Origin of the sequence: Virgisporangium aliadipatigenens (assembly GCF_016863615.1) — a bacterium.
In the GTDB taxonomy this organism is placed as follows: domain Bacteria; phylum Actinomycetota; class Actinomycetes; order Mycobacteriales; family Micromonosporaceae; genus Virgisporangium; species Virgisporangium aliadipatigenens.
On record NZ_BOPF01000056.1, the window covers coordinates 1 to 49223 of the forward strand.

Annotated in this window: 43 protein-coding genes and 1 pseudogene; 21 read left to right on the forward strand and 23 right to left on the reverse strand. The window is 72.3% G+C overall.

Annotated elements, in window-relative coordinates:
• A partial coding sequence (locus Val02_RS48490; protein ID WP_275415677.1) for a sigma-70 factor domain-containing protein occupies nt 1–969 on the reverse strand: 969 nt, incomplete at its 3' end.
• Between the two features lie 218 nt (nt 970–1187).
• Between Val02_RS48490 and Val02_RS43555 the strand changes: the two genes are divergently transcribed.
• A complete protein-coding gene (locus Val02_RS43555; protein ID WP_239153786.1) occupies nt 1188–1997 on the forward strand; it encodes an inositol monophosphatase family protein in 810 nt (269 codons plus the stop codon).
• Between the two features lie 8 nt (nt 1998–2005).
• Here the strand turns inward: Val02_RS43555 and Val02_RS43560 are convergent, their stop codons facing one another.
• Nucleotides 2006–2536, reverse strand: a complete 531-nt coding sequence (locus tag Val02_RS43560) for a LytR C-terminal domain-containing protein (protein WP_203905242.1) — start codon at nt 2534–2536, stop codon at nt 2006–2008.
• A gap of 338 nt (nt 2537–2874) precedes the next feature.
• Here Val02_RS43560 and Val02_RS43565 point away from each other — a divergent pair, with 338 nt between their 5' ends.
• Both Val02_RS43565 and Val02_RS43570 read left to right on the forward strand, forming a co-directional pair.
• Entirely contained in the window at nt 2875–3171 is a 297-nt protein-coding gene (locus Val02_RS43565; protein WP_203905243.1) for a DUF4193 domain-containing protein, read from the forward strand.
• A 69-nt stretch (nt 3172–3240) separates the two neighbouring features.
• On the forward strand, nt 3241–4011 hold the full coding sequence (locus tag Val02_RS43570) for a hypothetical protein (protein WP_203905244.1): 771 nt from the start codon (nt 3241–3243) through the stop codon (nt 4009–4011).
• On the opposite strand, the gene Val02_RS43575 is transcribed toward Val02_RS43570, so the two are convergent.
• Nucleotides 3911–4405, reverse strand: coding sequence for a DUF3093 domain-containing protein (locus tag Val02_RS43575; RefSeq protein ID WP_203905245.1), 495 nt, complete (start codon nt 4403–4405; stop codon nt 3911–3913). The genes Val02_RS43570 and Val02_RS43575 overlap by 101 nt on opposite strands.
• A gap of 69 nt (nt 4406–4474) precedes the next feature.
• Between Val02_RS43575 and dut the strand changes: the two genes are divergently transcribed.
• The 4 genes from dut (at nt 4475) to Val02_RS43595 (ending at nt 6764) form a co-directional block, all read left to right on the forward strand.
• Nucleotides 4475–4945 (forward strand): dUTP diphosphatase, encoded by a 471-nt coding sequence (gene dut / locus Val02_RS43580; protein ID WP_203905246.1) that lies wholly within the window; start codon nt 4475–4477, stop codon nt 4943–4945.
• Complete coding sequence (locus Val02_RS43585) at nt 4942–5661, forward strand: DUF3710 domain-containing protein (RefSeq protein ID WP_203905247.1); 720 nt, start codon at nt 4942–4944, stop codon at nt 5659–5661. Before dut ends, Val02_RS43585 begins: the two co-directional genes overlap by 4 nt.
• Nucleotides 5662–5736: 75 nt before the next feature.
• Complete coding sequence (locus Val02_RS43590; protein WP_203905280.1) at nt 5737–6111, forward strand: OB-fold nucleic acid binding domain-containing protein; 375 nt, start codon at nt 5737–5739, stop codon at nt 6109–6111.
• Nucleotides 6108–6764 carry a DUF3159 domain-containing protein gene (locus Val02_RS43595; RefSeq protein WP_203905248.1) on the forward strand — a complete coding sequence of 219 codons (657 nt, stop codon included), beginning with the start codon at nt 6108–6110 and terminating at the stop codon, nt 6762–6764. Before Val02_RS43590 ends, Val02_RS43595 begins: the two co-directional genes overlap by 4 nt.
• Here the strand turns inward: Val02_RS43595 and Val02_RS43600 are convergent.
• Complete coding sequence (locus Val02_RS43600; RefSeq protein ID WP_203905249.1) at nt 6721–7455, reverse strand: potassium channel family protein; 735 nt, start codon at nt 7453–7455, stop codon at nt 6721–6723. The genes Val02_RS43595 and Val02_RS43600 overlap by 44 nt on opposite strands.
• Nucleotides 7452–8120 (reverse strand): potassium channel family protein, encoded by a 669-nt coding sequence (locus Val02_RS43605; protein WP_203905281.1) that lies wholly within the window; start codon nt 8118–8120, stop codon nt 7452–7454. The genes Val02_RS43600 and Val02_RS43605 overlap by 4 nt, the downstream gene beginning before the upstream one ends.
• 109 nt (nt 8121–8229) lie before the next feature.
• Here Val02_RS43605 and Val02_RS43610 point away from each other — a divergent pair, with 109 nt between their 5' ends.
• The gene (locus Val02_RS43610) at nt 8230–10236 is read left to right on the forward strand and encodes an APC family permease (protein WP_203905250.1); all 2007 of its coding nucleotides are present in this window, start codon (nt 8230–8232) and stop codon (nt 10234–10236) included.
• On the forward strand, nt 10229–11428 hold the full coding sequence (locus tag Val02_RS43615) for a class I SAM-dependent RNA methyltransferase (RefSeq protein WP_239153787.1): 1200 nt from the start codon (nt 10229–10231) through the stop codon (nt 11426–11428). Before Val02_RS43610 ends, Val02_RS43615 begins: the two co-directional genes overlap by 8 nt.
• Nucleotides 11429–11508: 80 nt before the next feature.
• Here Val02_RS43615 and Val02_RS43620 read toward each other — a convergent pair whose 3' ends face one another.
• Nucleotides 11509–12579, reverse strand: coding sequence for an RNA ligase (ATP) (locus Val02_RS43620; RefSeq protein ID WP_203905251.1), 1071 nt, complete (start codon nt 12577–12579; stop codon nt 11509–11511).
• Between the two features lie 285 nt (nt 12580–12864).
• On the opposite strand from Val02_RS43620, the gene dxs reads away from it, so the two are divergent.
• Genes dxs through Val02_RS43645 form a run of 5 tightly spaced genes read left to right on the forward strand, consistent with a single transcriptional unit; the run spans nt 12865 to nt 19270 of the window.
• On the forward strand, nt 12865–14793 hold the full coding sequence (dxs, locus tag Val02_RS43625) for a 1-deoxy-D-xylulose-5-phosphate synthase (RefSeq protein ID WP_203905252.1): 1929 nt from the start codon (nt 12865–12867) through the stop codon (nt 14791–14793).
• Between the two features lie 37 nt (nt 14794–14830).
• On the forward strand, nt 14831–16198 hold the full coding sequence (locus tag Val02_RS43630) for an outer membrane protein assembly factor BamB family protein (protein WP_203905253.1): 1368 nt from the start codon (nt 14831–14833) through the stop codon (nt 16196–16198).
• A complete protein-coding gene (locus Val02_RS43635; protein ID WP_203905254.1) occupies nt 16195–17487 on the forward strand; it encodes an outer membrane protein assembly factor BamB family protein in 1293 nt (430 codons plus the stop codon). Before Val02_RS43630 ends, Val02_RS43635 begins: the two co-directional genes overlap by 4 nt.
• A 26-nt stretch (nt 17488–17513) precedes the next feature.
• Nucleotides 17514–18182 carry a response regulator transcription factor gene (locus Val02_RS43640; RefSeq protein ID WP_203905255.1) on the forward strand — a complete coding sequence of 223 codons (669 nt, stop codon included), beginning with the start codon at nt 17514–17516 and terminating at the stop codon, nt 18180–18182.
• Nucleotides 18183–18232: 50 nt separating this feature from the next.
• A complete protein-coding gene (locus Val02_RS43645) occupies nt 18233–19270 on the forward strand; it encodes a sensor histidine kinase (RefSeq protein ID WP_203905283.1) in 1038 nt (345 codons plus the stop codon).
• Nucleotides 19271–19345: 75 nt separating this feature from the next.
• On the opposite strand, the gene Val02_RS43650 is transcribed toward Val02_RS43645, so the two are convergent.
• The 8 genes from Val02_RS43650 to Val02_RS43685 all read right to left on the reverse strand — a co-directional run bounded on the left by Val02_RS43650 (nt 19346) and on the right by Val02_RS43685 (nt 29336).
• Nucleotides 19346–19942 (reverse strand): GTP-binding protein, encoded by a 597-nt coding sequence (locus Val02_RS43650; protein WP_203905256.1) that lies wholly within the window; start codon nt 19940–19942, stop codon nt 19346–19348.
• Nucleotides 19923–20294, reverse strand: a complete 372-nt coding sequence (locus tag Val02_RS43655) for a DUF742 domain-containing protein (protein WP_203905257.1) — start codon at nt 20292–20294, stop codon at nt 19923–19925. The genes Val02_RS43650 and Val02_RS43655 overlap by 20 nt, the downstream gene beginning before the upstream one ends.
• A gap of 29 nt (nt 20295–20323) precedes the next feature.
• Nucleotides 20324–20728, reverse strand: coding sequence for a roadblock/LC7 domain-containing protein (locus Val02_RS43660; protein ID WP_203905258.1), 405 nt, complete (start codon nt 20726–20728; stop codon nt 20324–20326).
• Nucleotides 20725–23568, reverse strand: coding sequence for a sensor histidine kinase (locus Val02_RS48495; RefSeq protein ID WP_203905259.1), 2844 nt, complete (start codon nt 23566–23568; stop codon nt 20725–20727). Before Val02_RS48495 ends, Val02_RS43660 begins: the two co-directional genes overlap by 4 nt.
• A 215-nt stretch (nt 23569–23783) precedes the next feature.
• Nucleotides 23784–24593, reverse strand: coding sequence for a M23 family metallopeptidase (locus tag Val02_RS43670; protein ID WP_203905260.1), 810 nt, complete (start codon nt 24591–24593; stop codon nt 23784–23786).
• Nucleotides 24594–24713: 120 nt separating this feature from the next.
• Nucleotides 24714–26720 (reverse strand): 3-hydroxyacyl-CoA dehydrogenase NAD-binding domain-containing protein, encoded by a 2007-nt coding sequence (locus Val02_RS43675; RefSeq protein ID WP_203905261.1) that lies wholly within the window; start codon nt 26718–26720, stop codon nt 24714–24716.
• Nucleotides 26717–27910, reverse strand: a complete 1194-nt coding sequence (locus tag Val02_RS43680) for a thiolase family protein (RefSeq protein ID WP_203905262.1) — start codon at nt 27908–27910, stop codon at nt 26717–26719. The genes Val02_RS43675 and Val02_RS43680 overlap by 4 nt, the downstream gene beginning before the upstream one ends.
• Before the next feature lie 82 nt (nt 27911–27992).
• Nucleotides 27993–29336, reverse strand: coding sequence for an HRDC domain-containing protein (locus Val02_RS43685; protein ID WP_203905263.1), 1344 nt, complete (start codon nt 29334–29336; stop codon nt 27993–27995).
• A 149-nt stretch (nt 29337–29485) separates the two neighbouring features.
• Between Val02_RS43685 and Val02_RS43690 the strand changes: the two genes are divergently transcribed.
• Nucleotides 29486–30712 (forward strand): S1C family serine protease, encoded by a 1227-nt coding sequence (locus Val02_RS43690; protein WP_203905264.1) that lies wholly within the window; start codon nt 29486–29488, stop codon nt 30710–30712.
• A 48-nt stretch (nt 30713–30760) separates the two neighbouring features.
• Entirely contained in the window at nt 30761–31534 is a 774-nt protein-coding gene (locus Val02_RS43695; RefSeq protein WP_203905284.1) for a hypothetical protein, read from the forward strand.
• Between the two features lie 49 nt (nt 31535–31583).
• Here Val02_RS43695 and Val02_RS43700 read toward each other — a convergent pair whose 3' ends face one another.
• Nucleotides 31584–32141, reverse strand: coding sequence for a DUF3000 domain-containing protein (locus tag Val02_RS43700; RefSeq protein ID WP_203905265.1), 558 nt, complete (start codon nt 32139–32141; stop codon nt 31584–31586).
• 102 nt (nt 32142–32243) lie between these two features.
• Between Val02_RS43700 and hemE the strand changes: the two are divergent.
• The 3 genes and pseudogenes from hemE to hemQ form a co-directional block, all read left to right on the forward strand.
• Nucleotides 32244–33242 (forward strand): annotated as a pseudogene (gene hemE / locus Val02_RS43705) (uroporphyrinogen decarboxylase); the annotation flags it as partial.
• A 13-nt stretch (nt 33243–33255) separates the two neighbouring features.
• Complete coding sequence (gene hemG, locus Val02_RS43710) at nt 33256–34623, forward strand: protoporphyrinogen oxidase (protein WP_203905267.1); 1368 nt, start codon at nt 33256–33258, stop codon at nt 34621–34623.
• Nucleotides 34620–35318, forward strand: coding sequence for a hydrogen peroxide-dependent heme synthase (gene hemQ / locus Val02_RS43715; RefSeq protein WP_203905268.1), 699 nt, complete (start codon nt 34620–34622; stop codon nt 35316–35318). Before hemG ends, hemQ begins: the two co-directional genes overlap by 4 nt.
• Before the next feature lie 15 nt (nt 35319–35333).
• Here hemQ and Val02_RS43720 read toward each other — a convergent pair whose 3' ends face one another.
• Entirely contained in the window at nt 35334–36158 is an 825-nt protein-coding gene (locus Val02_RS43720; RefSeq protein ID WP_203905269.1) for a helix-turn-helix transcriptional regulator, read from the reverse strand.
• A gap of 102 nt (nt 36159–36260) precedes the next feature.
• Between Val02_RS43720 and Val02_RS43725 the strand changes: the two genes are divergently transcribed.
• Nucleotides 36261–36968, forward strand: a complete 708-nt coding sequence (locus Val02_RS43725) for an SDR family NAD(P)-dependent oxidoreductase (protein WP_203905270.1) — start codon at nt 36261–36263, stop codon at nt 36966–36968.
• 58 nt (nt 36969–37026) lie between these two features.
• Nucleotides 37027–38052 carry a MerR family transcriptional regulator gene (locus Val02_RS43730; protein ID WP_203905271.1) on the forward strand — a complete coding sequence of 342 codons (1026 nt, stop codon included), beginning with the start codon at nt 37027–37029 and terminating at the stop codon, nt 38050–38052.
• Here the strand turns inward: Val02_RS43730 and Val02_RS43735 are convergent.
• The 7 genes from Val02_RS43735 to Val02_RS43765 form a co-directional block, all read right to left on the reverse strand.
• Nucleotides 38037–40343, reverse strand: a complete 2307-nt coding sequence (locus tag Val02_RS43735; protein ID WP_203905272.1) for a putative bifunctional diguanylate cyclase/phosphodiesterase — start codon at nt 40341–40343, stop codon at nt 38037–38039. The two genes, Val02_RS43730 and Val02_RS43735, sit on opposite strands and share 16 nt — an antisense overlap.
• Before the next feature lie 162 nt (nt 40344–40505).
• On the reverse strand, nt 40506–40934 hold the full coding sequence (locus Val02_RS43740; RefSeq protein WP_203905273.1) for a GNAT family N-acetyltransferase: 429 nt from the start codon (nt 40932–40934) through the stop codon (nt 40506–40508).
• Nucleotides 40931–42607, reverse strand: coding sequence for a cation:proton antiporter domain-containing protein (locus Val02_RS43745; protein WP_203905274.1), 1677 nt, complete (start codon nt 42605–42607; stop codon nt 40931–40933). Before Val02_RS43745 ends, Val02_RS43740 begins: the two co-directional genes overlap by 4 nt.
• Entirely contained in the window at nt 42604–43392 is a 789-nt protein-coding gene (locus Val02_RS43750) for a protein kinase domain-containing protein (protein WP_203905275.1), read from the reverse strand. Before Val02_RS43750 ends, Val02_RS43745 begins: the two co-directional genes overlap by 4 nt.
• 10 nt (nt 43393–43402) lie before the next feature.
• Complete coding sequence (locus tag Val02_RS43755; RefSeq protein ID WP_203905276.1) at nt 43403–46111, reverse strand: FHA domain-containing protein; 2709 nt, start codon at nt 46109–46111, stop codon at nt 43403–43405.
• Nucleotides 46112–46218: 107 nt separating this feature from the next.
• Nucleotides 46219–46620 (reverse strand): hypothetical protein, encoded by a 402-nt coding sequence (locus Val02_RS43760; RefSeq protein WP_203905277.1) that lies wholly within the window; start codon nt 46618–46620, stop codon nt 46219–46221.
• Nucleotides 46621–46622: 2 nt separating this feature from the next.
• Entirely contained in the window at nt 46623–48137 is a 1515-nt protein-coding gene (locus Val02_RS43765) for an FAD/NAD(P)-binding protein (protein WP_203905278.1), read from the reverse strand.
• Nucleotides 48138–49223: the final 1086 nt, after the last annotated feature.

Genomic DNA, 49223 nt, shown 5'->3' on the forward strand with positions numbered 1-49223 from the left:
ACCGAGGTTGCCCTCCTGGATCAGGTCCAGGAACGCCATGCCCCGTCCGGTGTAGCGCTTGGCGAGCGAGACGACCAGTCGGAGGTTGGCCTCGAGCAGGTGGTTCTTCGCGCGTTCGCCGTCGCGGCCGATCCACTCGAGGTCGCGGCGCATCGGGTTCTGGATCTGCTCGCCGGCCTCCTCGGCGGCGCGCAGCCGCTCGGCGGCGTACAGCCCGGCCTCGATCCGCTTGGCGAGCTCCACCTCCTGCTCGGCGTTGAGCAGCGGGACCTTGCCGATCTGCTTGAGGTACGCCCGGACGGAGTCGGCCGAGGCCGTCATCTCCGCGTCGCGGCGGGCCTGCTTGAGCGCCTCGGACTCCTCGTCGTCCCACGCGAAGTCGTCGTCGGCCTGGGCGTCGGCCTCGGCCGCCTGGGCCACCTCCGCCGGCTCCTCGACAATCTCCTCGATCTCGACGGCCATCGCCTCGGCCTCGAGGTCGCCCTCACCCGGCTCCTCGCCGGCGGGCGCACCGGGCTCGCCCGGCTTGGTGGCCTTGGCGGCGCCGGCCTTCGCGGGGGCCTTCGGCACCGGCCCCTTCGCGGCGGCCTTCGCCGGAGCCGCGGGGGCGGCGCCCGCCGCCTTGCGGACCGGGGCCGCCTTCGCCGGCCGGGCGGCCGCCGCGTCACCGCTCTCGGCGGGCTTCGCCGGCGCGGAGGTGCGCGCCGTCGCCGCCTTCGAGGCCGGGGTGGTGGCCCGTGCGGCGGACACGCGGCGGCGGCCGTTGGCCGAGTCGTCGACCACGATGTTGACGCTGGCCTCGGCGAGGGCGCGCAGCAGCTTCTTCGCCTGAGCGGGGTTGACCCCCGAGTCCTCGACCGCGGCTGCAACCTCCGCCGACGTCACCTGCCCGCCGGCGGCATTGGCCCGCGCGATGAGTGCGTCTGCGAGTGAACGGATGTCGGCGCCAGTCTGGCGGGCAACTGTCACGAACGACCTTCCCGTGGCTTTCGTCGAGCGGAGCCGACCCGGTCGATCGCGCGGCAGGGCCGCAAAAGAGGGACCGGGTAGTTGTCACTGGCCCGCACGCTGTCGATCGGGGTGATCCCTGACATGCGGGCAGGGGTGAATTGTAACGCCGTCAGCGGCGATCATCCGCCCGCGGCCACCCGGCGCGCGTCTGCGACGTGGTGTCAAGATTAGGCCCTGTGGCGACAGAACCCGCGGAACTGCTCACCGTTGCTCTCGGCGTGGCGCGCGAAGCGGCCGACCTGGCCCTCCGAATGCGCACCGACGGAGTGACCGGAATCGATACAAAATCGACGATCACCGACGTGGTCACCGCTGCCGACAAGGCCGTGGAGGATCTGGTGAAGTCGTCGTTGCAGCAGCTCAGGCCGGGTGATGCGGTCCTCGGCGAGGAAACCGGAGGCGCCGCCGAGCCCTCGGCGGGCGGTGCCGTGCGGTGGATCGTCGACCCGATCGACGGGACGGTCAACTATCTCTACGGGTTGCCGCAGTACGCCGTGTCGCTCGCGGCGGAGGTCGACGGCGTCGTGGTCGCCGGGGTCGTGCGCAATCCCGTCACGGGTCAGGAGTGGACGGCCGTCCGAGGCGGAGGCGCCTGGCGGGCCGGTCGGCGCCTCACCTGTTCGGCCCAGCGTGAACTCGGTCTCACGTTGATCGCGACCGGGTTCGGGTACGACGCGCGCCGGCGGGCCCATCAGGCCGCCGTGATTTCCAGGGTTCTCCCGAGGGTGCGCGACATCCGACGGTTCGGGGCGGCGTCGCTGGATCTGTGCCTGGCCGCCGAGGGCGCGGTCGACGCCTACTTCGAGAAGGGACTCGCCGCGTGGGACCGGGCGGCAGGGGGCCTCATCGCCGAGGAGGCGGGTCTGCGGGTCACCGGCCTACGCGGGGAGGGGCCGGGGCGCCGGTTCGTTCTGGCGGCGAATGAGGCCGTCTACGAAGAACTGCACGACCTGCTGGTCGAGGCCGACGCCGACGGCGGTCCCTGACGGGCGCGTCACTTCGCGTTGGCGTCGCAGGTGCCCTCGGGCAGCGGCGGGTTGCCGGCGACGGCCAGCGCCTGGTTGCTCTCGGTGAAGCTGCCCAGCTGCTTGAACTTGGTGCCGACGACGACGTCGATCACGTCGTCCTTGCGGTTGATGTCGAACGCGAGCTTGGCCTCATTGAGGAAGTAGGCGTTGACCAACCAGGCGGCGCCCACCTGCGAGGGCCCGTACCGGATGACGGCCACGTCGGTGACCTTCTTGCCCTCGGACTTCTCCTCGACGACCTGCACCTTGCGGCTGCGGAACGCCTCGGCGACCTGCGAGGCCAGGGACGACGTGTCGGTGCCGTTGAGCACCCGGACCTTGATCTGGTCGGCGGTGCTGGGCAGCTTCAGATTCACCGGAACGGCGTTGGCCGCACAGCCCTCCGCCCGCGTGTCGTCGGCCTGCCGGTCCTTGACGATGGCTACGGCGACGAGCACCGTGGCGCATACGACGAGCACACCGATGACGATGAGTGCCCTCAGGCGCGCCAGGCTCACTCCCACCAACTCCCCGTCCGAGCCAGGTTTTCCTGTCTGAACCCGGGCCGTTAACCGCCGAGGGTAGCGGGTACCCGGAAAAGCGCCAGATCAACCCCCGGCGCGCCGATGGCCCGCAACCCCTGTCGTGCTTCTAACGTTGTCCACCCCGGGCTGGTGTCGACTGAGTCACATCGGTAACAAATTGAGGTCCGGGGGCGTACATTTCTCAGACTTCGCCGGTAAGGTGCGCGCGCACGTCGGCTAATAGCAGCGGGACGGGCACCGAATCCGCGACCAGCGGTGTTACACCGGGGGACACCACCCGGCGCAGATCGACATAGGAGAGTGAAGAACCGATGGCCACCGACTACGACGCCCCCAGGCGTGACGAGGTCGACCTCGGCGAGGACAGCCTTGAGGAGTTGAAGTCCCGGCGGGTTGACGCACAGTCGGCCATCGTGGACGTCGACGAGACCGAGGTCGCCGAGACCTTTGAACTACCCGGCGCCGACCTGGCTGACGAGGAGCTGAGTGTGCGGGTCGTGCCGATGCAGGCCGACGAGTTCCGCTGCTCGCGTTGCTTCCTCGTGCACCACCGCAGCCAGCTCGCCGCCGAGCGCAACGGGGAGTACATCTGCCGCGAGTGTGCCTGACCGTTTGGCGTGACCGGCCAACGGGCACACACCGAACCACCCGCACCTGATTGACGGGAGGCAACGGCGATGACCCCACCGGACCGCGATCCTGAGGTGACCGACGCGGTAACGGAGCTTGTCGAGGAGGACGTCGAGCCGGCCAGGCGGCGCAAGCTGCTCGGCCGGCTCGTGCGCGCTCAGGCGAAGACGCGGGGCTTCGTCGGCACGCTCAGCCCGCGGGCGGCTGTCCGATGGATGACACAGGCCATCACCGATGTCGCCCCGCACCTACCGATCCGCGACCTGGAGACGTTGCGCAGGCACCACAACGGCAAGTCCGGGGACGAGCTCGCCGACCGCCTGATCCGCAACGCCGCCCGGGCCACGGCCGGTATCGGCGCCACCGGTGGCGGGGTCGCCGCGATCGAGTGGGTGGTCACCCCGGCCCTGCTGACCGCGCCGGTCCTGCTGGCCGCGGAGACCGTCGCGGTCGTCGCCATCGAGATCAAGCTCATCGGGGAACTGCACGAGGTCTACGGACAACCGGTACCGGGCAAGCCGACGGAACGCGCGGTCGCCCTCGTACAGGCGTGGGCACAGCGCCGCGGCGTCAACCCGCTGGCACCGGGACGCGGCATCGCGGCCGCGCTCGGGACGGCCGCGCGCAAGGAACTGCGCGAAAGGCTGGCCAAACGGTTCGGCCGGAACCTCACGACGTTGGGGCCGCTGATGACCGGTGCCGTGGTGGCCGGCGTGCTCAACCGGCGGGCGACGCTCCATCTCGCTGAAGAGGTGCAGCGGGACCTGCGGAAGAGCCGCCGAGCGCTGCCGCCAGGAGGCCGGGACGGCGGGAGCTGATCACCCAGTAGGGCGTGGGGTCGGCCGGGTCGTCGAGCACGATCTGCACGGCGCCGCCGATCCACGGCCGCTGGATCACGAACGCGAGCGGATCGGCGTGCGGCCCCAGCAGGTCGCGGCGGGCGTCCGCGTCCAGCGCAACGGCCTCCGCGATGAACTCCCGCGGCAGCCGGGCGTCGTCGACCCGCAGCTCGGCGTCGTCGACTTCGATGTCGATGCGGCCCAGCCGCCACAGCGCGTAGAGCACCAGCGGCACCAGGACCGCGTACGGCACGTAGGTCAGGACGCCGGGCCGGCCGAGGAAGATCTCCGCCGCCATCATGCCGGCCAGGGCCAGCGCGGCGAGCCACCACCACCACGGCACGGTGAGCCGTTCGCGGTAGGGGGAATCCATACCGAGAGGGTACGCGTGCCCAGGCGCGGGCGACCGGGCAGGATAGGGGCGACCAGAAGGAGAACTCCGTTGACCGAGACCCCCGTCGCGGTGGCCGTGCGGCGCCTGGACCCGCATCTGCCGCTGCCCGCTTACGCCCACCCGGGCGACGCGGGAGCCGACCTTTACGCCGCGCGCGATGTGGAGCTGGCGCCCGGTGAACGCGTTCTCGTCCCGACCGGGATCGCGATCGCACTGCCGGAGGGCTACGTGGGACTGGTGCACCCGCGCTCGGGACTGGCGGCGCGGCTGGGCGTCACGGTCCTCAACGCGCCGGGCACCGTCGACGCCGGCTACCGCGGGGAGATCCTGGTCAACCTGGTCAATCACGACCGCGCTAACGTGGCGAAGATCTCCCGTGGTGACCGGATCGCGCAACTGGTCGTTCAGCGGGTGGAGCGGGCGGTTTTCACCGTCGCCGACGAGTTGACCACGAGCAGTCGCGGCGCGGGCGGACACGGGTCCACGGGTGGGCAGGCCGATTTGGAGGCAGTTCAGTGATCTTCTCGCGGAAGAAGGCGGACAAGGGCAGGCACACCGCCCGCCGCCGCGAGCGGGACGACGTCGACACCGGGCCGGACGAGGAGGCGCCGAGCTCCGGGCGTTCCACCGGACCGTATGACGTGTCCGAGGCGCCGAAGGACGGCGACCGCATCGACCTCGGCGGACTCAAGGTCCCCGTCCCCTCGGGCGTGGAGCTGCGGGTGCAGGCCGACCCCGACGGACAGATCCAGAACGTCCTGCTCGCTGCCGACGACAGCCTGCTGCAGCTCGGCGCCTTCGCGGCACCGCGCACCGAGGGCATCTGGGACGAGGTCCGCGAGGACATCAAGGAGCAGCTGGTCCAGGACGGCGCGTCGGCGGACGAGATCGACGGCCCGTACGGCGTCGAGCTGCGCGGCCGCGTGCGGACGCCGGAGGGGACCACGGAGATCCGCTTCGTCGGCATCGACGGGCCGCGCTGGATGGTCCGCGCGGTGTATCAGGGCCGCGCGGCGAGCGACCCGGCGGCGGCCGCACCGCTCGACGCCGTCCTCGAAGGACTGGTGGTCGACCGGGGCCACGAGGCGATGCCGGTGCGCGATCCGCTGCCGCTGCGCCTGCCCCGCGAGATGCACGAGCAGGCCGGCGTGACCGCCCCGGAGGAGGCGCCCGCGGCGCCCGCCGCCGAGACGCCCGCGCCGCGCAAGCGTCCCTCGCCGCGGCCGCGTCGGTAGGGCTGTTCACGACGGGCGGCACCGCGCGCCATGATGGTGACGGTGCCGCCCGCGCGAGGAGATGACCACGCCGCCATGCCGAACCCACAGAATCCGATGAGCCGGTTCTTCCGGCGCATCTTCGCCAGTGAGGCGGAGCTGGACGCCGAGGAGCTCCAGCGCGACGCCGCCGAATCGGGCAGCACCCCCGCATGTGACGCACGGCGGGGCGAATTGTGCAGTGTCACCGGCCGGCTGCGAACGGTGGTCTACACTCCTCGCACCACGCTGCCGACACTCGAGGCCGAGCTGTACGACGGAAGCGACCTGGTGACGCTCGTCTGGCTGGGTCGCCGGCACATCCCCGGTATCCAGCCCGGTGCGTCGTTGACCGCGCGTGGTCGCATCGCGCTACGAGATCACCGTAAGGTCATCTACAACCCGTACTACGAGCTGGAAGCGACCTCATGACGCGGCCCGAACCGACGACGGAGACCTCCGTCCCCCTCGAGGAACAGCCCGAGCCGTCCTTCTCCGAACAGCTCTCCGAACAGCTCGGCGGCTGGCGCGGGCTGGTCGAGTCGAGCATCCCGGTGACCGTGTTCGTCATCGCGAACATGGTGTGGGAGCTGCGCCCCGCCGTCATCGTGGCGGTCGCGTCGGGCCTGCTCATCGGGGCGTTCCGGCTGGCCCGCAAGCAGCCGGTGCGGCACGCCGTCAACGGCCTGTTCGGGATCTTCCTGGGCGCTTTTCTCGCCTGGCGCAGCGGCGAGGCGCGGGACTTCTACCTCCCCGGCATCCTGATCAGCACCGGCTACACCATCGCGATGCTGATCTCGGTGGCCCTTCGCTGGCCGATCGTGGGCTACGTGTGGTCCGTGGTGGTAGACGGGGGCCGCACGCGCTGGCGGGACGAGCCGGTGCTGCTGAAGACGTTCAGCAAGCTGACCGTGATCTGGGCGGTCGTGTACTTCCTGAAGGTCGGCGCCCAGGCCCTGCTGTACCTCGCGCACAAGGACGACCTGCTGGGCATCGCCCGGCTCGTGCTGGGCTGGCCGCCCTACGCGCTGCTGCTGGCGTTCACGGCTTGGTACGCGCGGCGGGTGACCCGCCAACTGGCCTAGGCGGCGACGAGTTCCGGGTGCGCTCGACGCTGTCGGCCCCCAGGATCACCGCCCGCACCCCGTCCTCGACCTCGGACGTGCAGACGAAGACCAGTTCGTCGCCGGCCTCCAGCGGGTCGTCGGGGCTCGGCACCAGCACCCGCTTGCCGCGCAGGATCGCCACCAGCGCCGAGTCGCGCGGCAGCGGCACGTCCCGCACGGGATGACCGACGAACGGCGCCGTCTCCGGCAGCGTGATCTCGACCAGGTTGGCCTCGCTCTGCCGGAACGTCATCAGCCGCACCAGGTCGCCCACGGTCACCGCCTCCTCGACGAGGGCGGCCATCAGGCGCGGCTTGGAGACGGAGACGTCGACGCCCCACTGCTCGTTGAAGAGCCACTCGTTCTCGGCGCGGTTGACCCGGGCCACCACGCGGGCCACGGCGAACTCCGTCTTCGCCAGCAGCGACACCACCAGGTTGACCTTGTCGTCGCCGGTGGCCGCCACGACCACGTCGCAGCCGGACAGGTCGGCCTCCTGGAGGCTGGACAGCTCGCACGCGTCGGCGAGGATCCACTCGGCCTGCGGGACCCGTTCGGGGCGGACCATGCTGGCCTGGCGCTCGATGAGCATCACCTGGTGCCCGTTGTCGATCAGTTCCTGGGCGATGGAGCGGCCCACGTTGCCGGCTCCCGCGATCGCGATCCTCATGCGGGCTTCTCCTCGGGCGTGGCCGCGCCGGTCTGCAGCACGGTCGGCACCATGTCATCGGTGACGAGCATGAATACCTGATCCCCGTCCTGCAACGCCATCGAGGGGGTGGGCAGCACGCCGAGCCCGAACCGCATGACGTACGCCACGCGGGCGCCGGTGGCCTCCTCGAGGGCGCGCAGCGGCTTGCCGACCCAGCCGTTGTGCACCGCCATCTCGATGATGGAGACCTTGCCGGTGGGCTCGCGCCAGACCTCGGTGGTGTCGTCGCGCACGATGTGACGCAGCATCCGGTCGGCCGTCCACCGCACCGTGGCGACCGTGGGGATGCCGAGCCGCTCGTACACCTCGGCGCGCTTGGCGTCGTAGATGCGGGCGACGACGCGCTGGACGCCGAACGTCTCGCGGGCCACCCGGGCACCGATGATGTTGGAGTTGTCGCCGTTGGAGACGGCCGCGAAGGCGTCGGCGCGTTCGATGCCGGCGGAGATCAGCACCTCCCGGTCGAAGCCGACCCCGGTCACTGTCAGTCCCCGGTACTCGGAGCCGAGACGCCGGAACGCGTCCGGGTTGACGTCGATCATCGCGACGGTGTGGCCGCGCGCCTCAAGGCTTTGGGCGAGGGTCGAACCAACCCGACCACAGCCCATGATCACCACGTGCACTCGGGTCCCTTTCACGGTGCGTCAGTGCCACGGGTGAGCATGACATGCCGTGGCGATACCGGGGTGGTCGGGCGGAGGAGTCGCCGGGACAGCCGTACCCTTGAAGCCCGTGGCCTCACCCACTTCCCTGTTCAAGCGGCTGCTGGTCGGCCGGGCGCTCCGCTCGGACAACCTTCAGCACACGCTGCTGCCCAAACGCGTCGCGTTACCCGTGTTCGCGTCCGACGCCCTCTCCTCGGTGGCGTACGCGCCGGACGAGATCCTCCTGACGCTCTCGATCGCGGGAGCGGCGGCGTACGTGTACTCGCCGTGGATCGCGCTCGCCGTGGCGGTGATCATGGTGACGGTGGTGGCGAGCTACCGGCAGAACGTGCACGCCTACCCCTCCGGCGGCGGCGACTACGAGGTGGCCACGGTCAACCTCGGGCCGCGCTTCGGGCTCGGGGTCGGCAGCGCGCTCCTGGTCGACTACATCCTCACGGTGGCCGTGTCGGTCTCCTCCGGCGTGTCGAACCTCGGCTCGGCCGTGCCGTACGTCGCCGAGCACAAGGTGCTGATCGCCGTTCTGGCCGTGGCGGTGCTGACCGCCATGAACCTGCGTGGGCTCAAGGAGTCGGGGACGGCGTTCGCGATCCCGACGTACGGGTTCATGATCGTGATCCTGGGCATGATCGCCACCGGCTTCGTCAAGATCTACCTGCTCGGCGACGACCTGCGCGCGCCCAGCGCCGGCCTGCACGTCATCGCCGAAGAGGGCCACGACCACATGGAGAGCTTCGCGTTCGCGTTCCTCCTGCTGCGGACGTTCTCCTCGGGGTGTGCGGCGCTGACCGGTGTCGAGGCGATCTCCAACGGGGTGCCGGCGTTCAAGCAGCCGAAGAGCCGCAACGCCGCCACCACGCTGCTGTGGCTCGGGACCATCGCGATCATCATGCTCACCGGCATCGTGATGCTGGCCCAGAAGACCGGGCTGCAGTTCGTCGAGGACCCGGCCGAACAGATCACCGACGGCGCCGGCTACGTGCAGAAGACCGTCACCGTGCAGCTCGCCGAGACGGTCTTCGGCAGCGGCTCCGCGCTCATCTACGTCGTCGCCGGGATGACCGCGCTGATCCTGTTCCTCGCCGCCAACACGGCGTTCAGCGGGTTCCCGGTGCTCGGGTCGATCCTGGCCCAGGACCGGTACCTGCCGCGTCAGCTGCACACCCGCGGCGACCGGCTGGCGTTCTCCAACGGCATCGTCACGCTCGCGCTGCTGGCGATCGTGCTCATCGTGGCGTTCCAGGCCGAGGTGACCCGGCTGATCCAGCTCTACATCGTCGGGGTGTTCGTGTCGTTCACCCTGTCGCAGACCGGCATGGTCCGGCACTGGAACAGGCTGCTGCGCACCGAACGCGACGCGAAGGCGCGGGCCCGGATGATCCGCTCGCGGGCGATCAACATGTTCGGCCTGACGATGACGGGCGGCGTGCTCATCGTGGTGCTCGTCACGAAGTTCCTCCTGGGGGCCTGGATCGCGATCGTGGCGATGGCGGTGATCTTCGTGCTGATGACGGGCATCAGGAAGCACTACGACACCGTCGCGGCGGAGCTGACCCCGAGCGAGGAACGCCCGATGCTGCCCTCGCGCAACCACGCCGTGGTGCTGATCAGCAAGCTGCACAAGCCCACGATGCGGGCGTTGGCCTACGCCAAGGCGACCCGCCCCGACACGCTCACCGGCGTCACCGTGAACGTCGACGACAACGACACCCGCGCGCTGCAGGAGGAGTGGGAACGGCGGGAGATCCCGGTGCCGCTGACCGTCGTCGACTCGCCGTACCGGGAGATCACGCGGCCGATCATCGACTTCGTGAAGGGGCTGCGGCGCGACTCCCCGCGGGACGTCGTGACCGTGTTCATCCCCGAGTACGTCGTGGGCCGCTGGTGGGAGAACCTGCTGCACAACCAGAGCGCGCTGCGGCTCAAGGGGCGGCTGCTCTTCGAGCCGGGCGTCATGGTCACGAGCGTTCCATGGCAGCTGAAGTCGCTGGAGAACCGCAACATCGAACGGCTCGACGCGACTCTTGTGCGCGGACCTGCCCGTGGACCGCGAGGGGAGTCGCTCGGTGAGTGAGATCACGGTCGGGCCGGTGGCCCACGGCGGGCACTGCGTCGCGCGGCCCGACGACGGACCGGTGCTCTTCGTGCGGCACGCGCTGCCCGGCGAGAAGGTGCGCGTCGAGATCACCGAGAAGAAGTCCGGCTTCTGGCGGGCCGACGCGGTCGAGATCCTCGAACCGTCGCCGGAGCGCACCGCCCCGCCGTGCCCGTACGCGCGCCCCGGGGCGTGCGGGGGCTGCGACTTCCAGCACGCGCTCCCGCCGGCGCAGCGTGCGCTGAAGGCGGCCGTGGTGCGGGAGCAGCTGCAGCGACTCGCCGGCGTCGAGCTGCCGGTCGAGGTCGCGGAACTCCCCGGCGGGCCGCTCGGTTGGCGCTCCCGGGTGCAGTTCGCGGTGTCGGACGACGGCGGGCTGGGCTTCCACCGGCACCGCTCGTCGGAGGTGATCCCGGTCGACGAGTGCCCGATCGCGCACCCGGCGATCAACGCCCTGGACCTGCCCGGGCGGAAGTGGGAGGGCCTGTCGGCGGTCGAGGCGGTCGTCACCTCCGGCGGCGACGTGGCGGTGCTGACCCGGCCGACCGCGGCACCGACCCCACGCCGGGGACCCGCGCACCGGCACCACGCGCCGCTGCGCCTGTACGACGGGCCCGAGATCGTGCGCGAGACGGTCGGCGGCCGGGAGTGGCGGATCGATCCCGCCGGCTTCTGGCAGGTGCACCCCGCCGCCCCGGACACGCTCGCGGCGACCGTGCGGGAACTGCTCGACCCGCAGCCGCGGGAGACCGCCTGGGACCTGTACGCCGGTGCCGGGATCTTCGCCGCCGCGCTCGCGCCGCACCTGTACCGGGTGGCGGCGGTGGAGTCGGACCGGCGTTCGGTCGCGGCGGCCCGCCGGAGCCTGCGGGACCTGACGAACGTGCGGGTCGTCGACGCCGACGTGCGGCGTGCGCTGGCCGACCCCCGGTGGCGGAGCGTGGACCTGGTGGTCCTGGATCCGCCACGGTCGGGGGCCGGCCGTGCGGTGGTCGAGGCGATCGCGCAGCGGGGACCGCGGGCGGTGGCGTACGTGGCCTGCGATCCGGCGGCGTTCGCGCGGGATGTGGCGACCTTCGCCGCGCACGGCTATCGCCTGGAGACGGTGCGCGGCTTCGACGCGTTCCCGATGACGCACCACGTCGAGTGCGTTGGGCTGCTGACTCGCTGATCTTGCAGTTGTGGCGCCCGGCGTGCCCCGATTCGGGGCGATGAATCCGCGCCACAACTGCAAGATCGACGCAAGCCCGGTCACTCGAACTCGGTGCCGCCCTTGCGGGTGAGGTACTTCGGGCTGACGAACTTGCCGATCGCGCGGCCGGCCGTCACCTCGGACCAGCGGTCGGTCGCCGGGCGGATCACGACGCCCTCCCGGATGTGCGCGCCGCCGCCGAGCACCGTGCTGCCGTCGGCCAGCGCGATCAGCGCCTCCTCGTCGTACGGGCCCTCGTACAGCGTCGGGACCAGCGGCAGCGCGTCGCCGGCCGCCTCGACCAGCGCCGCGGGGTCGAGCCAGACGATCCCGCGGTCGGGCAGGTCCAGCGCGATGTCGAACGCCGCGAACCCCGGCTCGACGCCCGCGTTGACCTTGTAGCCCAGGTCCTGCACGCCCTGCCCGTAGACCTCGCCGAAGACGCCGACGCGCGCCGCCCCGTGACGCCGCAGCAGGTCGAGGGCGAACTCTGCCACCCGGTGCGCCCGCACCGCGCGCCAGTACAGGTTGCGCGGCGACTCCACGATCCCGAGGCGCTGGTGCCCGAACCCCTTGGAGGTGACGAACGTGCTGCCGTCGGCGAGCACGGTCGTCAGGCAGGCCGTGCCGTGGATCTTCTCCGTCGCGACGACCGGCTCACCGGGGGTGAACAGCGTCGGGTAGCGGCGGATGTTCTCCACCTCGAGCCAGGGGAGCAGCCCCGGGGCGCTGACCATCTCGCCCGACATGTGCGCCGGGATCTCCGGTACCCACTTGGTGATCCCGAGCAGGTCGGCGAAGTTGGTGCGCTCGTCGTGATGACGTTCCAGATCGAGATCCCGAACGGCCGACGGGCGGCAGACGATGCCCTGGGAGATCTCGCCGCGCAGGCGGACGGCCTTGACCCGGTCGTGGTCCTTCCCGGCGAGCATGCCGGTCAGGCCGAGCTCCTCGATCAGCGCGGCCGGCAGGACGGAACCCTCCGGGACGTAGATCGCGTATTCGCCCGTCCGGTAGGCCCCCTTCGCGACGACGGCCCGGTAGAGGCCGACCTGGGCCAGTTCGAGGGCATCGGCGTTGGTGTGCTCGTGGATGACGAGCCGCTCGGCGGTGACGGTCAGGGTCGACATGTCACTACGATCGGGATGGATATCCGCTTGCGGCAATCGGATTAAGGCCTGATCCACCGGCCAGGGCGAGTCTGCGGCGAGGTCCAGGCGTCGCGTCGCCAGTCGGCGGGGCGCCCGGATACCGGTGTTGTATCCGGGTGGCTCGCCGGCGCCGCGAGGCGGCGTCTGGGCCCGGCGCAGGCCGCCACTGGCCGGCGGACCAGGCCTTAAGCACCTGTGAAGGTTTGTCGCAGGTCAGGCACGTTCGGGATGCGTTGCCAGTTCACGTGGATAGACTCGCCCCTCATGAGCGAGCAGAGTGATCCCGTCACCGGCGAGCGGCTGATCGACCGGATCCGGAGTCCGCACGACCTCAGGTCTCTCGACGCCGGCCAGGCCTCCGTGCTGGCCGCCGAGATCCGCGACTTCCTGGTCCAGAAGGTCGCCCGCACCGGTGGGCACCTCGGCCCCAACCTCGGGGTCGTCGAGATCACGCTGGCGCTGCACCGGGTGTTCGACTCGCCGAAGGACCGGATCCTCTTCGACACCGGCCACCAGTCGTACGTGCACAAGATCGTGACCGGTCGGCACGAGGGCTTCGACCTGCTCCGCCAGCGCGGTGGCCTCACCGGCTACCCGAGCCAGGCCGAGAGCGAGCACGACATCATCGAGAACTCGCACGCCTCCACCGCGCTCTCCTACGCCGACGGGCTGTCGAAGGCGTACGCGCTGCGCGGCGAGAAGCGGTTCGTGGTGCCGGTCGTGGGCGACGGGGCGCTCACCGGCGGCATGTGCTGGGAGGCGCTCAACAACATCGCCGGTGCGCAGAATCCGGTCGTGATCATCGTGAACGACAACGGCCGCTCGTACTCGCCGACCATCGGCGGGCTCGCCGACCACCTGTCGACGCTGCGCCTCAACCCGGGCTACGAGAAGGTGCTCGACCTGGTGCGCGAGTCGCTCGGGCGCACTCCGCTCGTCGGCGCGCCGCTGTACGAGGCGCTGCACGCCGTCAAGAAGGGCATCAAGGACGCCGTCGCGCCGCAGGCGATGTTCGAGGATCTCGGCATCAAGTACGTGGGGCCGGTCGACGGGCACGACCTCGAGGCGATGGAAGCCGCGCTGCGCAAGGCGAAGGGCTTCGGCGGGCCGGTGATCGTCCATGCGGTGACGCGCAAGGGGTACGGGTACCGGCCGGCCGAGGACGACGAGGCGGACTGCCTGCACGGGCCGGGGCCGTTCGACGTGGAGACGGGCAAGCCGACCGCGCCGTCGTCGCTCAAGTGGACCAGCGTCTTCGCGGACGAACTGGTGACCGTCGCCGACGAGCGGGCCGACGTCGTGGGCATCACCGCCGCGATGGCCGGGCCGACCGGGATCGCGAAGCTCATGCGCAAGTACCCGGAACGCGCCTACGACGTGGGCATCGCCGAGCAGCACGCCGCCACGATGGCCGCGGGGCTGGCCATCGGCGGGCTGCACCCGGTGGTGGCCGTCTACGCCACGTTCCTCAATCGGGCGTTCGACCAGGTGCTGCTGGACGTCGCGATGCACAAGCTGCCGGTGACGTTCGTGCTCGACCGGGCGGGGATCACCGGACCGGACGGGCCGTCGCACTACGGCGTCTGGGACATGTCGGTGTTCGGGGTCGTTCCGGGGCTGCGCATCGCGGCGCCCCGCGACGCGGCGTCGCTGCGGCGGGAGTTCCGCGAGGCGGTGGCGGTCGAGGACGGGCCGACGATCGTCCGGTTCCCCACCGGCTCGGTGCCCGCCGATCTCCCGGCCGTCGACACCGTGGGGCCGGTCGACGTTCTGGTCGAGGGCGGCTCCGATGTCCTGCTGGTCGCCGTCGGGGCCATGGCGCACGTCGCGGTCGACGTCGCCGCGCGTCTGACCGGGCAGGGTTACACCGTGACGGTTGTCGATCCGCGGTGGGTCCGGCCCGTTCCGGTCGAACTGGTCGGACTGGCCGCCGCGCACCGGATGGTCGTGACGGTGGAGGACGGCATGCGGGCCGGCGGCGTCGGTGACGCGGTAGCCAAGCTGCTGCGCGACAACGGCGTCTACGTGCCGCTGCGCGACCTGGGTGTGGAGGCGGGGTTCCACCCGCACGGCACCCGCGCGGAGATCATGGCCGAGCTGGGGCTGACCGCTCAGGACGTGGCCCGTCAGGTCACCGGCTGGCTCGCTGAGCTGCCCGTCCACGTGCCGGCTCAGAATAAGGTAACGATTTGATATACCGGATCGACGTGAGCCGCCGCACAATGGATGTGTGACGGACGCCCCGTTGGTCATCGACCTCGGCGTAATGGATCGTGACGCGGAGTACGAGCCCGAGGAGGGCCCGCCTCGCCGACCCGAGCCGGTCATGATGCTGCTCCTGCTGGTGGGCATCTGCGTGATCATGCTCGGCTCGGCGACCCCGCCGCCGGTGCCGCCGCGGCTCATGCTCTCCGTGCCGCGGGTCGGCGACGCGCCGCGGCTGGCCGGGGAGCAGATCATCGCCCAGGTCGACCGCGACGACGGCATCGCGATCACCTCGTACGGTTCCGGCGACGGGGCCGTGCACTGGGAGTACAAGCCGGCCGTCCGGTCGGCCATCTTCCCGGTGGGGCCGATGGTGCTGCTGTCGCCGCAGGCCTGCCGGGGCATGCAGACGTTCCGGACCGAGGGCGTCGACGCCGCGACCGGGCTCGGCCGCTGGACCCTCCCGGGCGCGCCCGTCTGGCAGGTCGCCGAGAGCGACCTGGTGGTGTTCAAGCGGCCGGTGAACGGCTGCACCGAGGCCACCGTCGGCTTCGACCCGATCCCCAACGCCGAGTTCGTCTGGTCCGGCGTCGACCCCGTGAACGGCACCACCGCCTGGGCGATGACGGTGCCCGACGGCGCCACGCTCTCCGCCGGGATCGACCCCGCCGGCCGCGCCTCCTGGCTCGCCGTGAACGTCAACGGCACCATCCGCGCCTACGACCTGCGCACCGGGGCCGAGACCGGCAGCCTCACCCTCGGCGACGATCCGCGCAGCAGCCCGCTGATGCGGGTGTTCGCCGCCGGCACCAAGCTCCTCGTCGCCGAGCGCAACGGCTCCCGGCTCGCCTTCCGCGGCTACTCGGCGCCGGCGCTCACGCTCGACTGGGAATCGGTCGTGTCGCCGCCGCCCAAGTTCCTCCGCCCCGACCTGGACAGCTTCCTCAGCCGCCGCTGCGGGCCGGTGATCTGCGTCGGGCCGCCGAGCATGACGATCGGCCTGGACCCCGCGTCCGGCGCGGAACGGTGGCGGGTCAGCGGGCGTTCCTGGCGGATCGGCCCGAACTACGGCCTGTTCGTGGTCTCCGCCGCCGACGACGGCCCGCCCATGCTGCGCGTGCACAACCTGACCACCGGCGCGCTCAAGCTCGAGCTGCCGGCGTCCGAACTCGTCGGGCGGATGGGCACCGAGATCCTGCTGCGTTCCGCGGCGGCCCCCGGTGGGCGGCTGTGGCGCCTGGACCTGTCGACCGGCGTGCTGCGGCCGCTGGTCGCGCTGCCCGGCTGGTACTCCGAATGCGACGTCGGCGGGCGTATCCTCATCTGCCGCACCGCCTCCAGCGACCTGGAGGTGTGGCGCCTTCCCGCGGACGCGAAGGAACGTACGGGGTGACCGCCACACTGATCGACCTCGACCGGCCGGAGCCGCCCGAAGAGCCCCGGCCGCTGCCGCGCTGGGCCAGCCGCCGGGTGCTCCGCCGGGCCCTGCTGCTCCTGCCGCTCCTGCTCGTGCTGCCGCTGGCCGCCTCGGGCCCACCGGTGCCGCCGCGCTACGGGCCGCCGATCGTCGTCCCGTTGGAGGTGAGCGCCGACTTCGTGGTGACGCCCGGCGGCATCTTCTTCACGGATCCCGGTGGGGCGGCGGTGCGCGCCGTGGCGTTCGACGGAAGGACACGCTGGCGCACGACGGTCCCGGCGTCCTACCGGATCCTCGGCGTGACCCCGGAGCTGGTCCTGCTGACGACCCAGACGCCGCCCTCGCGGTATCTCGTCCTCGACGCGGCGACCGGTGCGGTCCGCTGGCGGCACGAAGGCCGCGTGGCCTCGATCGGCGAACGGGTGGCCGTCTTCAGCTCCGACGAGTCCGACTTCGACTCGACCAACTACAGCGGCCACCTGGTCGCCCGGCGCTGGAGCGACGGCGCCGAACTGTGGCGTTTCGAGGGCGACCCCCGGCAGGTCTTCAGCGTCCTCGGGTGGGACCGGCCGAGCGGACTGATCCTCGCCGACGGGGACAGCGCCGAGTTCGTCGAACCGGAGACCGGCACCCGCGTGCCGCTCGCCAACTGGCCCGGCTCCGGCGTGAGCCGAACGGTGGAAATGGCCTTCCTGCTGCACGGCATCCTCGTCGCCGTCGAGACCCGGGGCCGCGCCGCCTCGGCGTACGGCTACGACCCGCGGACCGGTAGTCCACTGTGGACAGTTGCGATCGACTGGAACAACAACGCGTACGTCGGCCTCTGCGGCCCGCACGTCTGCCTGCCCGACGAGGGCGGCAGCACGCTGGCCGTCGATCCGCGCACCGGCGAGGTGGTCGTCCGCTACCCGTTCGGCCTGGTCGGCAGCGGCCCGCCCGGGCGCCTCCTCGCCGAGGTCGCCAGCCGGACCGGGCGCACCGGCACCATCCTCCTCGACGCCGCCACCGCGCAGGTCATCCGCAGCCTCGACGGGTGGGCGTGGTTGGGCCCGCGCAACGCCGACGTCGTGCCCATCTTCCGGACGGTCCTGATGGAGACGCAGGTCGCGCTCATGAGCACCGCCGACGGGCGGCTCTTCTCCCTCGGCCCGCACCGGGCGGAGTCGCCCTGCGACGCCACCGGCATGCACCTCGTCTGCCGGGCACGCGGCGGCGGACTGCTGATCTGGCGGTACGCGACCGCACTACCGCCGCCCACGAGGTAGAGCGTCGACAGGACACAATGTCGTCCATGCGGGTACTCGTGGTCGAGGACGAACGCAACCTGGCCGACGCCATCGGACGCGGCCTCCGCCGGCACGGCATGGCGGTCGACGTCTCCTACGACGGTGCCGAGGGGCACGAGATGGCCATGGTGACGCGCTATGACGTGGTGATCCTGGACCGGGACCTGCCCGGGGTGCACGGCGACGACATCTGCGCCGACCTCGTCGGCTCGGGCGCGCTCACCAGGGTTCTCATGCTCACCGCCAGCAGCAGCGTCGCCGAACGCGTCGAGGGCCTCCAGCTCGGCGCCGACGACTACCTGTCCAAGCCGTTCGCGTTCGACGAGCTCGTGGCGCGCGTGCAGGCCCTCGGCCGCCGCGCCACCCCGGCCGCCCCGCCGGTGCTCACCGTCGGTGACCTCGTGCTCGACCAGGCCCGGCGCACCGTGGCCCGCAGCGGACGGCCGCTCGACCTGACGCGCAAGGAGTTCGGGCTGCTGGAGGAGCTGCTCAAGGCGCGCGGCGCCGTCGTCTCCAGCGAGGAACTGCTCGAACGGGTCTGGGACGCCAACGCCGACCCGTTCACCACCACGGTGCGGGTCACGATGATGACGCTGCGCCGCAAGCTCGGCGAACCGGCGCTGATCGAAACCGTCGTCGGAGCCGGCTACCGGCTGCGCGGCGCGGTCACGTGACCGTCTACACGCCGCACGAGGGGCGGTTCAAGCTCACGCTCCGGCTGCGCATGGCGGCGCTCGCCGGCGCGCTGCTGCTGGTCGTCGGTGCGGTGCTCGTGCTGTTCGCGTGGCTGCTCGTCACCGACGAACGGATCCTCGTCTACGGGGCCGTCGCGCTCGTGGCCGTGGCCGCGACCGGCGTCGCCGGCGGATACCTGATCGCCAGCCACTCGCTGCGGCCGCTGCGCCGGGTCACCGCGACCGCGCAGCGCCTCTCCGGCGACTCGCTGGACGCGCGGATGAACTACTCGGGGCCGGACGACGAGGTTGCCGAGCTGGCGGCGACGTTCGACGCGATGCTGGACCGGATCGCGGTGGCGTTCGACTCGCAGAAGCGGTTCGTCGCGAACGCCTCGCACGAGCTGCGCACCCCGCTGGCCGTCATGCGCACCGAGATCGACGTGACGCTCAGCGACCCGGACGCCGACCTGACCGAGTACAAGCGCATGGCGGGCGTGGTCCGCGACGCGTCGACCCGCGCCAACGCGCTCATCGAGGGGCTGTTGCTGCTGGCGCGCACCGAGGCGCAGGCCGGACGCCGGCTGACCCGCAAGGCACACGCCGATCTTGCGGCCGGGGTCGCGGCGGCGCTGTCGGCGGTTCAGCCGGAGATCCGCCGCATCGGCATCGAGGTCGAGTCCGATCTCCGTCCGGCTCCGGTCGTCGGGGACGCCGCCCTGCTCGACCGTCTCGCCGGCAATCTCATCGAGAACGCCGTGCGCTACAACAGCCTCGGCGGCCGCCTGTGGGTGCGCACCGGCTGCGACGCGGCACACGCGTGGCTGGTCGTCGGCAACACCGGCTTCGAGGTGCCGCCGGGCGACGTGCCGGCGATGTTCGAGCCGTTCCGGCGCGGCGGCCGCGAACGCACCGGTGCCCGCGGCTCCGGCCTGGGCCTGTCGATCGTGCGCGCGGTCTGCGACGCGCACGGCGGGACGGTCGGCGCGGAGGCGCGCGAGGAGGGCGGCCTGGAGGTCACCGTGCGCCTCCCACTGGCGGCGTTAACGCCCGTCCTTACCGGGACCGCCACGGTCCCGCGACGCTGAGCCTCCGTCGATCTTGCAGTTGTGGCTGGGACGCGGCGGGGCAAAGGCGGGCAGGCCGCAACTGCAAGATCGACGTTAGTTGAGGCCGTTCTGCCGGGGCTTGGTCATCACGTGCTGGACGAGCTGGATGAGCACGTCCCGCACCGAGATGCGTTCGCGCGCGTCGCAGAGCAGCACCGGCACGCCGGCATCCAGGTCGAGGGCGTCGCGCACCGCGTCCGCGGTGTAGCGGCGTGCGCCGTCGAAGCAGTTCACCGCGACCAGGAACGGCGTGCCCCGGCGCTCGAAGTAGTCCACCGACGGGAAGCACTCGATCAGCCGTCCGGTGTCGGCCAGCACGACGGCGCCGAGCGCACCCAGCGCCAGTTCGTCCCAGAGGAACCAGAACCTGTCCTGCCCGGGCGTCCCGAACAGATACACGATGATCTCTTCGTTGATCGTGATGCGGCCGAAGTCCATGGCGACCGTGGTCGTGGACTTGTCGTCCAGCCCGTCGAGGTTGTCGATGCCGATGCCGGCGTCGGTCAGCACCTCCTCGGTCTGCAACGGCCGGATCTCGCTGATCGAGCTGACCAGGGTCGTCTTGCCGACACCGAAGCCACCGGCGATCAGGATTTTGATGCCGTGCGGAACCACCGTGGAGCCGGAACGCTCAGAGCGAGCGGAGCCCATTGATCACCGCCTCCAGGACGTTCTCGGCCGGACGGGTCGCGCCGTCCGGTTCGTGTACCACGATCAGTTCGTCCGCCAGCAGGTCGCTGAGCAGGACGCGGACCACACCGAGCGGAAGGTCCACATGAGCGGCGACCTCGGCGACCGAGACCGGCTCGACGGCACGTTCGAGCAACCGCCGGTGCTCGGGCTGCAGGTGCCCGCCGCCGTGCCGCCCGGTCGCCACGACGAACGCGACGACGTCGAACTGCCGGGCGTGTTTCGTACGGCCGCCGATCACGGCGTACGGCCGGACCACCGGACCCGCCTCGTCGTCCAGCCACTCGTGGCCGGGATCGCTTTCGTCACGCACGTCGAATCACTCTCTACGGAGGTCCCGCCTCAGGAATCGGTCCTGGGCGGCGCCGTCAGGTACTGCCCGACGCGCGTGACCAGCATCGCCATCTCGTAGGCCACCACTCCGATGTCGCAGCCGGTCTCGGTCAACACGGCCAGGCAGGCGCCCTGCCCGGCGGCCGTCACGAACAGGAACTTCGACTCCATCTCCACGATCGTCTGGCGCACCGGCCCGCCCTTGAAGTGCCGGCCGGTGCCGCGGGCGAGGCTCTGGAACCCGGACGAGACGGCCGCCAGGTGCTCCGCGTCCTCGCGGCTCAGCCCTCGGGAGGTCGCCATCAGCAGCCCGTCCGCCGAGAGCACGATCGACTGCTGGATCGGCGGCACCCGGTCCACGAGATCGTCCAGTAACCAGGCGAGATTCGCCGTGCGGCTGGTCGTGTTCGTCATTGGTGGTCCCCTTCGGCGTCGCCGGTGGATGCGGGTGGGTCGGAGGGCACGATTCCGCCGGCCTCGCGCCGTCCCCGGGCCAGGCCGGCCTGCAGGGCGGACATCATGGCGAGCACCTCGGCGGGCGAACGGGTCGTCGGCTCGTCGTCCGCCTCGGACTCCCCGGAGAGGGAGGTCAACGGCGGGGGCGGGCCGTCCCGCAGCTGCGGGGGAAGGTTTTCCTGCCGGCGGCGGCGGGGGAGCAGCCCGTCGTCGTCGGACTCGGCCTCGACGGCGGTCCCCGCCTCGGCGGGCGCGGGGTCGACGACGGTCGCTCCGTCCCCGGCGGCGGCCTCGACCGGCGCGCTTGTCGGCGCGCTCGCCGGCGCCGAAACCGGCGCGCCTGCCGGCGTCGAAGCCGGGGCCGAAACGGGCGCCGAGGCCGCGGTGGGAGTCGGGGCCGACGCCGCGGTGCGAGCCGGGGCCGCGGGTGGACCGGTCGGGATCGAGGCCGGCGTGGGAGCCGAGCGGCGCCGCGACGGCAGCGGCGGCAGGTCGATGTCGGGCAGCGGCGCCGGCGCCGACGCCGGGTCCACCGCGCCGGAAGGCAACGTTCCCGGCAAGAGCGTCCCCATCGGCTCCGCCGACCCGGGCACCCGCTTCCCGTCCCGCGCGCTCGCGGTGGGAGAAGCGAAGCCCGTGGGAGAAGCGCCCCCGGTGGGAGAAGAGACCGCCGTGGGAGAAGAAACGCCCGTGGGAGAAGCGGCGACGCCCGTGGGCGACACCGCCGCGTCCACCGGCAGCCCGTCCACGATCGGCGGCAGATCGGTCAGCGTGATCTCGTTGGCCACCAGGTCGATCGCGCTGCGTTCGTCGAGCGGCGTGCGGGATGCCGGGACGCGGCCGTCCACAGTGGACGGTCCACCGTTCGGTGCCGGGTCCGGCGCGCGGTCGGCGGAGGGGAGTTCGCGGCGCGGGGTGCCGCCGATGAGGTCCGGCGGGATGAGCACGATCGCGGTGACCCCGCCGTACGGCGACGGGCGCAGGGTCACCCGGATGCCGTGCCGGCCGGCGAGGATGCCGACGACGAGCAGCCCGAGGCGGGCGGAGTTCGACGGGTCGAACTCGGGAACGCCGGCCAGCCGCTGATTGGCGTCGTCGATCGCCTCCGCCGCCATGCCGAGCCCGCGGTCCTCGATCTCGATCGCCAGGCCGTTGGGCACCAGATCCCCACCGACCTGCACCTTTGTGTGCGGCGGCGAGAACGAGGTGGCGTTCTCTATCAACTCGGCGAGGAGATGGATGACGTCGGCGACGGCCCGGCCCGCGACGGACGTCTCCGGCACCGCGACCGTGACGCGCGCGTAGTCCTCGACCTCGGAGACCGCGCCGCGCACCACGTCGACCAGCGGGACGGGGTGCCGCCAGCCGCGCCCGGGTGCCGCACCGGCGAGGATCACCAGGTCCTCGGCGTGGCGCCGCATCCGCGTCGCGAGATGGTCGATCCGGAACAGGTCCTCCAGCTCGTGCGGGTCGGCGGCGCGCCGTTCCATCTTGTCGAGCAGGGTCAGCTGGCGGTGCAGCAGCGTCTGGCTGCGCCGGGCGATGTTGAGGAAGACGTTGCTCAGGCCGGCGCGCAGCCGGGCCTCCTGCACGGCCGACTCGACGGCGGTGCGCTGCACCCGGTTGAACGCCGCCCCGACCGCGCCGATCTCGTCCGAGCCGAGGTCCAGCGGCGGGGATTCCGCGGCGACGTCGACCGTCTCTCCGGCGCGCAGCCGGGCGACGACCGAGGGGAGCCGTTCCTGGGCGAGCGTCTCGGCGGAGCCGCGCAGGCCGGTGAGGCGCCGCACCAGCGAGCGGCCGACCCGCACCGACACGATGACGGAGATGGTGATCGCGAGGAGGCCGAGCAGGGCCGCGCCGGCGAGCCGCAGCAGCACGGCGATGCCCGCCGGGGTGGCGCGTTCGACGACGCTCTCGCCGGCCGCGAACTCCGCCCGGCGCAGTTCCTGCGCCACCTGACCGAAGGTGTCCGCCCAGCCCGCGGCCACGTCCGCCGGTACCGGTCCGCCGACCCTGGCCTCGTTCAGGAGCTTGTCCTCGAACGCCTTCAGCTGCTTGCCCGCGTCGCTCGCGAAGATCTTCTGGAAGGCCGGCCGGGAGGACCGGTGCACCTCGGGCAGGACCTCCGCGTAGAGGAACCGCTGGGCGCCCACGGCCTGTGCCCACTGCGCCGGTTCACCCGCCTGGAACTTCCCCGCGACGAGGATGCCGGCGAGCAGCGCGTCCTCCTGGTGGAGCAGTTCGCGGGCGCGGCTGAGCTGCACGGAGGTGCGGGCGTCGCGGCTGACCTCCCGTTCGGTGGCGCTCGGCAGCGCGGCGAACAGCCGGTACGCGGCGTCGATCGACTGGGTCTGCGCCTTCATCGCGGCGCCCCGGTCGATCTGCCCGCCGTCGATCTGCTCCCGCGCGGCGACGAACGTGACCGTGGCGTCGAGCAGCCCCTTCACCGCGGGCTTCAGCAGCGCGTCCGCGTCGGCGAGGGTGTCGCTGCCGGCCTTGGCGCGGAAGTCGGCGATGGCCCGGTCGGTGGCGGTGCGCGCCTCGGTGAGCTTGCGGGCGTCGTTGCGGTTGCCGGCGAGGTATGCCTGGGAGAGCCGCCGCTCCTCCTGCATCTTGACGACCATCGCTTCGGCGGGCTTGCCCGCATCCTGGTACACGCTGTTCGCGTTGAGCAGGTCGAGCGCGGAACCGGCGGCGAGCGTGGTCGCGAAGATCCACAGCGCCACGAGCGAGACGAACGGCGGGACCAGCAGGACGGCGATGTTCCGGCGGATCGAGCGGCTGCGGTTCCTCATCCAGACCTCGGTTTCGGACTATCGGCGTCATCGACGTCCGTCGGTCGGCTCCCCGGCTAGCCCCGACGTTCCCCGGGGCATATTACGGACGCGAGGCTCACTCGTCACGACCTGCTCAGTGACCTTATGCGGTGCACAAGTCGCCCACGTCCGCCCAAAAACGAAGATCCAGCCCTGCGGCCGCAGGACTGGATCTTCGGGCTGAGAGGCGGGTGTCAGGCGCGGGGGAGCGGGGCGCCGACGCTCGCCATGAACGTCAACGGGTCGACCGCGTTCTCCGGACTGGTGGGCGGCGCGTTGACGTGCACCTCGAAGTGCAGGTGCGGGAACGACGAACTGCCCGACGTGCCGATCAGCCCGATGACGTCGCCCGCCTTCACCTTCTGCCCGACCTTGATCATTTCCGGCCGGCGCAGCATGTGGCAGTACAGCGTGGCGATCTTCCCGGGGTGGCCGATCTTCACGTACCAGCCGCACCCCTTGGACTTGGGTGTGCCGTCGACGTCGCAGCTGCCGCCCGGCTGGATGTTGCAGACGATCTCCAGGACGGTCCCCGCGGCGGCGGCGCGGATGGGCGTTCCCTTGAACGACATCAGGTCGACGCCCTGGTGGTTCGGCCGCTGGGGAGTGCGCCAGCCGCCCTGGACGGCGAAGCCCGGCAGCGGATGGGTCCAGGTGCCCGGCGGGCGGCCCGGGGTGGTGGCGCACTCGGGCAGCGAGCCGGCGCGGCGGACGTAGGCGTCGGAGACGTAGGTGCCGTCGCGCATCCGGTCCCACTTGTTGGTCGTGCGCACGGTGCCGGTGGCGGTCTCGCCGTCGACCTGGCAGTCGAGCGCCAGCGCGGTGCCGTTGGTCAGGCTGTCCACCTTGGGGTACCAGCGCGCGGGGCCGGTGCGGACGTTCAGGTTGGTGCTCTCGGTGACCACCGTGGCGGAGAGCGCCCCGGCCGAGGTGGCCGGCAGCACCGCGAAACTGGTCGACAGCGCTCCGGCCAGTAGATATGCGGCAAGACGCGAGCGTCCCATCGTTTCCCCCCGTTAGACGATCAGAGGGAAGCGTAGGACGTTTCATGAGTAAATATCGCGAAACGGACTAAAAGCGAGGCGGCCTCCCATTGTGCGGGGAGGCCGCCGTCGAGGTGGAACTCAGTGGAAGGTGGAGTACCCCTTCTGGTCCAGGTACGGCGTGATGCCGCCCAGGTGGAACGGCCAGCCCGCACCGAGGATCAGGCACAGGTCGATGTCCTTGGCCTCGGCGACCACGCCCTCGTCCAGCATCAGCCGGATCTCCTGCGCCATGGCCTCCAGGCCGTTGCGCAGCAGTTCCTCGCCGGTGAGCGGGGCGTCGCCGACCTGCAGCAGCGCCACGACGTCCGGGTCGATCGCGCCGTCGGCGTCGTAGAAGCCGGTCTTCCCCTCGGCGACGATGCGCGCGAGGTTGGCGCTGACGCCGAAGCGGTCCGGGAACGCCTCGTGCAGGGTCTCCGCCACGTGCAGCCCCACGGCGGGACCCACGAGCTGCAGCAGCGCCAGCGGCCGCATCGGCAGGCCCAGCGGGTCGAACGCCGAATCGGCCACCTCGACGGGCGTTCCCGCGTCGATGGCCCGGAAGACCTCGCCCTGGAAGCGCGTCAGCAGCCGGTTGACCACGAACGCCGGCGCGTCCTTGACCAGCACCGACGACTTCTTCAGCGCCTTGCCCACCGCGAACGCCGTCGCCAGCGTGGCGTCGTCGGTCCGCGTCCCGCGCACGATCTCCAGCAGCGGCAGCACGGCCACCGGGTTGAAGAAGTGGAAGCCCACCACCCGCTCCGGGTGGGCCAGCTCCGCCGCCATGGCCGTGACGGACAGCGACGACGTGTTGGTCGCCAGAACGCAGTCCTCCCGGACGATCTTCTCCAGCTCGGCCCAGACCTGCTTCTTCACGTCGAGGTTCTCGAAGACGGCCTCGATGACGAAGTCGGCGTCGGCGAAGGCGGACTTGTCCACCGAGCCGCTCACCAGCCCGCGCAGCTTGGCGGCCTTGCCCTCGGAGAGGCGCCCCTTCTGGACCGACTTCTCGATCTCGGCGAGCACGTAGGCGACGCCCTTGTCCACCCGCGTCTGGTCGAGGTCGGTCAGCACGACCGGCACCTCCAGCCGCCGCGCGAACAGCAGCGCGAGCTGCGAGGCCATCAGCCCTGCCCCGACGATGCCGACCTTGGTCACCGGCCGCGCGAGCGCCGAGCTCGGCGCGCCGACCGGCCGCTTGGCCCGCCGCTGCACCAGGTCGAAGGCGTACAGGCCGTTGCGCAGTTCGGGCGTGCGGATCAGGTCGGCGATCGCCTGCTGCTCGGCCTTCGCCCCTTCTTCGAAGGGGGCGTCCTTGGCCAGGGCCAACAGGTCGAGGGCGCGGTAGGCCGCCGGGACCGCACCGTGCAGTCGCTGGTCCAGCGTCTGCCGGGCGAACGCGATCACGCCGTCCCACATCGACGTGTCGGCCTCGTTGCGGCTGACCGCCGTCTCGCCGCGCACCACCGAGGCGGCCCATTCGAGGGAACGTTCCACGAAGTCGGCCGGCTCGAAGAGGGCGTCGGAGATGCCCAGCTCGTGTGCGTCCTTCGGCTTGAGCATCTTGTTCTGCATGAGCGGGTTCTGCACGATGACCTGCGCCGCGCCCATGATGCCGATCAGGCGGGGCAGGAGCTGCGTGCCGCCCCAGCCGGGGACCAGGCCCAGCGACACCTCCGGCAGTGCCAGCGCGGCCGCGCCGGTGGAGAGCGTGCGGTAGTGGCAGTGCAGCGACAGTTCGAGGCCGCCGCCCATGGCCGCCCCGTTGACGAACGCGAACGTCGGCACGCTCGACGTGCGCAGCCGCCCGAACACCTCGTGCCCGCGCCGCGCGGCCTCCAGGGGATCGCCGCCCTTGCCCATGGCCGTCACGTCGGCGCCGACGCTGAAGATGAACGGCTTGCCGGTCACCGCCACGAACGACGGTGCCGCCGCGAACGCCTCGGTCAGCGCCGCGTCGAGGCTGGCCAGGCCGCCGGCGCCGAACGTGTTCGGCTTGGTGTGGTCGAGCCCGTTGTCCAGGGTGATGAGTGCCGCCGGCCGGTCCAGCCCGGGCACGCTCACGAACCGGAGCAGCGCCTTGGTGACGATCTCGTCGCTCACTTGCCACCCTCCCAGTTGGGGTTCTCCCAGATGACCGTGCCGCCCATGCCGATGCCGATACACATGGCGGTCAGGCCGTACCGCACGTCCGGCCGCTCGGCGAACTGCCGGGACAGCTGCGTCATCAGCCGCACACCGGAACTGGCGAGCGGGTGGCCGACCGCGATGGCCCCGCCCCACTGGTTCACCCGCGGGTCGTCGTCGGCGATGCCGAAGTGGTCGAGGAACGCCAGCACCTGCACCGCGAACGCCTCGTTCAGCTCGAACAGGCCGATGTCGGCGATGGACAGCCCGGCGATGCGCAGCGCCTTCTCGGTCGACGGGATCGGCCCGACGCCCATGATCTCCGGCTCCACGCCGACGAACCCGTAGCTGACCAGGCGCATGCCGACCGGCAGCCCCAGCTCGCGGGCCACGTCCTCGGCGGCGAGCACGCAGGCGGTCGCCCCGTCGTTGAGCCCGGCGGCGTTGCCGGCGGTGACCCGCCCGTGCGGCCGGAACGGCGTCTTCAGCGACGCGAGCTTCTCCAGGGAGGTGTCCCGCGGCGCCTCGTCCTTGACGGCCAGCCCCCAGCCGGCCTCCGGGTCGCGCGTGGCGACCGTGACCAGGTCGGGCTGCAGCTTGCCGGCCTCGTACGCGGCGGCGGTCTTCTGCTGGGAGGCGAGCCCGTAGGCGTCGGCCCGCTCCTTGGTGATCCTCGGGTACCGGTCGTGCAGATTTTCCGCGGTGGAGCCCATGACCAGCGCCGACGGGTCGACGATCCGCTCGGCGAGGAACCGCGGGTTGGGGTCGACGCCCTCACCCATCGGGTGGCGGCCCATGTGCTCGACGCCGCCGGCGATCGCCACGTCGTAGGCGCCCATCGCGATGCCGCCGGAGACCGTCGTGACGGCGGTCATCGCACCGGCGCACATCCGGTCGATCGCGTACCCGGGAACGGTCTTCGGCAGGCCCGCGAGCAGTGCCGCGGTGCGGCCGATGGTCAGGCCCTGGTCGCCGATCTGGGTCGTGGCGGCGACGGCCACCTCGTCGACCCGTTCCGGCGGCAGCTGCGGGTTGCGGCGCAGCAGTTCGCGGATGCAGCGCACGACCAGGTCGTCGGCGCGGGTGTTGGCGTACATGCCGCCGGCTTTGCCGAACGGCGTGCGGACGCCGTCGACAAAGACGACATCCCGGACGGAACGGGGCACGGAAGCCTCCTTGGGCGGTTACGGGCTCCGTCCAAGGTTACTCGCCAGTAAGAAGTTGCGGGTTGTGGACTGGCGCACAGCTTCAGTCGCCGTCGACGGGCTCCTCCGCGGCCACCACCGCGGGCACGTCGAGCGCCGCCGCCAGCCGCGCGGCGATCAGGTCGGTCTGCCACGCCCGCGCGCCCAACGCCCGCAGCGCCGCCGTCACGGACTCCGGGGTGATCTCCGCCGGCGGACTCCACGCCAGCCGCCGCACCGAGTCCGGTGTGATCAGATTCTCCGGCGGAACGCGGTGCGCCGTGGCCAGTTCGGTGACGACGGCCCTGGCGCGCACCAGGCGCCCGGCCGCCACCGGATCCCGCTCGGCCCAGCGGTGCGGCGGCGGGGGTCCGTCGGCCGGCGGATTCACCGGGAGTTCGGAATCCGACAGTGCGCGGGCATCCGACAACGCGTCCAGCCAGACGCCCGCCATCCGCCGGATCGACCGCCCGCCGAAGCCGGTCAGTGCGACCAGCGCGCGTTCGTCCTTGGGGTCGGCCTCCGCCGCGGCGATGATCGCCGTGTCCGGCAGCACCCGCCCCGGGCTGATGTCCCGGCGCTGCGCGATCTGGTCCCTGGCCTGCCAGAGGGCCCGAACGCGGGACAGCGCCCGCGCGCCGCGCACGCGGTGGATGCCGGAGGTGCGCCGCCACGGGTCGGGTCGCACGCGGGCGGGCTCACCGGCGGCCGCCACCAGCGCCGCGAACTCCTGCGCCGCCCACTCCGTCTTGCCCTGCTTGTCCAGCTCGGCGCCGAGGTGCTCACGCAGTTCGAGCAGAAGTTCGACGTCGAGCGCGGCGTAGGTGAGCCACGAGGCGGGCAGCGGGCGGGTGGACCAGTCGGCGGCGGAGTGGTGCTTCTCCAGGCGGTAGCCGAGCACGTTCTCCGTGAGCGCGGCGAGGCCGACCCGCTCGAACCCGCACAGCCGCGCGGCCAGCTCGGTGTCGAACAGCCGGGTCGGCCGCAGCTTCAGCTCGGTGAGGCAGGGCAGGTCCTGACTGGCCGCGTGCAGGATCCACTCGGCGTCGCCGATCGCCGCCTGCAGGCCGCTGAAGTCGGCGATCGGCACCGGGTCGATCAGCACGGTGCCGGCACCCGCGCGGCGCAGCTGGATCAGGTAGGCCCGGTGGGTGTACCGGTAACCGGAGGCGCGCTCGGCGTCGACCGCCACCGGTCCGGTGCCGGCGGCGAAGCGGGCGGCAACGTCGGCCAGTTCCTCGGCGGTGGTGACGGGTGCCGGTGTGCCGTCGCGCGGGGCGGTGAGGACGGGTGGTAAGGGGCCGTCGTCGACGCTCTCGGTAGCTGGGGGTTCGTCCGTCACGTGGACCACCGTACGGCGCCACAATGCGCTGGTCGCGCAGCGCCCACCCCGGCGCGTCGGTCGCATGGGGCCTTACCTGTGTACCGATAAGACGCGAACGTGACGGAACCGGGGAAGACAGGGCAGTGCCGGGGCGGGTACGGTCGCCCCGAGTCGGCGCTTGAAGGCCCTGGCTAGTGTGGACCGGGACCGGTCAATGGGGAGGGCGGCACACGATGACTCCGGGGTACGACGCAGGTAGTCCTGGCTCCCGTAGCGCATCCTCCGATCGGGACGCGGACGACCGGCAATGGGCCCCACGCAGCGACTCCGCTCCGGCACAGCGCACCGGCCACTACGACCTGTTCGAGTCGCCGGGCGCCGAGCGGGAGGGCCGCCACGCCGGCGCCGAGTACGACGCGCCGCATTCGCCGTACGCGCGGCCGACCGGTTTGTCGACCTCCGCCGAGCCCGCCACGTCCGGGTTCGGCCGTCAGGCTGATTACGGCAACCGTTCGGATGAGTCTGCCGCCGAAGGGCACTTCCCGCGGTACTCCCCGCACTCGGCCGGTGCCCCGTCGGCGCCCGCGACGTCCTCGTTCTCGGCGCCGCCGGCCGTCAGTTCACCGCCCACGAGCGGATACGGCTTCCCGGCGCAGAGCTCCGCGTCGCCCGGCTACGCCACCGCCGCCCCGCCGCCGCGGCGCGGCAACACGGTCCCGCTGACGGCCGTGCTCGCCGTCCTCCTGCTGATCATCGTGCTGGTGCAGGGCGTCCTGCTCTACGACACCCGCAACGACGTCGAGGACGCCAAGGCCGACACGGCGGCCGTGAAGGCGGAGGCCGACAAGCGGGCCAGCGCCCTGGAGGGCCGCGCCAACGAGATCGAGAAGAGCGTGCTCAACCCCGAGGCGGTCGCCAAGGAGGTCAAGCCCAGCGTCTTCCGGGTCAACGTCACCGGCGGTTCCGGCACGGCGTTCGCCTTCGGCAGGGAGGCCGACGGCGGGGCCACCTACCTGGTCACCAACGCGCACGTAGTGCAGCAGGACTTCGCCCGCGGGATCAAGACGGTCACGCTGGAGCAGGAGAACCGCCGCTACAACGCCACGATCCAGCAGGTCGACGTCGGCAAGGACCTGGCGGTGCTGACCTCCACCGAGAAGTTCCCCCGGTTGCAGCGTGCGGCCGAGGCGGCCCGGCCGGGACAGCCGATCGTCGTCGTGGGTGCGCCGCTCGGGATCGAGGGCGTGGTGACCAGCGGCGTGGTGAGCATCCTGCGGGAGACCTCAAAGGGCCCCGTCCTGCAGTTCGACGCGCCGGTCAACCCGGGCAACTCCGGCGGCCCGGTCATCAACGCGCAGAAGCAGGTCGTCGGCGTCGTGAACGCCAAGCTGGAGAACGTCGAGAACTTCAGCCTCGGAATTCCGGTGGCGGTCCTGTGCGAGACCTTCGATATTTGCTGATGGGGCGCGCGGTCGAGGCGCAGCTCGGCACCGCCTGATGGAGGAACGATGTCATACCCCGGTGACCCCGCGGCAGGTCAGCCGCCTCAGCAGTACCCGTACTCCGATGGATCGGGTTACCCGCCGGCGCCTGCCCAGGGCTACCCGCAGCAGCCGAGCCCCGGTGGCTACACGCCGCCGCAGCAGCCCGGCCCGATCGGCGCACCCGACAGCGCGCCGCCGTTCGTGCCGACCCCGGCTCCGACGCCCGCCTACGGCCAGGACCCCAACGCCGGGTTCGGCGGCTACTACGACCCCAACGCGCAGGCCAGCGCTCCGCCGAGTTCCGGTCTGCCGTACTCCGGCCCGCCGATGTCGGTCCAGCCGGTCAGCGGCCCCGTCCAGGGCCCGCCGCTCGGCCCGGCCCAGCCCGGCGAGCGCAAGAGCCCGCTCATGCCGATCTTCGCGTCGCTGATGGTGGTGTTCCTGCTGGCGACGGCGGTGCTCGCCGTGCTGTACACGACGCGTACCGGCGACTACAACGACGAGAAGAAGACCGTCGCGGCCCGTGACACCGAGGTGGCCGACCTCAAGTCCCAGGTCGAGAAGCTGAAGGCCGACGTCAAGCGGGTCGAGGGCGAGCGGGACACCGCCAAGCGCGACCTGGGTGGCGCCCAGGGGCAGGCCGACGAGCTGAAGCGGCAGAAGCAGGTCATCTCCAACTGCATCAACCTGCTGGTGGAGGCGGGCCAGGCCGAGGCCGCCGGCAACGCCGCGCTGGCGGCGCAGAAGAACGCCGAGGCCGACAAGGTGTGTGACGAGGCGTTCCGCTACCTCGACTGAGCCATGTGCTGCTGAGGGCGGGTCCGGCGATCGGGCCCGCCCTTCGCGTTCACCGGGAGGGCAGCGCCGTCACGCCGGGCGGGGGCAGGCCGGCGGTCGACGCGAGCAGTTCGCACCAGGCCCGCAGGTGGATGCCGAGGTCGTCGTCGCGCGGGGTCCACGAGGCGCGGATCTCGATGTCGGCGGCCGCCGGAGGGCCGGCCAGCGCGCCGAAGCGGGTGGAGAGCGTCTGCGTCACGGTGCCGCCCGCGGCGGTGTACTCGGCGTCGAGCGCGTCGAGCGCGTCGGTGAGCCAGCTCCAGCCGACGGCGGGCAGCAGCTGATCGGCGGCCAGCTCGGCTTCCAGCTCGGCGGTGACATACGTCACAAGGCGTCGAGTGCCCTGCCACGCCTCGTGCCCGTCCGGGTCGTACAGCAGGATCAGGCGGCCGGTGGCCACCTCCTCGCCGTCGCGCAGGACCGTGCCGGAGAGCGCGTGCGCGAACGGCGCCAGCTTCTGCGGCGCGGGAACCTCCTCCAGCTCGATCTCGTCACGCGGAGTGACCGAGCGGAGCGTCTCCACCGCGTCGGCGAACGCCTGAGACGCGGTGACGGACGCGGTGTTCATGTCCGCAGCCTAGGCCGGCATGCGTCGATTCCTGCCGAGGCACGCCGACGGCCGTGCACCTTGCAGATCGGGCGGGGATAGCATGGCCGACCGATGAACACTTTCCTGCGGGCCTGCCGGGGCGAACCGGTGCCGCACACGCCGGTGTGGTTCATGCGCCAGGCCGGGCGGTCCCTCCCGGAGTACCGCAAGGTGCGCGAGGGCATCCCGATGCTCGAGTCCTGCCGCCGCCCCGAACTGGTCTGCGAGATCACCCTGCAGCCGGTGCGCCGGCACAACGTCGACGCGGCGATCCTGTTCAGCGACATCGTGGTGCCGCTGGCCGCCGCCGGTATCGACCTCGACATCAAGCCCGGCGTGGGGCCGGTCGTCGAGGAGCCCGTGCGCGACGCGGCCGCCGTCGCCGCCCTGCCCGAGCTGACCCCGGACCGGGTGGACTACGTCGCCGAGGCCGTCCGCCTGCTGCGCGCCGAACTGGGCGACACCGCGCTGATCGGCTTCGCGGGTGCGCCGTTCACGCTGGCGAGCTATCTGGTCGAGGGCGGGCCGTCGCGCACGCACGCCCGGACGAAGGCGCTGATGTACGGGGCGCCCGACGTGTGGCATGCGCTGTGCGCGAAGCTAGCCGCGATGACGCGGACGTTCCTGCGGGTGCAGGTCGACGCCGGGGTGCAGGCGGTGCAGCTGTTCGACTCGTGGGCGGGTGCGCTGTCCGAGGCGGACTACCGCCGCTACGTCCTGCCGCACTCGCGGTCGGTCCTGGAGGCGATCACCGGCGTGCCGCGCATCCACTTCGGGGTGGGCACCGGCGAGCTGCTCCCCGCGATGGCCGACGCGGGGCCGGAGGTCGTCGGCGTGGACTGGCGGACGCCGCTCCGCGAAGCGGCGAAGCGGGTGCCGGGGCGGGTGCTGCAGGGGAACCTCGATCCGTGCGTGCTGTTCGCGCCGCCGGAGGTGGTGGCGGTCGAGGTGAGCCGTGTGCTGGAGGAGGGCCGGTCGGCTCCCGGGCACGTGTTCAACCTCGGGCACGGGGTGCTGCCGGAGACCGATCCCGACGCGCTCACCCGCGTCGTGGAGCTGGTCCACACCGCACAGCGGTAGGGGGCGGGAGAGCGTGCGGGTCGTCGTTGTCGGGGGCGGGATCAGCGGGCTCGCGGCGGCCCACCGGGTCGCGGAGGCGGGCGCGGACGTGCTCGTCGTCGAACAGTCGCCGGCGCCCGGGGGCAAGCTGCGGACGGTCGCCCTGCCCTCCGGCGATCCGGTGGAGACCGGCGCCGAGGCGTTCGCCGTCCGCGATCCGCAGACGGGCGCGCCGAGTCCGGCCGCGGAGCTGATAGACACTCTCGGACTGACCGCTTCCCTGGAACGCCCGAAGGCCGCCCGCGCGGGCGTCGTCACCGACTCCGGTGGGCTCGACCTGATCCCGGGCGGCACCCTGTTCGGCATCCCCGGCGATCCCTCGATGGAACGCGCCGCCGACAACGGGCCGCTGCTCAGCTCCGGCGACGACGTCTCCGTGGGGCGGATCGTGCGGGCGCGGCTCGGTGACGAGGTGGCCGACCGGTTCGTGGACCCGATGCTCGGCGGCGTCTACGCGGGGCGGGCGGACGGGCTGTCGCTGGCGACGACCGTTCCGGCGCTGGCGCAGGCGTGTGCCGTCGAGGGAACCCTCACCGGTGCGGTGCGCCGTGTGCTGGAGCGGCGCCCGCCGGCGCAGGGGCTGTTCGCGACGCTCCACAGTGGACTGTCGTCGCTGACGGGCGCACTGGTCGACGCCGTCGGGGCAGACAACGTGCGCACCGGCCGTCCCGTGCGGCAGCTCTGCCCCACCGGCGTCGGCAGGTGGCGGCTGACCGTCGGGTCGACCCGCGATCCGGAGACGTTCATCGCCGACGCGGTCGTGCTGGCCGTGCCGGCGACGCCCGCCGCGCGGCTGCTCGCCGACAGCGCGCCGGCCGCCGTGGCACCCGTCGAGGTGCTCGACTACGCCAGCATGGTGCTCGTCACGCTCGAACTCCCCGAGTGCGAACTGCCCAGCGTCGACGGTGCCGAGCTGTCGGGGTTTCTCGTGCCGGCCGTGACGCCGTTCCATATAAAAGCCTCTACATTCTTGGACCGGAAGTGGCCGCACCTGCGGCGACCGGGGCGGACGCTGGTGCGAGTCTCGATCGGGCGGTACGGGGAGACGGCCCTGCTGCAACGGCCGGACGGCGAGTTGGCCGCGATCGCCGCCGCCGAACTGGCCGCGATCGCCGGCACGCCCGCGACCCCGCTCGCGGCTCACGTGCACCGCTGGGGCGGCGCGCTGCCGCAGTACGCCCCCGGCCACCTCGACCGGGTCGCCGCCGCCCGCGCCGCGCTGCCGCCCACGCTCGCCCTGGCCGGTGCCGCCTACGACGGCGTCGGCATTCCGGCGTGCGTCCGCTCCGGTCGGGTCGCCGCCGAACGGGTCCTTTCCGCTCTGGCAGACTCGGACGCATGACCACCAACGCGTCGCGGATCAAGGAATTGAACGACACGATTCGGTACACGCTCTGGTCGGTGTTCCGGGTCGACACGCCGCTCGGTTCCGCCGACCGCGCCGCCTACGCCACCGAGCTGAGCGAACTGGTCGAGCAGCTGGCGGGCAAGGACGTGGTGGTGCGCGGCCTCTACGACGTGGCCGGGCTGCGCGCCGACGCCGACCTGATGGTGTGGTGGCACGCGCCGACCGCCGACGCCCTGCAGGACGCGTACGGGATGCTGCGGCGCACTTCTCTCGGGCAGCACCTGGCACCCGTGTGGTCGAACATGGCGCTGCACCGGCCGGCGGAGTTCAACAAGAGCCACATCCCGGCGTTCCTCGCCGGCGAGGAGGCGCGGCAGTACGTGTGCGTGTACCCGTTCGTGCGCTCGTACGAGTGGTACCTGCTGCCCGACGAGGAACGCCGCGACATGCTCGCCGAGCACGGGCGGCAGGCGCGCGGGTATCCCGACGTGCGGGCCAACACGGTGGCGTCGTTCGCGCTCGGCGACTACGAGTGGATGCTGGCGTTCGAGGCGGACGAGTTGCACCGCATCGTCGACCTGATGCGGGACCTGCGGGCCTCGCGGGCGCGGCGGCACGTGCGCGAGGAGGTGCCGTTCTACACGGGACGGCGGCGCTCCGTCACCGACCTTGTGGCGAATCTTCCCTGATCCGGGCCGGCGCCCTCAGACCAGGGACTGGGTGCCGAGGACGGTCACCAGCGCGAGGCGTTCGGCGTCATCGGTGCCGGGCGCGGCCGTGTAGACCATGATCCGCAGGTCGCTCCCGGCGACGGTGAGGATGTCGCAGTCCAGCGTCAGCGGGCCGACCTGCGGATGGTCGATGATCTTGCGTGCGGCGCGGTGTGGCTCGACCCCGCCGTTCTCCCACAGGGCTGCGAAGTCCTCGTTCTGCCGCAACTCCCTGATCAGGCTCCGCAGGGCGGGATCGTCCGGGTAGCGGGCCGCCGTCGCGTGCAGGTCCGCCACCAGCGCCGCCCGGAAGGCCCTGCGCTCCTCCGGCGTCTGACGCACCCGCTGCGGCGGGCCGCAGAAGTTCCGCCACACGCCGTTGCGCTCGTGGCCGCGCCGGCCCGACGGGTCGCCCATCAGGGCCGCGTACTCGCGGTTGGCGCTCAGCAGCGTCCACGTCGCGTCGAACACCGCCACCGGCGTGCCGGCCAGCCGGTCCAGCATCCGGTGCACGCTCGGCGAGATGTGCGTCGGCACCGCCTCCGGACCCGGTGGCACCAGGCCGGCGAGGCCGAACAGGTGCGCGCGTTCGGCGTCCGTCAGGCGCAGCGCGCGGGCCAGCGCCTCGACGACCTGCCCGGACGGGTTGGCGGCGCGGCCCTGCTCCAGGCGGGTGAGGTAGTCCACCGAGATGCCCGCCAGCAGGGCCACCTCCTCGCGGCGCAGGCCCGCCGCGCGCCGGTGCCCGCCGGCCGGTAACCCGGCCGCCTCCGGCCGCACCCGGTCCCGCCAGCGGCGCACGGCCCGCCCGAACTCCATGCGCTCCAGTGTGCTTCCTCCGGAGCGGGTGAGCCTGGTACCGCCGTTCCCAGGAAAATCGGGCGGGTGCCCGAACGGCGGCGACGGGCGGACGCTGGCGGCATGACGACGACACTGATCACCGGGGCGAACAAGGGCCTCGGCCAGGAAACCGCCCGCCGCCTGCGCCACCTCGGCCACACCGTGTGGGTCGCCGGACGGGACCCCGGCCGGGTACGGGCGGCGGCCGAACGCCTCGACGCCCGGCCGCTCGTCCTCGACGTCACCGACGACGCCTCCGTGGCGGCGGCTGCGGCGGTCGTCGAGGCCGGCGGCGGGCTGGACGTGCTGGTCAACAACGCCGGCATCGAACTGCGCGGCGACGGCAACCGGATCATCGGCCCGGCCGAGGCGACCGCCGACCACATGCGCGACATGTTCGAGACGAACGTCTTCGGGCTCGTGCGCGTGACGCACGCGTTCCTGCCGCTGCTGTCGCGCTCGACGGCGCCGGTCGTCGTGAACGTCAGCAGCGGGCTCGCCTCGCTGACCCGCCTCACCGCGGCCGGGACGCCGACGTTCCACTACCCGGGGGTCGCCTACCCGGCCTCCAAGGCGGCGGTGAACGTGGTGACGGTGCAGTTCGCGAAGGCGTTCCCGGGGATGCGGATCAACGCCGTCGAGCCCGGCTACACGGCCACGGACCTCAACGGCAACACCGGCATCCAGACCGTGGAACAGGGCGCGGAGATCATCGTGCGGATGGCGTGCGTCGGCCCGGACGGCCCCACCGGCGCGTACGTCGACGCGTCCGGGCCGCTGCCCTGGTGACGCCGCCCCGGAAAGAGAGCTTGCGGCTCAAGCGGCTCGAGCCGGCACAGTGGCAGGCATGGAAGAGCTCTATCCCATCGGGGACGTCGCCCGCCGGACCGGGTTGACCGTCAGCGCGATCCGCTACTACTCCGACGAGGGCATCGTGCGGCCCGCCGGCCTCTCCCACGCCGGCCACCGGCTGTACGACATGCGCGCCGTGGCCCAGCTGGAAATGATCCGCACCCTGCGCGACCTGGGCACCGGGCTCGACGAGATCCGGCGCCTGGTCGCGGGCGAACTCTCCCTGCGCGACCTGCTCGCCGAGCATCTGGAGCTGGTCGAACGCCAGGAGCGGGAGCTGCGCGTCCGCCGAGCCGTGCTGCGCGCGTTGAACCGCGAGGAGAGCCCGGTCGAGCATGCGGTCCTCATGCACCGCCTGGTGTCGATGCCCGACGGGGAGCGCGCGCTGCTGGTCGACTCGTTCTGGAACGAGGTCGGCGCCGACCTGCCCGCCGACTTCGTCGACCGGCTCCGTGCGGTGCGGCCGCACCTGCCGGACGACCCCACCGCCGCACAGCTCGCCGCCTGGATCGAACTGGCGTCGCTGCTGCGCGACCCGTCGTTCCGCGACACGGTGCGGGCGTACCTGCGTGAGACGTTCGCGACGGAGCCGGGGGAGCGGATGACCGCCGCGCCGATGCAGGAGTTCATCCACTCCAGCGGCGCGAGGATCATGGAACGGATCATCGCGGCGTACCGGTCCGGGCTGCCTGCCGGGTCGGCGCACGCCCAGGAGCTCGCCGTGCGGGCCGCGGACGGCGCGGCGGCGGCCGCCGGGGTGCCCGCCACCGCCGAACGGCGGGCGCGGCTGGCCGCCGGCTACGCGCAGATCGCCGAGATCCACCGGCAGGGGACCGAGGACGATGCCCGGTTCGACTCGACGCACGGGCGGTACCTCGCGCTGGTAGCCGCGATCAACGGGACCCCGGACGAGTACGCCGACGTCGACCTGGCCGACCTGGGCGTGTGGATCGCGGCGGCGCTGCGCGCCTCGACCCAGGCGGGCGAGGGCCAGGCGGGCGAGGCTCAGGCGCCCGGGTAGACGGGGTGACCGGTCGGCAGGTGCACCGGGGTCGTCTGCTCCAGCAGGGCGGTCAACGCCTCCGGCGGCAGCGGCCGGGCGAAGTGGAAGCCCTGGGCGTTCCGGCAGCCGAGGAGCGTCAGCTCGGTGGCCTGCGCCGGATCCTCGATCCCCTCCGCGACCGTGTCCAGGTGCAGGATCTGACCCAGCCGGATCACCGCCTCCGCCACCGCCGAACCCTCCGGGTCGCCGTTCAGCTCGGCGACGAAACAGCGGTCGAGCTTGAGGATGTCGACCGGCAGGCGGGTCAGGTACCGCAGCGACGAGTAGCCCGTGCCGAAGTCGTCGAGCGCCACGCGCACCCCGTGCCCACGCAGTTCGTGCAGCTGCGGAACGGCCGAGTCGTCGTCGACGAGCGCACTCTCGGTGATCTCCAGCACGAGATCGCGCGGATCCAGGCCGGTGCGGCGCAACGTCTCCAGCACCTCGGCCGCGAGAGCGGGGCGGCGCAGCTGGTGCGCGGAGAAGTTCACGCTCAGGTGCAGGGTGCGACCCGGGGAAAGCCGCTCCTGCCACCGGCGCACCTGCCGGCTCGCCTGCTCCAGGACCCACGCGCCGATGTCGTCGATCACGCCGAGTTCCTCCGCCACCGGGATGAACTCCGCCGGCGGCACCACGCCCCGCGTCGGATGATGCCAGCGCACCAACGCCTCCACGGCCACCAGCGCGCCCGTAGCCAGCGCGACGATCGGCTGGTACAGCACGCGCAGCTGATCGGCGTCGACCGCGCGCAGCAGGTCCTCCCGCAGCGCCGCCGCCTCCCGGTCCTGGCGCATCGTCTCCTCCGAGTACAGCCGCCAGCCGCTGTGCTGCCGCCGCTTCGCCGCGTACATGGCGATGTCGGCGTGGTGCAGAAGTTCCCGCGGGGAGGGGGCGGCGCCCGGCTCCGACACGGCGATGCCGATGCTGGCGCGGATGCGCACCAGCTGCGTGCCGACGGGCACCGGGTCGCGGATCGTGGCGAGGATGCGTTCGGCGACCGCGATCGCCTCCGCCTCGCCGACCTCCTCCAGCAGCACCGCGAACTCGTCGCCGCCGAGCCGCGCCGACAGGTCGTCCGGGCGCAGCGTGCGCTTCAGCACCGCCGCGAACGCGGTCAGCACCGCGTCGCCCGCCTCGTGCCCGAGGGAGTCGTTCACCTGCTTGAAGCCGTCCAGGTCGATGGCGAGCGCCGCCACTCGCGCACCGGAGCGCCGCACCCGCTGCAACGCCTCGTTCAGCCGCAGCCGGTTGGCGAGGCCGGTCAGCGCGTCGGTCAGCACCAGCGCGTGGTTCTCCCGCAGGGCCACCACCTGCCGGGCCGCCACGCCGAACGTCATCACGCACGCCCCCGCCACCAGCCCCGCCCACGGGTACGGGCCCGCCTCGATCGCCGCGAACGCCAGCAGCCCGAAGCCGAGCGCCAGCGCCACGTAGGGCAACGAGCTGTGCGGGCGCAACGGCCGCGGCCGGGTGTCGTCGCCGGGCGGCGCGGCCGCGAGCCGGCACTGCTCCGCCGCCGCGAACGCCGGCAGCGCGTACTGCATCAGCGTGGCCAGCATGAACCAGGGTGGGGTCAGCTCGTTCGGCCGGTAGAGCGTGCTGTGCGCGAGGTACACGTCGCCGAGCAGCGTCAGCACGGCACCGGCCAGCAGCAGCGGCAGCAGCCGCCGCGCCGAACCGGCCGCGCCGCGCAGCAGCACCGTGCCGATCCCGACGATGAGGATCAGGTCGCCGACCGGGTAGACGACGGTGACCAGGCCGGCCCGGCTCAGCGTCGCCGCGCCGTCCTCGAGAGCCGGCGCCAGCACGAAATACCACAACGCCATCCCGCCGCCGCCGACGACGGTCGTCACGTCCATCGCGAGTTTCCAGCGGGCGCGCCGGCCCAGCGGTTCGGCCGCGAAGGAGAGCATCCCCGCGAGCAGCACCGGGACGGTCGCCAGCCGCGCGAGCACGGACACCACCAGCATCGGGGTGATCCGGCTGGGCGGCACCCCGCCGTTCTGCGCCATGGCGGCGCCGAAGCTCATGCCGTTCACGATGAGCAGGAGAAAGAAGGCGACGAGGAAGCGCCACGGGCGGCGGGTGCCGGGGTCGAGCCGGGGATGGGTGGCGGCGCGGGCGCTCATGCCGAGCCCGACGACGTGCGTCGCCAGGAACGACAGCGCGATCCAGGCGAAGTAGGTCCCGGGGCGGACGAGCGTCACCGGCAGGGTCAGGACCGACGCCGCGACCACCGCGTACGGCAGAAACAGCCACGGGCGGACCACCCGATCCCCATCGGTCGGGGCGGCGGGCTTCTTAGAGCTTTCATTTCGCACGTCCGCCGGGGGCGCGACCGCTGCCTCCCGGGCCGCACCGCTGGGCCCTGCGGGCCTACGCTTTCACGCCCGCGTCCGGTCGCGGCGCCTCCGGCGGCCGGATCCCTCCGCTCACCGCTGCATGGGGGTGTGCGGGATGCCGTCCTCGATGTACTCGGGGGCGCTTGGCGTGAAACCCAGCCGTTCGTAGAAGCCGACCAGGTGGCTTTGTGCGTCCAGCACGCACGTGCGGTTTCCGATGCGGTCGAGGGCCGACTTCAGGAGTTGCTGGGACAGGCCCCGGCCGCGGGCGTGCGGCGCCGTGACCACCCGGCCGATGCGGGCCACGCCGCCCGGGTCCGCCAGGATGCGCAGGTAGGCCAGCGGCTGGTTCGTGTCGTCGCTGATCCACAGGTGGCGGGTGTCCGGTTCGACGTCGCGGCCGTCGAACTCGGGATAAGCGCACTCCTGCTCCACCACGAACACGTCGCAGCGCAGTTTCACCAGCGCGTGGAAGGTGAAGACGTCCAGGTCGGCGAAGCGGCGTTCGTTGATGATCACCGCTTCATGGTGTCATCACCGGATGCCTTCACGGCCTCACCGTCACGTGCCTCTATGGCTTTCACCGTCACGTGGCGGACACCCTTCGGCCAGTCGGTGCGGCTGCCGGCCGTCACGACCAGGTCCGGCGCCGCCGCCGAGATCTGATGTGCGAGGTCGCCGATCGGATCGGTGGTGAAATGCGCGGTCACATGCGCCGTCAGCCCGGCGTCGCGGATCGGGGCGGCCAGCTCCGCCAGTTCGGTCAGCGCGGCCGTCATCGCCAGGAGTTCGCCGGTCAGGCCGGTGCTCACCTCCGGCGGCGACGGGTAGGGGACCAGCCGGTTGAGGACGACCACCGCGGCGGGGGCGCGTTCGCGGGCCAGCCGGGTCGCCTCCCGCACCACCGACGCCGCGTGCTCGCCGGGCGGGACCTCCACCAGTACCCGGAACGCCGTGGGCGCCCCGAGGGCGTCGCGCTCGGCCGCCATCCGATCCGCCTCGACCTGACCCGCCGGGTAGATCACGGCCAGGACCGGCCCCGCCATCGCGGTCGTCACCAGCGCCATCACGACCATCATGGAGAACATCCGGGTGTCCAGGATCCCCAACTGCAGGCCCACGGTCAGGATCACCAGCTCGGTGAGGCCCCGGGTGTTCATCAGCGTGGCGAGCGCACCGGAACGGCGCCGGTCCATCCCGTGCAGCCGCGCCCCCGCGTAGGCGCCCGCGACCTTGCCGGTGATCGCCACGAGCAGGATGGCCGCCAGTTCGACGAGGCCGCCGCCGCCCAACGCGGACAGGTCGACCCGCAGGCCGGCGATCACGAAGAAGCACGGGAGCAGCAGCAGGACGCTGACCTGTTCGAGCCGGCCGAGGATCTCGTGGCGCAGCGCCGGCCGGTCGCGCGGCATCACCGCCCCGAACAGGAACGCCCCGAAGATCGCGTGCACCCCGAGCCACTCCGCGCACCAGCAGGACAGCAGCAGCCCCACCAGCACCAGGGCGAGCACGTCCGGCGTCAGCTTCTCCTTGGCCAGCCTCCTCAGCGCGGGCCGCACCAGCAGGAACATCACCACCAGGTACGGCACGATCAGCACCAGGTGCCAGGGCACCACGCCCGACGCCGATGCCATCGCCACCACGAACGCCAGCAGCGACCACGCCACGATGTCGCCGACCGCCCCGGCCGCCAACGCCATCGCCCCGACGGTGGTGCGCACCATGCCGCGATCGGCGAGGATGCGCGCCAGCACCGGCATCGCCGTCACCGCCATGGCCGCGCCGAGGAAGAGCACGAACGCCGCCACGTTCCGCACGTCGTGCCGCCCGGCCAGCCAGAACGCCAGCGCCACCCCCAGGCCCAGCGGCAGCAGCGTCGAGCCGAGCGCCACCGACACCGCCGCCCGCCCGCGCCCACGCAGGGTCGCCGGATCGATCTCGTAGCCGACGATGAACATGAACAGCACCAGGCCGACGTTCGCCAGGGCGGCCAGCGCCGGACGGATGTCCGTCGGGAAGAGCGCGTCACCCAGCCCGGCACCGAACAGGCTCGGGCCGACCGCGATCCCGGCCACGATCTCGCCGATCACCGGCGGCTGACCGATCCGCTTCGCGGCCGCCCCGAACAGGCGCGCCAGGGCGATGACGCAGCCGAGCGCCAGCAGCAGCGTCGCCACCTGCTCCGCGGTCATGCGAGCGCCTCGATCCGTTCGGCGACCACCGCCGCGGTCGGCCTGCGTCCCGCCGGTGCCAGGCAGTCGGAGATCAGTTCTTTCACGGGAACGGCCAGAGCTTCGCTGATCCGCGGCGGTGTCGACAGCACGCGGCGCAGCGCCATGAGCCCGTCGTCGCGGGGCAGTTCGCCGTGCACGCCCCGGCCGGCGAACACGTGGTGCAGCACCACGCCGAGCGACCAGACGTCGTTGTCGGGGCCGCTCGGTTCGCCCAGCAGGATCCCGGGGTCGACGTACTGCACCGAGTCCAGCGAACCCATCCCGGTGACCGTCACCCCCTCCGTGAACAGGTGCGACAGCCCCAGGTCGGTCAGCTTCCCGCCGCCGGCGTCGAGCAGGATGTTGCCCGGCTTGATGTCCCGGTGCACGATTCCCGCCCGGTGCAACGCGTCGGCGGCCCGCGCCGCGTGCGCCACCGCCGGCAGCACCTTCGGCGGGTCCCACGGCTGCGGGGCGTCGTCGAGCGAACCCTCCGGCAGATACTCCGTCGAGTAGAAGAACACCCCGTCGTGCTGCCCCGCGTCGTACGCCGCCACCAGATACGGCGACCGCACCGCCGCGAACGCCGTCAGCTCCCGCGTCGCCCGCCGGAACGCCACCTCCGTCGACTCCGCGGACAGCACCTTCACCGCCACGAACTCCGCCTCGACCGGCAGCCGCGGCGGCCGGCGGGCCAGGAAGAAGTGGCCGTTGTTGCCCGAGCCGAGCGGCCGGACGAACGTGTAGTCCGCGATCCCCTGCACCACTGTCTCCTCACGGGTTCCGATGGGACTCGTAGCGCAGCCACCGCCGCCCGAACCCGACCAGCGATCCCGGCCGGACGGTCACCGGCGTCCCCGCCGGGATGCGGCGCGGCGCGGTGTCGCCGGGCAGTTGGACCAGCGTGCCGTTGGCCGACTGCAGGTCGACGACCTGCACGTGCCAGCCGTTGAGCGTCAGGCGCAGATGCCGGCGCGACATACCCGTTCCCGAACCGGCGATCCGCAGCGGGCGCGCCCGCCCGGCCACCACGTCGTCGTCGAACTCCGGCTCCCGGCCGATCACATAATCGGTGTCCAGCCGCACCGTCGTCCCGTTGTCCAGCAGCAGAACGCCCAACGGCGGCCGCTTGCCGAGCTGCCGGACGGCGGTGAGCTGCACCAGGGAGATGCCGCACACCGCACAGAACGGCACCGTCGGGTCCGTGAAGTGGCCGTTGGCGCACCGGATGCCGTGGATCATCGGCCCGGTCGTGGCGGCCGAGTCGACCGGCCGCGCGGGCGGCGCCGGGGGAAGCGGCCGCGCGTGGCCGGGCATCAGCAGCACGACCTCGTACGGCTGCGCCGGATCGGGCTGAATCGGCACCGGGGCCGTCCGCCGCTGCACCGGGCGCGCGGGCGGCGGAGCCACACTTGCGCGCGGGTCCGGGGGAGCACTGTCCGGCCGCGGCGCGACGGTCTCCTCGGGCGGTCCACTCGGGACAGTCGACTCGTCCACAGTGGACGAACGTTGCGCCGCCCCTGCCGCCGCCCCCGCCGCCGCGCCGGAGCCCGCCGGGTGCGCGGACGGCGCTTGCGCGGCCGGTGCGTGTCCGGGCGGTGGCGCCGCTGCGACCGGGGCGAACGCCTGCGCCTGCCCGGCCGGTGCGCCCGCCACATGCGCCGGTGGCGCTGCTGCCGGGGGCGGAACCGTCTGTGCCGGCGGCACCTGCGCACTTGCTGCGCTTCGGACGTGCGCCGGCGGCGCCCCTGCGGGCGCGGCGACCGCCGGTGCGCCCGGGGCATGCGCCGCCTGAGCGATCTGAGCTGCCGGCGGCGCCGCTGCCGGCTGCGGTCCCGGTGCGTGCGCAGACCGTGCCGCCACCGACGGCGATGCGGCCGATGTGTGGACGGGCGGCACCTGTGCCTGCGGCACGGCCGATCCGGACGATGCCGGGGAAGCGAGCGCCTGGGTGGCGGCGCTGCCGAAATCGGTCGTGGCCGCCGGTGCGGCCTGCGGCACGGCTTGGACAGGCGGGTGCGCCGCCTTATCGGCCGTGGTGCCCGGCCGCTCAGCCGGCGTCGGCTGTGATGTGCCGTCGACGGGTGCCCGGGCCGGCAGCATCGGCTCGTCCTCCGGTCGGGTCGGCGGCTGCGCGGCCGGCGCGAGCGGCTGTCCGGCCTGGGTCGGCGCGTCGGCCGGATCCGTGACGCCGGCGGCCCTCCCCGCGGGCAGGGCGAGCGCCTGGGTGGCGGCGCTGCCGAGGTCGGTAGCGATCACCGGCGTCGGCTGTGCACCCGGTGCGGCCGCCTGAGCCGGCAGGGTCGGCTCATCCTCGGGCCGTGCCGGCGGCTGAGCGGCGGGCGCCGACTGCCCGCCTGCTGTGGGCGTCCGCGTGGTGGGGGCCGGAGGTGGCGCGGTCGGTCCCGCCTGCGCTGCGGCCGGCATAGACGGTCCCACTCCCGATGAGGGAGCGGCTGATGCTGCGGGAGGTGCCGCGTCCGCAAGCCCGTACGGCGCTTGTGCCGCAGGGCGAGCCGCCTCTCCGGCCCGGCCCGGCACCTGCGCCGGGAGGGTCGGCTCGTCCTCGGGGCGCGCGGCCGGCCGCGCGGCCGGCCGCGCGGCCGGGCCTTGCGGGCGTCCGGCTCGGGCCGGCTCCTCCGCCGCGCGGTCGGCAACGGCGGCGCCGTCGCCCGAGTGCGCGATCACCTGGGTGGCCGCGCTCCCCGGATCGGCGACAGCCCCGGCCGGAACGGTGCCGCCCGGAACCGGACCACCCGACCCGGGCACGGCGACGGTCGCCGGGTAGCCGTGGGACGCCGCCGCGCCGGCCGCAGCCGGATCGCCCGGCGGGCCCGACACGGTGGCGGCTGTCGGCGCGCCGGGGGATGCCGGCACGCCTGTGGGCAGTGCCACCGTTGCGGCGGTCGGGACGGCCTCGGGCGTCTGCGCGCCTGCGTGTCCCGGTGGCGTCGCGGACGCCGGCACGCCTGTGGGCAGCGGCACCGTCGCGGGTGTCGGCGCGCCGGTGGGTATTGCGACCGTCGCGGGCGTCGGCGGGTCCGTGAGCTGCGGCAGTGGGCGGGCGTCCGTGGGGGAGGGTGGCGGGTGGGCTTTGGCGGCGGTCATACCCCGGGCGGGGGACGCAGCCGCTGACGGGAGTGCCGCGCTGACCCGGGTCAGGTCGGCGATGAGGCCACCGCCGGGCACCACGCCCGCGTCGAGCCGGGTGCGCGGGTCCGGTTCGGGGACGGGGCCGAGCGTCAGCACGAGCGTGTGCACCGGCCCGTCGCTCAGGCGGTGCGCCCGTTTCGGGCCGGACAGCCGGAAACGGTCCCGCGGGCCACCGGCGAGTGCGCGCGCGGAGCCGTTCACCAGGACGGCGAGGCGGCCCTCGGCGGTGATCCCGGCGACCGCCGCCGACAGCGATGAGGTCGCGAGCAGGCCGCCCGCGCGCATCACCAGTTCCTCGCCGTCGCCGTCGAGGCGCTGAACCCGTTCCATCAAGGACAAGAGGGCGTCCGCCGACGGCACGGCCGCACACACGATCAGCAGGCCCCCGGCGCGCGCCACGAGACCCTGTCCCGGGAACGGGCGAACGATCATCCCCGTCATACGAGCCGCCCGCCCCGGAAGCGCCAGCGCAGGAACGGCACCCGCATCGGGCCGTTCGCCACCAGCCACACGATGATCCACACCGTCGTGAAGTGCAGCACGAACGCCCACACCGGCGGCCGCAGGCCGATCAGCGGGAGCAGCAGCCACACCACGATCCCCTCGGAGACGCCGGTCAGCAGGCCGAACAGCGACGGCCAGTCCTTCTCCCACCGGAACTGCATGATCAGGTGATAGACGCACTCCCACGCGATGCCCAGGACGGCGACGGCGGCCAGCACCACGAACGACGCGCGCAACCCCGGCAGCACCGGCGTGAGCGCCAACGTGACCAGCGACCCCACGGTCGCCAGCAGGAACAGCCGGGTCTGGATCCGGCCGAACAGAATCGGGACCATCGTCACCCTCCGACCGGCTTGCCGAGGAACCAGCGCACCCACTGCGCCGTGGAACGCCACGGCCCGATGCGCCGCACGAAGCCGCGCCGGGCCAGGTCGTCGGTGATCTCCTGGGCGGCGACCTGCAACCCCAGGAACGTGTCGACGCCCGGGAAGTACCCGCCGAGCGTGGCGGCGCCGGAGGCGTACAGCGCCCCGTCGCCGCTGGCGGTGCCCTTGACCTCGAAGTGGCGTTCGACCTCCAGACGGCCCAACGGATTGCGGAACGCTCCACTGTGGAGCATCAGGTCGGCGAGCACGCGGTGCCGGTCGATGTCGGCCGTGAGGCCGGTGCAGTCGATGACGAAGTCCGCCGGGACCGACTGCATGTCGTTGCCGTTGCGGACGTGGCTGATGACGCCGCCGTTCGGCCTCGGCTCGACGCGCTCGACGGTGCCCTGCATCGGGAAGTACCAGCTGCCCTTGCGGCCGTCGCGCATCTGGCGTTGCCAGCGGCGGCGTTTCGGCGTGTTGGTGCCGCCCATGTCCTTGTACAGGCGGGCGCGTTCGGGGCCGTCGAGCCGGCGCATCTGCGCCTTGAGCTGGCCGCCCCACACCGACTTCGGATAGTTGAACCCCTGGTAGGCCCAGCCGTCGCCGCCCTTGCGCCGCATCCACAGGTGCGGCCCGTGCGGCCCGTCGACGTAGGTGCGGAAGATCTGCACGATGCGGGTCTGCAGGCCGAACCTCTCCCGGTCGTCCATGAGGCGTTGCAGCACACGGGAGGCGACGATGCCGCCGCCGCGCACGACGACGGTGCCGGGCCGGGTCTTGAGCGCCTCGTAGACGTGTTCGTGGGACTCGTAGGCGTTGACGACGCGCTGGTAGTCGCCGTACCGCTCGCGGAACTCCTGCAGGTCCGGCAGGAACCGCAGGCCCGGATAGCCGACGGCCAGGTGGACGAAGCGGGACCGGAACGCCACGCGCCGGGTCGGTGCCGTGCCGGCCGGCGGGGTCAGGATCGTGAAATAGCCGCCGCCGGCACGCCTGCGCACCATGCGGACCACGCCCTTGGCGAGCATCGAATCGTAGGAGATCCGGTCGGCCTCACGTTTCATGGACGTGAAGACCATTCCGACCCGGGGTGTCCAATAGTCGGCGAAGATTGGTTCACCCAGCACGTGCAACAGTGGTTTCAGGGATTTGTCCTGCCAGAATTCCGACACCGCGTACGACGGAAATCCCCAGATGTTGTCGGGCCGCGACGACGAGTCCGAACGGATCCTTTCCCGGTGCGGGATCTGCGACACCCGGGTCAGGTATTCGTAGGTCTGCCACGGTCGGTCCAGGTTGGACAGCACCCGTATCGAGGATGCCGGAACGCCCGCGATGCGCAGGTAGTCCACGGTGACAAAGCTGCCGATACCGCCGCCGACGCTCACGAACGGCGCGTCGAGCACCGGTATCCCGGCCGCTGCGAGCATGTCGTCGGACCACTGCGGAGTCTGTAGCAGGGTCGGCGTGAGATCTCCCGCCATGTCGTCCCCTCGTTCGATTTCTGACCGGCCCCGTGTTTCGTTTCTACGTCGGTATCACGGTGTCGCAATAGGCGCACGTATCCTGTCGCCCACGCATCAACCGATCGGTGGATCCCGGACGGGTCGTGGCGGATGCCCCGGAACGTCGCTCTCATGAGCAAAGGGCGAGTTCCGGCGCGCGCCGGTCAACTCCGCGTTGTTCCGCCACGGCCGCGAGAACGGTATGCGGCAGCGGATCGCCGACGGTGGCGCTCTTGACAGTGTGATCGACTTTCTGTTGGTGTCCTTAGTGGACGTTCCCGGGCCCCGGTGTGCGGGATCTGCCGGCGGTTTCCGGACTCCGGCTTCCGCGCGGTCCTCTTCTCGCGACGGGACGCCCGGCGCTGCCTCTGGTGGCCTTCCCCGCGCACGGCGCTTCGCCTGCGGTGCCCGGCGGATCGGGCCGGCCGTCGCGCGGGAGCGGGTCGCGTCCCGCGCCGGAACGCTCGACGCCGGAAGTGCGCCCGGGGAGGGGCGCCGCGTTGATCCTCCGCCCCACCGTGAGACCGCTTAGTGTTTCTATGTGACTACAGATAGTCAACAAATGGTTCGTCGCGCGCGACCGGGTGCGTGGGGTGTTCGAGCGACGGATCGATGTGACCGTCGTCGGTGAGGCAGCCGACGGGGTGGCTTGAGCGTCCCGATGTGATGCTGTCGGAACTGCGGATGCCGGGACTTCTGGGGCGGGTCGAAGCTGGCCTGTTCCGTGGAATCCACGGTGTGGTGCGGCCGGCCGACAAGTGCGCCGGCGTCACCGCTCGGCCGGGCGAGTCGACCGGGCGGAATGACGATGACGATGTCGGGTGTCGACCAGGCCTCGCGTGGGCGGGCTACCACTCACGCGAGGGGAACTCCTGGTCGACGACGGCGTCGAGGCTTTGCCGGAACTCGCGGGGATCGATCTCGGGAGCCGTCGCGAAAGCCGCGAGGACCTCCGCGCGGTACGAATGTCCGACGCCCGTCCCGGCGGGTGCTGCGAGGTGCTACGCGCTCGCGTCGCGGGGTTCGAGACGGACGGAGATGCTGTTGACGCAGTGACGGGTGTCC

Coding starts and splice junctions, on each gene's coding strand:
- Val02_RS43565 (WP_203905243.1), top strand. CDS start 2,875: ATGGCCACCGACTACGACGCCCCCAGGCGTGACGAGGTCGACCTCGGC.
- Val02_RS43570 (WP_203905244.1), top strand. CDS start 3,241: ATGACCCCACCGGACCGCGATCCTGAGGTGACCGACGCGGTAACGGAG.
- Val02_RS43575 (WP_203905245.1), bottom strand. CDS start 4,405: ATGGATTCCCCCTACCGCGAACGGCTCACCGTGCCGTGGTGGTGGTGG.
- Val02_RS43590 (WP_203905280.1), top strand. CDS start 5,737: ATGCCGAACCCACAGAATCCGATGAGCCGGTTCTTCCGGCGCATCTTC.
- Val02_RS43595 (WP_203905248.1), top strand. CDS start 6,108: ATGACGCGGCCCGAACCGACGACGGAGACCTCCGTCCCCCTCGAGGAA.
- Val02_RS43600 (WP_203905249.1), bottom strand. CDS start 7,455: ATGAGGATCGCGATCGCGGGAGCCGGCAACGTGGGCCGCTCCATCGCC.
- Val02_RS43620 (WP_203905251.1), bottom strand. CDS start 12,579: ATGTCGACCCTGACCGTCACCGCCGAGCGGCTCGTCATCCACGAGCAC.
- dxs (WP_203905252.1), top strand. CDS start 12,865: ATGAGCGAGCAGAGTGATCCCGTCACCGGCGAGCGGCTGATCGACCGG.
- Val02_RS43640 (WP_203905255.1), top strand. CDS start 17,514: ATGCGGGTACTCGTGGTCGAGGACGAACGCAACCTGGCCGACGCCATC.
- Val02_RS43645 (WP_203905283.1), top strand. CDS start 18,233: ATGGCGGCGCTCGCCGGCGCGCTGCTGCTGGTCGTCGGTGCGGTGCTC.
- Val02_RS43650 (WP_203905256.1), bottom strand. CDS start 19,942: ATGGGCTCCGCTCGCTCTGAGCGTTCCGGCTCCACGGTGGTTCCGCAC.
- Val02_RS43660 (WP_203905258.1), bottom strand. CDS start 20,728: ATGACGAACACGACCAGCCGCACGGCGAATCTCGCCTGGTTACTGGAC.
- Val02_RS48495 (WP_203905259.1), bottom strand. CDS start 23,568: ATGAGGAACCGCAGCCGCTCGATCCGCCGGAACATCGCCGTCCTGCTG.
- Val02_RS43670 (WP_203905260.1), bottom strand. CDS start 24,593: ATGGGACGCTCGCGTCTTGCCGCATATCTACTGGCCGGAGCGCTGTCG.
- Val02_RS43685 (WP_203905263.1), bottom strand. CDS start 29,336: ATGCGACCGACGCGCCGGGGTGGGCGCTGCGCGACCAGCGCATTGTGG.
- Val02_RS43690 (WP_203905264.1), top strand. CDS start 29,486: ATGACTCCGGGGTACGACGCAGGTAGTCCTGGCTCCCGTAGCGCATCC.
- Val02_RS43695 (WP_203905284.1), top strand. CDS start 30,761: ATGTCATACCCCGGTGACCCCGCGGCAGGTCAGCCGCCTCAGCAGTAC.
- Val02_RS43700 (WP_203905265.1), bottom strand. CDS start 32,141: ATGAACACCGCGTCCGTCACCGCGTCTCAGGCGTTCGCCGACGCGGTG.
- hemQ (WP_203905268.1), top strand. CDS start 34,620: ATGACCACCAACGCGTCGCGGATCAAGGAATTGAACGACACGATTCGG.
- Val02_RS43720 (WP_203905269.1), bottom strand. CDS start 36,158: ATGGAGTTCGGGCGGGCCGTGCGCCGCTGGCGGGACCGGGTGCGGCCG.
- Val02_RS43725 (WP_203905270.1), top strand. CDS start 36,261: ATGACGACGACACTGATCACCGGGGCGAACAAGGGCCTCGGCCAGGAA.
- Val02_RS43730 (WP_203905271.1), top strand. CDS start 37,027: ATGGAAGAGCTCTATCCCATCGGGGACGTCGCCCGCCGGACCGGGTTG.
- Val02_RS43745 (WP_203905274.1), bottom strand. CDS start 42,607: ATGACCGCGGAGCAGGTGGCGACGCTGCTGCTGGCGCTCGGCTGCGTC.
- Val02_RS43755 (WP_203905276.1), bottom strand. CDS start 46,111: ATGGAACGGGTTCAGCGCCTCGACGGCGACGGCGAGGAACTGGTGATG.
- Val02_RS43760 (WP_203905277.1), bottom strand. CDS start 46,620: ATGGTCCCGATTCTGTTCGGCCGGATCCAGACCCGGCTGTTCCTGCTG.
- Val02_RS43765 (WP_203905278.1), bottom strand. CDS start 48,137: ATGGCGGGAGATCTCACGCCGACCCTGCTACAGACTCCGCAGTGGTCC.